This window comes from Sphingomonas sp. GC_Shp_3 (assembly GCF_026540945.1).
GTDB lineage: Bacteria > Pseudomonadota > Alphaproteobacteria > Sphingomonadales > Sphingomonadaceae > Sphingomonas.
Genome location: NZ_JALNUT010000009.1, coordinates 57672 through 115342 on the forward strand (window position 1 = coordinate 57672; position 57671 = coordinate 115342).

General features: G+C 65.3%; 53 protein-coding genes and 2 pseudogenes (1 of these 55 only partly in view). 27 read left to right on the top strand and 28 right to left on the bottom strand.

The features are described from left to right. The first annotated feature begins 56 nt into the window (after positions 1 to 56). A complete protein-coding gene (locus OXR00_RS15510; protein ID WP_267389181.1) occupies positions 57 to 1676 on the top strand; it encodes a DUF5597 domain-containing protein in 1620 nt (539 codons plus the stop codon). Between the two features lie 16 nt (positions 1677 to 1692). Here OXR00_RS15510 and OXR00_RS15515 read toward each other — a convergent pair whose 3' ends face one another. From OXR00_RS15515 to OXR00_RS15535, 5 genes are read right to left on the bottom strand one after another with little or no spacing between them, the layout of a single operon-like run. Beyond that, positions 1693 to 3318, bottom strand: coding sequence for an alpha-L-fucosidase (locus OXR00_RS15515; RefSeq protein WP_267389182.1), 1626 nt, complete (start codon positions 3316 to 3318; stop codon positions 1693 to 1695). Next, the gene (locus tag OXR00_RS15520) at positions 3315 to 4106 is read right to left on the bottom strand and encodes an SGNH/GDSL hydrolase family protein (protein WP_267389183.1); all 792 of its coding nucleotides are present in this window, start codon (positions 4104 to 4106) and stop codon (positions 3315 to 3317) included. Before OXR00_RS15520 ends, OXR00_RS15515 begins: the two co-directional genes overlap by 4 nt. Continuing rightward, entirely contained in the window at positions 4103 to 4906 is an 804-nt protein-coding gene (locus tag OXR00_RS15525) for a GDSL-type esterase/lipase family protein (RefSeq protein WP_267389184.1), read from the bottom strand. The genes OXR00_RS15520 and OXR00_RS15525 overlap by 4 nt, the downstream gene beginning before the upstream one ends. Continuing rightward, on the bottom strand, positions 4903 to 5874 hold the full coding sequence (locus tag OXR00_RS15530) for an alpha/beta hydrolase (protein ID WP_267389185.1): 972 nt from the start codon (positions 5872 to 5874) through the stop codon (positions 4903 to 4905). Before OXR00_RS15530 ends, OXR00_RS15525 begins: the two co-directional genes overlap by 4 nt. After that, positions 5871 to 6674, bottom strand: a complete 804-nt coding sequence (locus OXR00_RS15535; protein ID WP_267389186.1) for an IclR family transcriptional regulator — start codon at positions 6672 to 6674, stop codon at positions 5871 to 5873. Before OXR00_RS15535 ends, OXR00_RS15530 begins: the two co-directional genes overlap by 4 nt. A 176-nt stretch (positions 6675 to 6850) precedes the next feature. On the opposite strand from OXR00_RS15535, the gene OXR00_RS15540 reads away from it, so the two are divergent. The 11 genes and pseudogenes from OXR00_RS15540 to OXR00_RS15585 all read left to right on the top strand — a co-directional run bounded on the left by OXR00_RS15540 (position 6851) and on the right by OXR00_RS15585 (position 20390). After that, entirely contained in the window at positions 6851 to 9703 is a 2853-nt protein-coding gene (locus OXR00_RS15540; protein ID WP_267389187.1) for a TonB-dependent receptor, read from the top strand. Positions 9704 to 9819: 116 nt separating this feature from the next. Next, entirely contained in the window at positions 9820 to 11061 is a 1242-nt protein-coding gene (fucP, locus tag OXR00_RS15545; RefSeq protein WP_267389188.1) for an L-fucose:H+ symporter permease, read from the top strand. After that, positions 11058 to 11879, top strand: coding sequence for an amidohydrolase family protein (locus OXR00_RS15550; RefSeq protein ID WP_267389189.1), 822 nt, complete (start codon positions 11058 to 11060; stop codon positions 11877 to 11879). The genes fucP and OXR00_RS15550 overlap by 4 nt, the downstream gene beginning before the upstream one ends. A 26-nt stretch (positions 11880 to 11905) precedes the next feature. Beyond that, a pseudogene (locus tag OXR00_RS15555) lies at positions 11906 to 12823 on the top strand (aldo/keto reductase); the annotation flags it as partial. Between the two features lie 33 nt (positions 12824 to 12856). Next, the gene (locus tag OXR00_RS19820) at positions 12857 to 13165 is read left to right on the top strand and encodes a UxaA family hydrolase (protein WP_346732007.1); all 309 of its coding nucleotides are present in this window, start codon (positions 12857 to 12859) and stop codon (positions 13163 to 13165) included. Further along, the gene (locus OXR00_RS15560; protein WP_267389191.1) at positions 13162 to 14370 is read left to right on the top strand and encodes a UxaA family hydrolase; all 1209 of its coding nucleotides are present in this window, start codon (positions 13162 to 13164) and stop codon (positions 14368 to 14370) included. Before OXR00_RS19820 ends, OXR00_RS15560 begins: the two co-directional genes overlap by 4 nt. Further along, on the top strand, positions 14367 to 15098 hold the full coding sequence (locus OXR00_RS15565) for an SDR family oxidoreductase (protein WP_267389192.1): 732 nt from the start codon (positions 14367 to 14369) through the stop codon (positions 15096 to 15098). Before OXR00_RS15560 ends, OXR00_RS15565 begins: the two co-directional genes overlap by 4 nt. A 16-nt stretch (positions 15099 to 15114) precedes the next feature. After that, positions 15115 to 15447: an L-rhamnose mutarotase gene (locus OXR00_RS15570; RefSeq protein WP_267389193.1), complete on the top strand. Its 333-nt coding sequence runs from the start codon at positions 15115 to 15117 to the stop codon at positions 15445 to 15447. A 60-nt stretch (positions 15448 to 15507) separates the two neighbouring features. Further along, complete coding sequence (locus OXR00_RS15575) at positions 15508 to 16962, top strand: GH1 family beta-glucosidase (RefSeq protein WP_242152786.1); 1455 nt, start codon at positions 15508 to 15510, stop codon at positions 16960 to 16962. Between the two features lie 133 nt (positions 16963 to 17095). Beyond that, entirely contained in the window at positions 17096 to 18052 is a 957-nt protein-coding gene (locus OXR00_RS15580) for a transglutaminase-like domain-containing protein (RefSeq protein WP_267389194.1), read from the top strand. 97 nt (positions 18053 to 18149) lie between these two features. Continuing rightward, positions 18150 to 20390, top strand: coding sequence for a glycoside hydrolase family 3 C-terminal domain-containing protein (locus OXR00_RS15585; protein ID WP_267389195.1), 2241 nt, complete (start codon positions 18150 to 18152; stop codon positions 20388 to 20390). Between the two features lie 21 nt (positions 20391 to 20411). Here OXR00_RS15585 and OXR00_RS15590 read toward each other — a convergent pair whose 3' ends face one another. From OXR00_RS15590 to OXR00_RS15625, 8 genes are all read right to left on the bottom strand, one after another. Beyond that, complete coding sequence (locus OXR00_RS15590; protein ID WP_267389196.1) at positions 20412 to 21452, bottom strand: LacI family DNA-binding transcriptional regulator; 1041 nt, start codon at positions 21450 to 21452, stop codon at positions 20412 to 20414. Further along, a complete protein-coding gene (locus OXR00_RS15595) occupies positions 21449 to 22651 on the bottom strand; it encodes an MFS transporter (protein WP_267389197.1) in 1203 nt (400 codons plus the stop codon). Before OXR00_RS15595 ends, OXR00_RS15590 begins: the two co-directional genes overlap by 4 nt. A gap of 101 nt (positions 22652 to 22752) precedes the next feature. Beyond that, positions 22753 to 25017 carry a glycoside hydrolase family 3 protein gene (locus tag OXR00_RS15600; RefSeq protein ID WP_267389198.1) on the bottom strand — a complete coding sequence of 755 codons (2265 nt, stop codon included), beginning with the start codon at positions 25015 to 25017 and terminating at the stop codon, positions 22753 to 22755. A gap of 8 nt (positions 25018 to 25025) precedes the next feature. Further along, positions 25026 to 26570, bottom strand: coding sequence for a tryptophan halogenase family protein (locus OXR00_RS15605; RefSeq protein WP_267389199.1), 1545 nt, complete (start codon positions 26568 to 26570; stop codon positions 25026 to 25028). Between the two features lie 139 nt (positions 26571 to 26709). Beyond that, on the bottom strand, positions 26710 to 29250 hold the full coding sequence (locus tag OXR00_RS15610; protein ID WP_267389200.1) for a TonB-dependent receptor: 2541 nt from the start codon (positions 29248 to 29250) through the stop codon (positions 26710 to 26712). 256 nt (positions 29251 to 29506) lie between these two features. Further along, positions 29507 to 31384 (bottom strand): ABC transporter ATP-binding protein, encoded by a 1878-nt coding sequence (locus tag OXR00_RS15615; protein WP_267389201.1) that lies wholly within the window; start codon positions 31382 to 31384, stop codon positions 29507 to 29509. Next, positions 31368 to 31532 (bottom strand): hypothetical protein, encoded by a 165-nt coding sequence (locus OXR00_RS15620; protein ID WP_267389202.1) that lies wholly within the window; start codon positions 31530 to 31532, stop codon positions 31368 to 31370. The genes OXR00_RS15615 and OXR00_RS15620 overlap by 17 nt, the downstream gene beginning before the upstream one ends. A gap of 105 nt (positions 31533 to 31637) precedes the next feature. Continuing rightward, positions 31638 to 32624: an aldo/keto reductase gene (locus tag OXR00_RS15625; RefSeq protein WP_267389203.1), complete on the bottom strand. Its 987-nt coding sequence runs from the start codon at positions 32622 to 32624 to the stop codon at positions 31638 to 31640. Between the two features lie 193 nt (positions 32625 to 32817). On the opposite strand from OXR00_RS15625, the gene OXR00_RS15630 reads away from it, so the two are divergent. The 3 genes from OXR00_RS15630 to OXR00_RS15640 are packed head-to-tail and all read left to right on the top strand — an operon-like array spanning position 32818 to position 33934. After that, positions 32818 to 33066, top strand: coding sequence for a glutaredoxin domain-containing protein (locus OXR00_RS15630; protein WP_267389204.1), 249 nt, complete (start codon positions 32818 to 32820; stop codon positions 33064 to 33066). Further along, positions 33063 to 33593 (top strand): TspO/MBR family protein, encoded by a 531-nt coding sequence (locus tag OXR00_RS15635; RefSeq protein ID WP_267389205.1) that lies wholly within the window; start codon positions 33063 to 33065, stop codon positions 33591 to 33593. Before OXR00_RS15630 ends, OXR00_RS15635 begins: the two co-directional genes overlap by 4 nt. Beyond that, complete coding sequence (locus tag OXR00_RS15640) at positions 33590 to 33934, top strand: DUF393 domain-containing protein (protein WP_267389206.1); 345 nt, start codon at positions 33590 to 33592, stop codon at positions 33932 to 33934. Before OXR00_RS15635 ends, OXR00_RS15640 begins: the two co-directional genes overlap by 4 nt. An 8-nt stretch (positions 33935 to 33942) precedes the next feature. On the opposite strand, the gene OXR00_RS15645 is transcribed toward OXR00_RS15640, so the two are convergent. The 3 genes from OXR00_RS15645 to OXR00_RS15655 all read right to left on the bottom strand — a co-directional run bounded on the left by OXR00_RS15645 (position 33943) and on the right by OXR00_RS15655 (position 38828). After that, a complete protein-coding gene (locus tag OXR00_RS15645) occupies positions 33943 to 36099 on the bottom strand; it encodes a xanthine dehydrogenase family protein molybdopterin-binding subunit (protein WP_267389207.1) in 2157 nt (718 codons plus the stop codon). Between the two features lie 233 nt (positions 36100 to 36332). After that, on the bottom strand, positions 36333 to 38384 hold the full coding sequence (locus tag OXR00_RS15650; RefSeq protein ID WP_267389208.1) for a TonB-dependent receptor: 2052 nt from the start codon (positions 38382 to 38384) through the stop codon (positions 36333 to 36335). Between the two features lie 84 nt (positions 38385 to 38468). Continuing rightward, the gene (locus OXR00_RS15655) at positions 38469 to 38828 is read right to left on the bottom strand and encodes a DUF2946 family protein (protein WP_267389209.1); all 360 of its coding nucleotides are present in this window, start codon (positions 38826 to 38828) and stop codon (positions 38469 to 38471) included. Positions 38829 to 39107: 279 nt separating this feature from the next. On the opposite strand from OXR00_RS15655, the gene OXR00_RS15660 reads away from it, so the two are divergent. After that, on the top strand, positions 39108 to 40097 hold the full coding sequence (locus OXR00_RS15660; protein WP_267389210.1) for an amidohydrolase family protein: 990 nt from the start codon (positions 39108 to 39110) through the stop codon (positions 40095 to 40097). Positions 40098 to 40379: 282 nt separating this feature from the next. Here OXR00_RS15660 and OXR00_RS15665 read toward each other — a convergent pair whose 3' ends face one another. Then, entirely contained in the window at positions 40380 to 41663 is a 1284-nt protein-coding gene (locus OXR00_RS15665) for a mechanosensitive ion channel domain-containing protein (protein WP_267389211.1), read from the bottom strand. A 161-nt stretch (positions 41664 to 41824) separates the two neighbouring features. On the opposite strand from OXR00_RS15665, the gene OXR00_RS15670 reads away from it, so the two are divergent. From OXR00_RS15670 to rlmJ, 3 genes are all read left to right on the top strand, one after another. Beyond that, on the top strand, positions 41825 to 42277 hold the full coding sequence (locus OXR00_RS15670; RefSeq protein WP_242152733.1) for a hypothetical protein: 453 nt from the start codon (positions 41825 to 41827) through the stop codon (positions 42275 to 42277). A 195-nt stretch (positions 42278 to 42472) separates the two neighbouring features. Continuing rightward, the gene (locus tag OXR00_RS15675) at positions 42473 to 42793 is read left to right on the top strand and encodes a hypothetical protein (protein ID WP_267389212.1); all 321 of its coding nucleotides are present in this window, start codon (positions 42473 to 42475) and stop codon (positions 42791 to 42793) included. Positions 42794 to 42979: 186 nt separating this feature from the next. Then, on the top strand, positions 42980 to 43810 hold the full coding sequence (rlmJ, locus tag OXR00_RS15680) for a 23S rRNA (adenine(2030)-N(6))-methyltransferase RlmJ (RefSeq protein WP_267389214.1): 831 nt from the start codon (positions 42980 to 42982) through the stop codon (positions 43808 to 43810). Between the two features lie 25 nt (positions 43811 to 43835). Here rlmJ and OXR00_RS15685 read toward each other — a convergent pair whose 3' ends face one another. Beyond that, entirely contained in the window at positions 43836 to 44480 is a 645-nt protein-coding gene (locus OXR00_RS15685; protein WP_267389215.1) for an NADP-dependent oxidoreductase, read from the bottom strand. Next, entirely contained in the window at positions 44458 to 44916 is a 459-nt protein-coding gene (locus tag OXR00_RS15690) for an ester cyclase (RefSeq protein ID WP_267389216.1), read from the bottom strand. The genes OXR00_RS15685 and OXR00_RS15690 overlap by 23 nt, the downstream gene beginning before the upstream one ends. An 87-nt stretch (positions 44917 to 45003) precedes the next feature. Here OXR00_RS15690 and OXR00_RS15695 point away from each other — a divergent pair, with 87 nt between their 5' ends. Beyond that, positions 45004 to 45348 (top strand): LysR family transcriptional regulator, encoded by a 345-nt coding sequence (locus OXR00_RS15695; protein WP_267389217.1) that lies wholly within the window; start codon positions 45004 to 45006, stop codon positions 45346 to 45348. A 29-nt stretch (positions 45349 to 45377) separates the two neighbouring features. Beyond that, on the top strand, positions 45378 to 45926 hold the full coding sequence (locus OXR00_RS15700) for a LysR substrate-binding domain-containing protein (RefSeq protein ID WP_267389218.1): 549 nt from the start codon (positions 45378 to 45380) through the stop codon (positions 45924 to 45926). 53 nt (positions 45927 to 45979) lie between these two features. Here the strand turns inward: OXR00_RS15700 and OXR00_RS15705 are convergent, their stop codons facing one another. Next, positions 45980 to 46399, bottom strand: a complete 420-nt coding sequence (locus OXR00_RS15705) for a helix-turn-helix domain-containing protein (RefSeq protein WP_267389220.1) — start codon at positions 46397 to 46399, stop codon at positions 45980 to 45982. An 87-nt stretch (positions 46400 to 46486) separates the two neighbouring features. Here OXR00_RS15705 and OXR00_RS15710 point away from each other — a divergent pair, with 87 nt between their 5' ends. Next, positions 46487 to 47101, top strand: a complete 615-nt coding sequence (locus OXR00_RS15710; protein WP_267389221.1) for an NAD(P)H-dependent oxidoreductase — start codon at positions 46487 to 46489, stop codon at positions 47099 to 47101. Between the two features lie 60 nt (positions 47102 to 47161). Then, positions 47162 to 47992 carry a class III extradiol ring-cleavage dioxygenase gene (locus OXR00_RS15715; protein ID WP_267389222.1) on the top strand — a complete coding sequence of 277 codons (831 nt, stop codon included), beginning with the start codon at positions 47162 to 47164 and terminating at the stop codon, positions 47990 to 47992. 86 nt (positions 47993 to 48078) lie between these two features. Here OXR00_RS15715 and OXR00_RS15720 read toward each other — a convergent pair whose 3' ends face one another. Then, positions 48079 to 48774: a helix-turn-helix transcriptional regulator gene (locus OXR00_RS15720; protein ID WP_267389223.1), complete on the bottom strand. Its 696-nt coding sequence runs from the start codon at positions 48772 to 48774 to the stop codon at positions 48079 to 48081. A 207-nt stretch (positions 48775 to 48981) separates the two neighbouring features. Between OXR00_RS15720 and OXR00_RS15725 the strand changes: the two genes are divergently transcribed. Beyond that, entirely contained in the window at positions 48982 to 49617 is a 636-nt protein-coding gene (locus tag OXR00_RS15725) for an FMN-binding negative transcriptional regulator (RefSeq protein WP_267389224.1), read from the top strand. A 165-nt stretch (positions 49618 to 49782) separates the two neighbouring features. Here the strand turns inward: OXR00_RS15725 and OXR00_RS15730 are convergent, their stop codons facing one another. From OXR00_RS15730 to OXR00_RS15750, 5 genes are all read right to left on the bottom strand, one after another. Further along, positions 49783 to 50826 carry a S41 family peptidase gene (locus tag OXR00_RS15730; RefSeq protein ID WP_267389225.1) on the bottom strand — a complete coding sequence of 348 codons (1044 nt, stop codon included), beginning with the start codon at positions 50824 to 50826 and terminating at the stop codon, positions 49783 to 49785. A gap of 778 nt (positions 50827 to 51604) precedes the next feature. Then, positions 51605 to 52291 carry an SDR family NAD(P)-dependent oxidoreductase gene (locus tag OXR00_RS15735; protein WP_267389226.1) on the bottom strand — a complete coding sequence of 229 codons (687 nt, stop codon included), beginning with the start codon at positions 52289 to 52291 and terminating at the stop codon, positions 51605 to 51607. Positions 52292 to 52317: 26 nt separating this feature from the next. Beyond that, positions 52318 to 53034, bottom strand: coding sequence for an SDR family oxidoreductase (locus tag OXR00_RS15740; RefSeq protein WP_267389227.1), 717 nt, complete (start codon positions 53032 to 53034; stop codon positions 52318 to 52320). 54 nt (positions 53035 to 53088) lie between these two features. Continuing rightward, complete coding sequence (locus OXR00_RS15745; protein WP_267389228.1) at positions 53089 to 53763, bottom strand: peroxiredoxin-like family protein; 675 nt, start codon at positions 53761 to 53763, stop codon at positions 53089 to 53091. Between the two features lie 23 nt (positions 53764 to 53786). Then, positions 53787 to 54407, bottom strand: coding sequence for a glutathione S-transferase N-terminal domain-containing protein (locus tag OXR00_RS15750; RefSeq protein WP_267389229.1), 621 nt, complete (start codon positions 54405 to 54407; stop codon positions 53787 to 53789). A gap of 99 nt (positions 54408 to 54506) precedes the next feature. Here OXR00_RS15750 and OXR00_RS15755 point away from each other — a divergent pair, with 99 nt between their 5' ends. From OXR00_RS15755 to OXR00_RS15765, 3 genes are all read left to right on the top strand, one after another. Continuing rightward, positions 54507 to 55403, top strand: coding sequence for a LysR family transcriptional regulator (locus tag OXR00_RS15755; protein ID WP_242154310.1), 897 nt, complete (start codon positions 54507 to 54509; stop codon positions 55401 to 55403). A gap of 99 nt (positions 55404 to 55502) precedes the next feature. Further along, positions 55503 to 56273: an enoyl-CoA hydratase/isomerase family protein gene (locus OXR00_RS15760; RefSeq protein WP_267389231.1), complete on the top strand. Its 771-nt coding sequence runs from the start codon at positions 55503 to 55505 to the stop codon at positions 56271 to 56273. Positions 56274 to 56332: 59 nt separating this feature from the next. Further along, positions 56333 to 57187, top strand: a complete 855-nt coding sequence (locus OXR00_RS15765) for an alpha/beta hydrolase (RefSeq protein ID WP_267389232.1) — start codon at positions 56333 to 56335, stop codon at positions 57185 to 57187. A gap of 203 nt (positions 57188 to 57390) precedes the next feature. On the opposite strand, the pseudogene OXR00_RS15770 reads toward OXR00_RS15765, so the two are convergent. Both OXR00_RS15770 and OXR00_RS15775 read right to left on the bottom strand, forming a co-directional pair. Next, positions 57391 to 57555, bottom strand: a pseudogene (locus OXR00_RS15770) (tyrosine-type recombinase/integrase); the annotation flags it as partial. Between the two features lie 21 nt (positions 57556 to 57576). Then, a protein-coding gene (locus OXR00_RS15775; protein ID WP_267389233.1) for an ion channel crosses the window boundary here: on the bottom strand, positions 57577 to 57671 show its end. It continues 985 nt past the right edge of the window; the window shows 95 of its 1080 coding nt (coding positions 986–1080); its start codon lies beyond the right edge, outside the window — the gene reads right to left on this strand; it ends in the stop codon at positions 57577 to 57579.

Consider the following 57671-nt stretch of genomic DNA (forward strand, 5'->3'; position numbering starts at 1 on the left):
GATCACCGTTACATCGTACGCGACATTTGACGCATAGCTAGACCAATGGAGGGGTTATGAAGATCGCGATCACGCTCGCGCTGCTCGCCACAGCGGCAGCCACGCCGGCCTTGGCGCAGGAAACGACGCTGCCCCACCTCGACGCGCACGGCGCGCGTCATACCCTGATCGTCGACGGCAAACCGTTCCTGATGCTCGGCGCGCAGGTCAATAATTCGAGCAATTATCCTTCGGCACTGCCCGCGGTGTGGCCGCTGCTCGACCGGCTCAATGCCAACACGGTCGAGGTGCCGGTGGCGTGGCAGCAGATCGAACCGGTCGAGGGGCAGTTCGATTTCAGCTTCGTCCAGACACTACTCGACCAGGCACGGGCGCATAATAAGCGGGTCGTGCTGCTGTGGTTCGGCACGTGGAAGAACACCTCGCCCAGCTACACGCCGGATTGGGTCAAGCTCGACAACCGCCGCTTCCCGCGCATGAAGACGCGCACCGGCGCGGACCACGGTACGCTGTCGGCGATGTTCCGCACCACGTTGGAGGCGGACAAGCGCGCGTTCGTCGCGCTGATGCGCTACCTCAAGGATCACGACCCGCAGAACACCGTGATCCTGGTCCAGCCCGAGAACGAGACGGGCAGCTATCGCAACCCGCGCGATTACGGCGCGGCCGCCAACGCGCTGTTCGCAAAGCCGGTGCCGGCCGCGCTGGCAAAGGCGCTCGGCAAACCCGCCGGCACCTGGACCGCGCTGTTCGGCGCGCAGGCCGACCGCGCGTTCAACACCTGGCACACCGCCGCGTACGTCAACGAGATCGCGGCGGCGGGCAAGGCGGTGAAGCCGCTGCCGATGTACGTCAACGCGGCACTCGCCGGGCCGTCCAACGTGCCCGACCCGGACGGCGTGGCGAGCGGCGGCCCGCAGCAGGACGTGCTGCCGATCTGGAAGGCGGCGGCACCCGCGATCGATTTCGAGGCACCCGACATCTACGACGGCAAGGCACCCGACGTGCTCGCCTATCTCGACGCCTATGCCCGGCCTGATAATGCGCTGATGGTGCCGGAAATCGGCAACGCCGAGGCGTTCGCGCGGTTCTTCTGGGCGGCGCTGGGGCGCGGCGCGATCGGCTATGCACCGTTCGGCATGGATGAAACCGGCTACTACAACTACCCGCTCGGTGCCAAGGCGCTGGATGCGCCGACGCTCGCCGCGATCGCCGACAAATACGCGCTGCTCGCCCCCATCGCCGGCGACTGGGCAACGATCGCCGCCAGCCACTCGACCTGGGGCGTGGCGAAGGGGGAGGACGGCGCTGCGCAATCCACCACGATGGGCGAGTGGACGATCACCGCCGGCTTCGGCGAATGGCAGTTCGGGCAGAAAAGCTGGACGTGGATCAAGTCGGACCCGCCCGAATGGGCGAACCGCCCGGTTGGCGGCGGCGTGGTCGCGCAACTCTCGGCGGACAGCTTCCTCGTGATGGGCGACCATATCCGCTTCGACTTTGCGGCACGCGCCGGTGGCAAGCCCAATGGCATGATCGTCCGCGTCGAGGAAGGCACGCTGAAGGACGGCGCTTGGGTCACGTCCCGCGTATGGAACGGCGACCAGACCGATTACGGCCTTAACATCACCGACCAGTCGGTGCTGCTGCGCGTGACGATGGGGCATTACCGCTAAAGCGAGTGGCGCGGGCTCAGACCAGCCCGCGCCCGTCGATCCGCACCACCGGCACGAAGACGCCCGCACCCGGCGGCATATCGAGATGCAACCCGGTCGCGTCGCGGCGGTGCGGCACCGTCCCGCCACCCAGCAGCGTCACCCGCTCGACCACACCCTCGCGGCCCGTAGCGAGCGATCGGATCGTCGCACGCCCCTTGGGTGGCGCCAGAAACAATGCGTACAGCGCGCCCGCGTTGGTGGTGAAGCGGATATCCTGCGCGGTGAACGGTTTGGCGGAGCCCTCGTTCTGCATCCCCACCGCAAGCTGGGTCGGCCCCTCGCCATAACGCCGCCACGGCCGCGATCCGAAGATCGCCGCGCCGTTGGTGGCGATCCAGCCGGCCATGCCGTCGAGGATCTTCTCCTCCTCGGCATCGATCGCGCCGTCGCCGGGTTGCGGGATCGACAGCAGCAGGTTGCCGTTCTTGGACACCACGTCGGCGAGCCGCTGCATCACGTCCTCTGCCGTCTTGTAGCTGCGGTCGTTCAGTCGCGCGACATTGTAGAACCAGTCGCCGATGCAGGTGTCGGTCTGCCACGGCTCGTCCCAGAGATGGTCGGTGTAGCCACGCTCGACATCTTGCAAGATGCCGAAGCGCTGGTTGGGCTTCAGCTGCTTGCCGGTCAGCACCACGTCGATCTTGCCGTGCCACGCGATCGAGCGGTTGTAATAATCCGCCGCCGCCTCCAGCCCGACCGGGCCGAACGGCAGTTCATAATCGTCGAAATAGACGAGATCGGGCTTGTACTTGTCGATCAGGTCGGTCTGCCGCAGCAGCCATTTGGTCACATAGGCGGGGTCGCCCGGCGGTGGCGTCTCGACCCATCGGCCATCATGCTTGTCGTGCCACGCTTCCGTCGCGGCGATGCTGTCGATGCCGTCGGGCAGCACCGCATGGCGACCGGTGTAGAGGTCGTGCGGGTCCAAACCCTCCCACCAGGTGCCGCGCCCGTCTTCCTTGCGCAGCGTGTAGGCGTCGTAGCGCACGCCCTTCTTCGCGCCGACCGGATCGTAGCCGTACGCGGGCTGATACCAGTGCCACGCATGCGCGGCATGGTTGGACACGCCAAACTTCAGCCCGGCACGCCGCGCGACCTTTTCCCACGTCCCCACCACGTCGCGCTTCGGCCCGACGCGCAGGCTGTTCCACGGCTGGTAGCGGCTGTCGTAGCAATCGAGATTGTCGTGATGGCAGGCGAGCGCGACGAAATATTTCGCGCCGGCCTTCACGTAGCGCTGCATCAGCGCATCCGGGTCCCATTTCGCGGCGGACCACAGATGCTGGATGTCCTTCATCCCCGATACCGACGGATGGCCGTAGGTCTTGAGGTGATGTTCGTACATCGGGTGGCCCTGCATATACATGAAGCGGCCGTACCAGTCGCCCTGCTCGGGCACCGATTGCGGCCCCCAATGCGCCCACAGCCCGAGCTTGGCGTCGCGGAACCAGTCGGGGTAGCGGTAATTGTCGACCAGCGACGGCCAGTTCGCCTGTACCGGCCCGCGCGCCGCGCCCATCGGGCTGGCCGCGCGCGCGGCTCGCGCGATGCCGAGCGCGGCGCTGCCGGCGAGGAAGCGGCGGCGGTCGAGCGAGTTCATTTGCGCGAGCCCAGCGTGGTGGCGATCGCCGCCAGCGCGAGCGGGCGCATCACCGCATAGCCGGCCGGGGTGGGATGCACGCCGTCACTGGCGAGGCCGGGCTTCATCCCACCCTCCGGCGTGGTCAGCGCGGCGTGATAATCGACGTAGGTGAAGCCGTTAGCTTTGGCATAACCGCGCAGCCACGCGTTCATCGCGGCGATCTGCGGCACCGGCCGCTTGTCCGGGCTCCACGGGAAGGCGGCGGCGGGCGGGATCGAGGCGAGGATCACCTTGATGCCATGCGCGTGGGCGAGTTCCGCCATGCTGGCGATGTTGCCCTGTACCGTCTCGATCGTCGCCGCGCCGGTATTGCCGGCGATATCGTTGGTGCCGGCCATGATATGCACGACCTGCGGGTGCAAATCGATTACATCGCGGCGAAAGCGCACCAGCATCTGCGGCGTGGTTTGCCCGCTGATGCCGCGATCGACGATGCCGTTCGTAAACAGCGTCGGATCCGCGCCGATCCAGTTGTCGGTGATGGAATCGCCCATGAACACCACGCGCACCGGCTGCGTGATCGCGGCGTTCTGCGCGGCGTAGCGGCAGAGCTGCGCGTAATCGCGGGTCATCATGTGCAGGTTCCACATCTGCCACCCGGCCTTGTCGGCCGGCTTAGGGTGGGCAGGGCAGGGATCGGCGACGATGCCGACCGGATCGCCGGCATAGGGATCGCCGGGCACGCTGGTCTGGGCGGACGCCGCCGAGCCAAGCAGGATCGCAATCAGGGGGAGGTAGCGCATCATTTGCTCCTGGGGTGGGTGGCGAGAGCGGTCGCGATCGCGCGCGCGGCGATCGGCGCCATGCGGGCATAGCCGGCGTCGAGTGGATGGATGCCGTCGCTGGTGTAGGCCGCGGTCATCAGGCCGTTCCGATTGATCAGCGCCGCGTAGTAATCGGCATAGACATAGTGACGCCGCGCGCAGAACGCGCGCAGCCACGCGTTCAATGCGCGTAGTTCATCGGGATGGCGCTCCTTCACGACATCACGTGCCGCGTCGGTATAGTCGTTGACCGGCAACAACGACCCGAACACCACCGCTATGCCATGTACGTCGGCGACGTCGGCCATGGTTTCCCAATTCGCCTCGATCTGCTCGGGCGTCTCCTGCTGGAGGAAGCCCTGCACGTCGTTGATCCCGGACAGGATCACCACCGCCTGCGGATGCAGCGCGATCACGTCCTGGTGAAAGCGCAGGATCATCTGCGCGGTCACCTGACTGCCGATCCCGCGATTGACATAGGGCTTGCCGGGAAAGCTCGCCGCAAGGTTCCAGCGATCGGTGATCGAGTCCCCCAGGAACACCACGCGTCGTTCGCCCGCGCGGGGCGGGGGCAGGGCGGCATTGGCCGGCTGGTAGAGATAGCGTTCGCCGAAATCGCGCATCAGGCTGGGGATCAGTTTCGCACGGAATGGCCCGAGCCACGGTCCCCAGTCCTTTTCCACCACCGTCCGCCGTTCGGGCGAGCTTTGGTAATGCGGTGCCTGTGCGGCGGCCGGCGCCGCTGCCAGCACGCCGGCGAGCAGTGCCGGCCACGCTTTCACAGCGCGACGCCCTGCCGCGTCGCGAAGGTCGCGAACAGGCCTGGCCACGCCGAAGCCGACTGCGCGGGCGGCAGGCGCACGCCGAAGCCGTGGCCACCGTCCTCAAACACGTGCAGCGCTGTCGGTCGCTTGGCGGCCATCAACGCGTCGAACATCGCGATGCTGTTGGCGACCGGAACCAGCCCGTCATCGGCGGCATGCACGAGGAAAGTCGGCGGTGTGGTCGCGTCGACCTTGCGCTCGACCGAACGCGCGCGCTGTTCCGCCACGCTGGAGTTGGGCCCGAGCAGCATGTCGCGTGACCCGACATGCGTGAACGGCTGGTCGAGCGTGATGACCGGGTAGATCAGCCCCGCCACATCCGGCCGTGCGCTGAGCGTATCGGTAGCATCGACCGGCGCGTAGGTCCGCTCGGCATGGCGCGTCGCGAGCGACCCGGCGAGGTGTCCGCCGGCCGAGAAGCCAAGGACGGCGACCTTGTCGGCGCGGATGCCGAACCGCGCCGCGCCCGAACGGATCAGGCGCATCGCCCGCTGTGCGTCCTGAAGCGGCACGTCGGCGCGATCGTTCCAGCCTTCCGATGGCAAGCGGTACAGCAGGATGAACGCGGTGACGCCGCGCGCGTTCAGCCATGCCGCCTGCGATACGCCTTCATTGTCATACGACAGGAAGCCATAGCCGCCGCCCGGCATGACGAGCGCCGCCGTGCCGTTCGGGCGGGCCGGGCGGTACACCACCAGCACCGGTCGCGCGATGCCGGTCACCCAGCGATCTAGGTGCGCGGGGTCCTTCGACTGATCGGCGATCTTGCGTGTGATCGTGGCGCCGGTGCTGCCGGGCGGCGGGCCGGGCCACAGTTCGACCACTTCGTCGTGCGCGCTGGTCTGCGCATCCGCCGATGTGGCCGCGGCGGCGATGCCGAGCAGCATGGAGCCGCCGATCAGCGTGCGGCGTGACAGGTCGTTCATGCGTCCGATTCCTTTTCCTGATCCTCGTCCGGGCGGAGTGTAGCATCGCGCAGCACCGGGGCGAGTTGGTCGGCAATGGCCTCAGCCGCTTCGCGCAGCGCCGCCTGCGACTCGTCCAGTCCGACCCGCGCGCCCGGCCCGTCGACGAACGGGATGGTCAGCGCCGCGCGCGCCACGTTCAGCGACAGCACCGGCACGGACAGGTCGATGATCCCGGTCAGCACCGGGCTGGGCGATGTGCCGCCGCCCTCCGCGACGATCGCGTCGAGTTGCGCGGTCAGCGCCGGCAGGTCGACCGTATCGCCGGTCGCGCGCACATCCTCCAGCATGGCGGCGCGTGCCTCGGCAGACTGGAAGGCGAGCAGGATGCGCCCCGATGCGGAGCGATGCAACGGCCGCCGATAGCCGACGCGCACCGCGAAGCCCGAAAGACCGGGCGAATCGACGCCGGCGATCACCACCATCTCGGCACCGGATACGACCGCGAGATGGCAGCTCTGCCCGATCCGGCGTGCCAAACCTTCCATCACCGGCATCGCGGTGGAGACGAGATCGCGTACCGGCGGCTGCCCCATGCTCAGCGCGAACAGCCGATTGGTGAGGCGATACCCTTCTTCGCTGCGGACGATGTAGCGATGTTCCTCGAGCACCTGCAACATCCGGAAGATCTCGCTGATCGAGCGGTCCAGCGCGACCGAAATGTCCGACATGGTAAGCGGCGCACTGGCGGCGGCGAGGACCTCCAGGATTTCGAGCCCCTTCTTCAATGCCGGCGCCTGATATCGCGACTTGGTTGCCATGCCTCTCCCCCGTTTGTTTATCGGAGCGCTTGTACGTCGCTCCGGCGGCGGCCGCCAAGCGGTAGCGAAAAATCACCCGTGAAAGCAATTTTTATATTTCACAATTGTAACAGCGGACGTAAGGAGCGGCTTCAGAGCCCTGCCCGGGGGCCATGCATGCAGGAGAGGGACGAATTATGGCACTTCAGATCACCACGCAGAGCACTCGCAAGGCCACGATGCTGCTCGGCGCGTCCGCCGCTGCGCTGGTGCTCGGGGTCGCATCGCCCGCCTTCGCGCAGACCGCGACGCCGCCGACCGATCCGGCCGTGCAGCAGGCCACGACGCAGAGCGGCACTACCCAGCCGAGCGGCGACCAGAACGTCGCGACCGACCCCGCATCCGCCGCGCCGGCTTCCGCCACCGCGGATATCGTCGTTACCGGCGTCCGCGCCAGCTTGCAGAGCGCGCAGAACATCAAGCGCAATTCCGACCAGATCGTCGACTCGATCGTGGCGGAGGACATTGGCAAGCTCCCTGACCGCAACGTCGCCGAAGCGTTGCAGCGCATCTCGGGCATCCAGGTCCAGCGCCAGTACGGTGAGGGCAGCTCGGTCGCGATCCGCGGCCTGACCCAGGTCCGCACCGAACTGAACGGCCGCGACATCTTCACCGCGAGCGGCGGCGAGGGCACCAGCCCGGCGGGAACGCTGAGCCTGGAGGACGTGCCGTCCGAACTGCTCGCCGGCATCGACGTTTACAAGAACCCGTCGTCCGACCTGATCGAGGATCAGCTCAGCGGCACAATCAACTTCCGCACGCGCAAGCCATTCGATTTCGACGGGTTCAAGGTGTCGGGCGCGGTCAGCAACACCTATTCGGATCTGGTCCGCAAGAGCGAGCCGTCCGCGTCCCTGCTCGTCAGCGATCGCTGGCACACCGGTATCGGCGAGATCGGCGTGCTGGTCAGCGCGTCGTACCAGCGCACCGCGTTCCGTCAGGACACGATCACGACCGAGCCGTTCAATACGCTCGACACCAGCCTGAAGGCGGATGGCACCCCGAACTCGTTGCCCGACTATACCGCCGCGCAGACGCTCGGCCGGCTCGGTCAGACAACCACGCTGGCGCACGGCACCGGCATCGGCGAGGTCTACGGCGATCGCCGCCGCTTCGGCATCGACGCGTCGCTTCAGTGGCGTCCAACCGACACGCTGGAATTCACCGGCGAGGTGTTCCGCAACGATTATAACTTCCGCTTCGACGATTACAGCTACTTCGCCGAACCGGCGGGCGCGCAGATGGTGCCGACGCCGGGTCAACCGTTCACCTTCGCGCCCAATGGCGACGTGCAGAGCGGCACCTACCAGAATATCGCCGCCGCCGCGAACACCAGCCTCGAAACGCGCCACTCGCGTACCACCGACTATTCGCTGCACGGCAAGTGGGAAGCGTCGTCGCACCTGACGATCACCGCCGACGGCCAGTTTGTCGATGCCAACACGCAGGACGTGCGCTCGATCGTCGGCCTGAACGGCGTCGGCGACGGCACGCTGATGCAGAAGGTGACCGGCACGACGCCGAGCTTCACGCTGACGACGCCCGAGGGTGCCACCAACGCATCGACGTATAATGCGGCGTTCTATCTCGACGACCTCAACCATTCCGAGGCGAAGGACAAGACCGGGCGGCTCGACGGCGAATACAAGTTCGACGGCGGCATCTTGCGGTCGATCAAGGCCGGCTTCCGCTTCGCCGATCGTTCCAACGTGTTCAGCGACACCGGCTACCGCTACACCCAGCTGTCCGGTGTGCCGAGCGAGCTTGAGGTGGTCGGCCTGCGCGACTTCTTCCGTGGTGACGCATCGGTGCCGAACGAGGGGCTGTTCTTCTCGCGCAACACCACGCTGAACTACGACGCGACGCGCGCCGCGCTCGGCATCTCGACCGCCGCGCCGTACCAGGCGAGCGGCACCAGCACGCAGTCGCAGAAGACGTATGCCGGCTACGTGGCGGCGTTCTTCAAGGCGGATCAATTGCCGGTGCCGATCGACGGCAACATCGGCGTGCGCTTCGTGCACACCGATCAGGACGTCGCCGGCTACCTTCAGCAGACCGGGCTCATCACCGGGCCGGACGGCAAGCAGAACACCGGCGACACCATCGCCAATCTCGTCAGCGTCGCGCAAAGCTACAACACGTGGTTGCCGAGCCTGAACCTGCGCGCGCACCTCACCGACAAGCTGCAACTGCGCTTCGCCGCGTCGAAGAACATCTCGCGCCCGTCGCTGTCGCAGCTCAACCCGGCGCTGACCATTTCGGAGCCCGGCACCGCGCAGATCTTCCAGGAGCATGACACGTCGGGCGGCAATCCCAATCTGAGGCCGATGGAGTCGAAGAACCTCGATCTCTCCGCCGAATGGTATTTCTCGCACACCGGCTCGCTGACCGCGGCCGCGTTCTACAAGCAGATTTCGAACTACATCCAGACCGGCATCACCACGCGCGACGTCACCTTCAACGATGGCGTGACGGCGACGTACAACGTCACGTCGTACAACAACGTCGCCGATGCGAAGGTGAAAGGGTTCGAGCTGGCCTATCAGCAGTTCTTCGACTTCCTGCCGGGCGCGCTGAAGGGCTTGGGCGTGCAGAGCAACTTCACCTATGTCGACTCCGACGCGCCGAGCCCGGCGACGGCGGGGCCGGTGCGTAACGTGTCGCTCGAAGGCTTGTCGAAGTACAATTACAACATCGTCGGCATCTACGAGCGTGGCCTGATCTCGACCCGCGTCGCCTACAACTGGCGCAGCGAGTTCCTGGTGACGACCTCGGGCAACGGTTCGGGCAACCTGCCGGTGTTCCAGAAACCGTTCGGCCAGCTCGACGCCTCCGTCACCGTCAACGTCAATCCGCACTTCTCGTTGACCGCGAACGGCGTGAACCTGCTGAACACGATGACCTCGACCTACTATGGCATCGAGACGCGCCCGCGTGATGCGATCATCACCGATCGCAAGGTCACCATCGTCGCGCGCGTTACCTTCTGAGGCGACTTGATCCTCGACACGCTTCCTCCCCTTCGGCCAGAGTCCTCCGGGCTCTGGCCGATTTTTTTAAGGAACACGGCTGTGATGCCGGCCGCCCGCAAACGGAGGATGTGACAATGGTCCAGGGCACGCCGAACGGAGACGCGCCGGCCATCGCCGGCCGCGCGGGCATGGTCCTAATCGTCGGGCTATTCTTCCTGTGGGGGCTGGCCAACAACCTCAACGACGTGCTGATCGCGCACTTCCGGCAGGTCTTCCGACTTTCCGATCTGCAATCCGGACTGGTGCAGTCCGCGTTCTACCTCGGCTATTTCTGCTTTGCGTTGCCGGCAGCCTATGCGGCGGAACGGTTCGGCTACAAGGCAACAGTCGTAGCCGGGCTGTTGCTGTTCGCTGGCGGCGCTTTGCTGTTCTGGCCAGCCTCGTTGCAGCCGAGTTATCCGTTCTTCCTCGTCGCCTTGTTCGTCATCGCGAGCGGCCTTGCGTTCCTCGAAACGGCGGCGAACCCGCTGGTGATGGTGTTGGGACCGGCCCAAAGTGCCGACCGTCGCCTCAACCTCGCGCAGGCGTTCAACCCGCTCGGCTCCGTCACCGGCGTGGCGCTGGGTGCCGCTTTGTTGTTGTCGGATACGCCCGCCACCGCCGTACCTGACGCTGCCGATGTACGCCTGCCGTACCTCGCCATCGCCATCGTGGTACTGGCATGGGCTGCGCTGCTGATCGCGACCCCGCTCCCGCCAGCGGCGACGCGGCGTGAACGGGTGGAAGGGGATGGCGGCATCCTGTCCGGCGTCGGTGCGCTGCTGCGGCGGCCGCGCTATATCGCCGGCGTTGGTGCGCAGTTCTTCTACGTCGGCGCGCAGGTCGGCATCTGGAGCTACCTGATCCGCTACGTCGCGGCGGAGTTGCCGCAATTCGGTACGCAGCACGCGGCGTGGCTGCTCACCGCTTCCTTGCTATTGTTCATGGCCGGGCGGTTCGTCGGCGCCGCGTTGCTGGCTCGGGTTGACGGCGCGCGGCTGATGAGCGTGTTCGGCGCAATCAACGTCGCCCTCGCGCTGGTCGCTGCGCTTGTCGGCGGCGGAGTCGGTGTGGCGGCATTGGTGGCGAGCAGCTTCTTCATGTCGATCATGTATCCGACCATTTTCGTGCTGTCGTTACGGGGCCTCGGTCCGCTGACCAAGCCTGGCGCGTCGATGATCGTGATGGCAATCATCGGCGGCGCAGTGCTGACGGCAATAATGGGCTTCATCTCCGACGCGACCGGCGCGATCACGCTGGCGATGCTGGTGCCGGCGGCGTGTTTCGTGGTGGTGGCGCTGTTCGCGCGGTCGCATCGCGGTGAGGTGGCGCGGTGATTGACGCGCATGTCCACCTTTGGCGACCGGGCCTGAACGACTGCACGTGGCCGGGGCCGGACCTGCCGACGCTGCATCGCGACGTGCTGCCGGACGAACTGTGGGGCGAGATCGCCGGAACCGGCGTCACGCACGTCGTTCTCGTGCAAAGCCAGGAGAGCGAGGCGGATACACGCTGGTTGCTCGATCTTGCGCACGCGGACGAGCGCATCGCCGGCGTGATCGGCTGGGTCGACCTTACCGCTCCCGATGCGCCGGCGCGGATTGACCGGCTAATGAGCGAGGGCAAACTGCTCGGCCTTCGACCGATGGTGCAGGATCATGCCGACACCTGGTATGACGATCCCGCACTCGACGTCGCGCTCGCCCATATGGCGCACGCGGGTCTGGTGCTGGAGGCGCTAGTGCGGCCGCGCCATCTCGCCGCGCTGGAACGCTGTGCGCTGCGACACCCGGCTTTGCGCATCGTGATCGATCATGCCGCCAAGCCGGTGATCGGCGAAGCGAACGGTGCCTGGGTGGATGCTATGACGGCGCTTGCCGCGGTGCCGCAGGTGGCGTGCAAGCTGTCCGGTCTCGTCACCGAAGCTGGCGAAGACGATGCGGCGGCAACGCTGCCGTATATCCAAATGCTCCGCGCATTGTTCGGCCCGGCCCGGCTGATCTGGGGGAGTGACTGGCCGGTGGTGACGCTGCGGCAAAGCTACCGCGCGTGGCGCGACCTGGCGGAGAACGCGATCCCGGCGGCGGAGCGCACGGCTGTGTTCGGCGGCAACGCCAGTCGCATCTATGGTCTGACGCAAGGAGCACATTCATGACCACGCCCACTCTCCCCCGCTTCGGCATGGGCACCGCCGCGATCGGCAACCTGTACCGCGCGGTCAGTGACGAGGAGGCGATGGCCACGGTGGCTGCGGCGCTGGCGGCGGGTATCGGCTATTTCGACACCGCCCCGCGCTACGGTTTCGGCCTCGCCGAGCGGCGGCTTGGCGCTGCGTTGGCCACCTGTGATCCGACCGAGGCGGTGATCGTCTCGACTAAAGTCGGGCGTTTACTGGTGCCGACGACGCAGACGGGGACGCGGCAAGGCTTTGTCGATGCCGATCCGTTCGACGAGGTTTACGATTATTCGGCGGAGGGCGTGCTCCGCTCGTTCGAGGCGAGCGTGGCGCGCCTGCAGGGGCGCCGCATCGACATTGTCCTGGCGCACGATCTCGGCGTCGAGACGCATGGGGACGAGCATGCGCGGCACCGTGACGCCTTCCTTAACGGCGGCTATCAGGTGTTGTGCGATCTACGCGACGCGGGTGCGATCGGCGCGATCGGTATCGGCGTGAACGAGATCGCGGTGTGCGAGGAACTGCTCGATGCGGTGCCGCTCGACGTAATCCTGCTGGCCGGGCGCTACACCTTGCTGGATCGGCGCGCGACCGCGTTGCTGGACCGCTGCGCAGCGCTCGGCGTGCGCGTGATCGCGGGCGGGCCGTATAACAGCGGCATCCTCGCGCACGATATGATCGCCGCCGACGCAGGCGACCTGCATTACGACTACGCGCCGCCCGCCGCCGAGATCGTCGCGCGGGCACGGGCGCTGGCGACAGTGGCGGCGGATGCCGGCGTTTCGCTGCCGGCGGCGGCGTTGCAGCATCCGCTGCGCCATTCCGCCGTCGCCTGCGTGGTGGCGGGGCTGGTCGGCGTCGAGCAGGTCGACGCGATGGTGGCGCGGATCGGCGCGGACGTGCCGGCAGCCGTCTGGGCCGCGCTCGACAGGGCAGCGGCCGACACGCCCGCACAGATTGCGCCGGCGGACCAGCTTATCCTGCTCCACCCGGACGACAACGTGCTGATCTGCGTCGCGCCGATCGCGGCGGGCGACATCCTGCCGACCTCCGGCGGGACGATCCCCGCGCGCGAGGGCATCACCGTCGGCCACAAGGTCGCGCGCGGATCGCTCGCGGCGGGCGACAAGGTCATCAAATACGGTGCGCCGATCGGATCGATGACGGCGGCGGCCAATCCGGGGGAATGGGTCCACATGCATAACATGAAGAGCGACTATATCGCGGCGCACAGTCGCACGACCGTGACGGCAACGGGGTCATGATGCTCGGCTATGCGCGCGCGGACGGACGCAAGGGCATCCGCAACACCGTCGCGGTGGTGTACCTGGTCGAATGCGCGCACCATGTCGCGCGGCGCATCGTCGACAAGGCGGACGATGCCGATGTCCACCTGATCGGCTTCCCCGGCTGCTACCCCAACGCCTACGCCGCCAAGATCATGGAGGCGGTGACGACGCACCCCAATGTCGGCGGCGTGGTGCTGGTGTCGCTCGGCTGCGAGAGCTTCGACCGCGAGCGCCTGCAGGCGCACATCGCGGCGAGCGGTCGCCCGGTCGAACTGTACGTGATCCAGCAGACCGGCGGCACCGCCGCGACGATCGCGGCGGGACTTGCCGCGGTGGCGCGCGTGCAGGCGGCGATCGCCGATTGCCCACGCGTGCCGATGCGGATCGACGAACTCGTGATCGGCACGATCTGCGGCGGTTCGGACGGGACCAGCGGCATCACCGCCAACCCCGCCGTCGGCCGCGCGTTCGACCGGCTGGTGGCGGACGGCGCGACCTGTATTTTCGAGGAGACCGGCGAACTGGTCGGCTGCGAAGCCATCATGGAAACGCGCGCGGTCACGCCCGAATTGGGCGAGGCGATCGTCGCCTGTGTGGAGAAGGCCGAGCGCTATTACACCGTGATGGGCTTCGGCAGCTTCGCGCCCGGCAATGCCGAGGGCGGGCTGACCACGCAGGAAGAAAAATCGATGGGGGCCTATTCCAAATCGGGGTCTTCACCGATCAGCGGCCTCATCAAGCCCGGTGACGTGCCGCCGGCGGGCGGGCTCTACCTGCTCGACGTGGTGCCGGACGGCGAGCCGCGCTTCGGCTTCCCCAACATTTCCGACAATGCCGAGATCGTCGAGATGATCGCGTGCGGTTGCCACCTGACGATCTTCACCACCGGGCGCGGATCGGTGGTCGGCTCGGCGATCGCGCCGGTCATCAAGGTGTGTGCCAACCCTGAGACGGCGCGGCGGCTGGCGGCGGACATGGACATCAACGCCGGCCGCATCCTCGAAGGCGAGGCGACGCTGGACACCGTCGGCGAGGAGATCGTCGCGGCGGTGCTGGCGGTGGCCGGGGGCGAGCGCAGCGTTTCCGAAACGCTCGGCCACCGCGAATTCATCCTGACCTACAAGGCCTTCGAGCCGATCGGCCCGGCGTGCCTGCCGACAAGAATGAGGACGACAGCATGACGGGACGGCTCGAAGGCAAGGTAGCGGTCATCACTGCGGCGGCACGCGGCATCGGCCGCGCGACCGCGCAACTCTACGCGGCCGAAGGCGCGCGCGTGATTGCTACCGATCGCGACCTCGACGCGCTAGCCGGACTGGACGGATGCGAGACGCGCGCGCTCGACGTGACCGATGCTGCCGCCGTGGTGGCGCTAGCGGGCGAGATCGGCGGGATCGACGTGCTCGCCAACATCGCAGGCATCGTCCACGCCGGCACGATCCTCGATTGCACCGAGGAAGAATGGGCGCAGGCGGTGTCGATCAACATGACCGCGATGTTCCGCACGGTCCGCGCTTTCCTGCCCGGCATGCTGGCGCGGGGCGGCGGCGCGATCGTCAACGTGTCGTCGATCGCCAGTTCGGTGAAGGGCATCCCCAACCGCTTCGCCTACGGCGCGACCAAGGCCGGCGTGATCGGGCTGACCAAGGCGGTGGCGGCCGATTTCGTCGGCCAGGGCGTGCGCTGCAACGCGATCTGCCCCGGCACGATCGACACGCCGTCGCTGCAACAGCGGCTGCACGACACCGGCGACTATGCCGCCGCGCAGGCCGCGTTCATCGCGCGCCAGCCGATGGGGCGGCTCGGTCGCGCGGAGGAGATCGCGAATCTCGCGCTGTATCTGGCGAGCGACGATGCGGCCTTTACGACCGGCGCGGTTCACGTCATCGATGGCGGATGGGTAAATTGAACGGCTCGCCGCACTGATGCCACGCCAAGTCCTGCTTATCGATCTCGTCGACGAAGCGGCGGCGATCGACCGGTACGAACGCTGGCACGCCGCCGGGGCGGTGCCAGCGGCGGTGTGCGCGGACATTCGTGGATCGGGCATTCTCGCCATGGAGATCTTTCGCAGCGGTAATCGCCTTGTCATGGTGATGGAGACGCGCGAGAATTACGCACCGACGCGTGAGACGATCGAAGCGGTGCAGGAGTGGGAAAGCAGGATGGACAGCGTTCAACGCCCCTTGCCCTGGGCAGACCGCGACGCGAAGTGGACGCATGCCGCCCGGATCTTCTCGCTCGCCGAACAGCCCTGACCTACGATCACGCACGCTACGGTCGGTGATCGCCGCAAACGACCTACAAGGAGAGATGAAATGGCCGATGTAACGCGCCGCGAACTGGGACTGGGTCTGGGCGGCGCCGCGCTTGCGACATCGCTGCTGACGCCGGGCGCCGCAACAGCGCAGCCCGGCCCGCGCCCGGCGGTGGCGGATGGTGCGTTCCCGCGCGATTTCGCATGGGGCTGCGCGACGGCGGCGTATCAGATCGAGGGTGCCGTCAACGAGGATGGGCGCGGGCCGACCAATTGGGACGTGTTCTCGCACACGCCGGGCAAGGTCGCCAACGGCGATACCGGCGACGTGGCGTGCGACAGCTACCACCGCTATCGCGACGATATCGCGCTGCTGAAGGCGCTTGGCGCCCGCGCCTATCGTTTCTCGATCGCATGGTCGCGCATCTTCCCGAGCGGGCGCGGGGCGCCCAACCCCAAGGGGGTCGACTATTACGACCGGCTGGTCGACGGGTTGCTCGCCGCTGGCATCGCGCCGCATGCGACGATGTTTCACTGGGATCTGCCGACCGGGCTCGCCGGCGGCTGGCAGTCGCGCGACACGGCCTATGCCTTTGCCGATTACGCCGGCTATATGGCTGGCAAGCTGTCCGACCGCGTCAAGCACATCATGACGGTCAACGAACTGCGCTGCTTCACCGACCTGTCGTACATGACCGGCCAGAAGGCGCCCGGCCTCAAGCTGCCGCCGCGTGACGTCAACCAGATCCGTCATAATGGCGTGCTGGCGCATGGTCTCGGCGTGCAGGCGATCCGCGCCGCCGCGCGACCCGGCACCCAGATCGGGCTGGCCGACAACACCAGCATGTTCGTACCCGTCATCGAAACGCCCGAGCATATCGCCGCCACCAAGGCCGCGGTGCGCGAGGAGAATGCGATGTTCCTCACCGCGATCATGGAGGGCAAGTATCTCGACACATATCTGACCGCACAGGGCAAGGATGCGCCGCGCGTGCAGGCGGGGGATATGAAGATCATCAGCAGCCCGCTCGATTTCGTGTCGCTTAACCTCTACACGCCCAACTACGTTCGCGCCGCGCCCGATCAGCCGCGCGGTTATGCGATCCTGCCGCATCTGGAGCATTCCCCGCGCATGGTGTCGCCGTGGCTCTATGTCGCGCCGGAGGTGCTGTACTGGGGTATCCGCACGGTGTCTGACCTGTGGAAGCCGAAGCGCATCTTCATTTCGGAGAACGGCTGTTCGGCCGACGACGTGGTATCGCCGGACGGCAAGGTCTACGATGCCGACCGCATCATGTACCTGCGCAATTGCATCACCCACATGCAGCGCGCGGTGCGCGAGGGTTATCCGATCCAGGGCTATTTCCTGTGGAGCCTGATGGACAATTTCGAGTGGGAGGACGGCTACAACACGCGCTTCGGCATCCACCACGTCGACTTCAAGACGGAGAAGCGCACGCCCAAGCTCAGCGCGGACTGGTACAAGGAACTGATCCGCACCGGTAAATTGGTGTAACTGACGGTTGGTAGTTCGGTGCCCTCGCGGTCTGCTGTTGCGGGGGCAGGGCGTAGCCGAGGGCTGCGGTCGGTTCCGGCTGGCACGGTCCGATTGGCATGGCACCGTATTTCGAGGCCGGACGCGTTCGGTGTTGGCACCGCTGGCGGAGCGGTGCGTTACCCTCGTATTCTGGTGGCATGGCGGTGCCGCGCCACCGGCGATCCGGATGTGGCGCCGCAATCACATGACGCGCCGGACACGATTTCACGAGGAGGGTACGGCGCTGGTCGAGACACCGAACACCGATGTGATCCTGCAGATCGGGCTGCTCGAGGACGAGGCGATCTCGCTTGACTCGGCGGCGCTTCAGATCGCCGCGCTCGACCATGCCGGGCTGGACCTGTCCGCTTACGTCGACCTTCTCGGCGAGATTACGGAGCGGCTGGTCGTGCTCGGCGGCGATGCGGAGAATGCGGTGGCCCGCGCCAAGATCCTGGCTCGGGTAATCGGCACCGAATTCGGCTTCGTCGGCGATCGGCAGAGTTACGACGACCCCGACAATGCCGATCTCATTCGCGTGATCGACCGGCGGCGCGGTTTGCCGGTCAGCCTTACCATCCTCTACGTGGCGGCGGCGCGTCGGCTTGGCTGGGCGGCGGATGCGCTGAATACGCCCGGACATGTGGTCGCCCGCATCGGCTCGGAAACGGAGCCGGTGCTGATCGATCCGTTCGACGGCGGTGCGATGCTGGATGCGGAGCAATTCGCCGCGTTGCTGCGCGCGGTGCTGGGTCGGGACGCCACGCCGCGCCCGGAACATCTGACGGCGATGTCGAACCGGTCCGTGCTGGTGCGCCTGCTGATGAATCAGGCCAGCCGGGCCGAGCGGGGCGGCAACCTGGATCGCGCGCTGACGCTGTACCAGCGCATGACGGTCATCGCGCCATCCAACGCGCATGCGTGGTGGGAACATGCCCGGTTGCAACTGAACACCGGCGATGTCGAGGCCGCGCGTTCCAGCCTGAGCGCGATGCTGGAGGTCACGCGGGAGCCCGAACTGAGAATGCACGCCTGCGCCGCCCTGGATGCTTTGTCGCGCCGCCGCTGACCAGCAGCGCCGCAATGCTACTACGACCTAAGTCGTATGCGCCAGCGTTACCATTTTCGTTAAGCGATGAACGCGCATGAGCGTGCGGAGAGCCGGAATGAAGTCAGTTGCCCTTGCGACGTTGCTCGCAGCCCTCCTCGCATCGGGCGCGGCATCCGCCCAGCCGCAACAGTCGACGGGCACCACCGCACCACGGCCGTGGATGAACGCGAAGCTTTCGCCGGAGGTGCGCACCAAGCTGCTTCTCGCCGCGATGACGCAGGAGGAGAAGCTAAGCATCCTGTCCGGCTGGTTCGGCTCCGATCTTCCCGGCTACAAGGTCGATCCGCTCGCGCGCTATGCGTCGGCGGGGTTCGTGCCCGGTGTGCCGCGCCTCGGCATTCCGCCGCAGTGGCAGACCGACGCGGGCGCGGGCGTTGCCACCCAGAACGCGTTTCGGGACAAGCCGCTCGAACGCACCACGTTGCCATCGGGGCTGGCGATCGCCTCGACCTGGAATCCCGCTTTGGCGGAGCAGGGCGGCGCGATGATCGGGGCGGAGGCGCGGGCATCGGGCCTCAACGTGATGCTGGCGGGTGGCGTCGATCTCGTCCGCGAACCACGCAACGGCCGCAACTTCGAATATGCCGGGGAGGATCCGCTGCTTGCCGGCACCATCGCCGGCGCAGGTGCGCGGGGCGTCGAAAGCGCGCACATCATCGGTCAGGTCAAGCATTACGCCATGAACGATCAGGAAACCGGGCGTAACATCGTCAATGCGGTGATCGACCGCAGTGCGGCACGAATGAGCGATCTGCTCGGCTTCGAGATCGCGCTGGAGAAGAGCCACGCGGGCTCGGTCATGTGCGCCTACAACAAGGTCGACGGCGACTTCAGTTGCGAAAACGACTGGCTGCTCAACACGGTGTTGAAGCGCGACTGGCACTTTCCGGGGTATGTCATGTCGGACTGGGGCGCGACCCATTCGACGGTGAAGGCGGCCAACGCCGGTGAGGATCAGGAAACCGGGTATAAGCGCGCAGAGGACTTCTACTTCGGTCCGAAACTCGCCGCTGCGATTGCCGCCGGCGACGTGCCGCAGGCCCGGCTCGACGACATGGCGGGGCGGGTGCTGCGCACGATGTTCGCCAAGGGTGTGATCGATTTCCCCGTAGGGCTCGCCCCGATCGACTTCGCCGCGCATGCCGAGGTTGCACGCAAGGTGGCGGGAGAGGGTATCGTCCTGCTCAAGAACCGGGGTGACGTGCTGCCGCTGTCCGCACATGCCAGGCGCATCGCCGTGATCGGCGGCCATGCCGATGCCGGCGTGCTGTCCGGTGGCGGTTCGGCGCAGGTCTATCCGCGTGGCGGCAATGCCGTACCGGGTGTCGAGCCGACCAGTTGGCCGGGGCCGGTCGTGTACCTACCCTCTTCACCGCTGAAGGCGCTGCGCCGCAACCTGCCGGGCGCAACGGTCGGCTTCGACGGTGGGCAGGACCCGGCGGCAGCCGCCAGCCTTGCTGCGGCGAGCGATGTCGCGATCGTCTTCGTAACGCAGTGGGCGGCTGAGTCGCGCGACGTCTCGATCTCCCTGCCGGACGGGCAGGATGCGCTGATTGAGGCGGTCGCGCGCGCCAATCCGAACACGATCGTCGTCCTTGAAACGGGTGGGCCGGTGTTGATGCCGTGGCTCGACCGGGTCGCTGCCGCGGTCGAGGCGTGGTATCCCGGCACCGATGGTGGCGATGTGATCGCCGATGTGCTGAGCGGCCGCATCAACCCGTCGGGCCGCATGCCGGTCAGTATCCCGCGCAGCGTCGATCAGCTTCCCCGACCGAAGCTCGATGGCGAGGGAGTGCAAGAGCATACCCCGTTCGACGTGGTCTATTCCGAGGGCGCGGCGGTCGGCTACCGATGGTATGCCGCGCACAAGCTGGAGCCGACGCTGCCGTTCGGACACGGGCTTAGCTATACTAGTTTCGCCTATTCCAACCTTCGGGCGGTTCTCGCCGGGCAGGCATTGCAGGTCAGCTTCACGGTTCGCAACACCGGCAAGCGCGCCGGCGCCGATGTGCCGCAGGTGTATGTCGGCCCGGCGGACGGCCACTGGGAAGCGCCGCGCCGGCTGGGCGCGTTTGACAAGATCACCCTTGCCCCCGGCGTCGCGCGCACCGTGACCGTCACCGTCGACCCCCGGCTGCTTTCCATGTTCGATGAAAGCAAAGGGGCGTGGTCGCAGCGCGCTGGTGCGTACACGGTGTGGCTGGGCCGGTCGGCGCGTGACCTGCCGATGTCGACTTCGCTCCGTCTGCCGGAGCGCACGCTGCCGGCCGGCGCCGACTTCACCTCGGCGCGCTGAACGTCCTGCGCGCCGCCACTGTCACGGCACGCTTGGTTTCGAGACCGCACTGGCATCGGTACTGCCACGGATCATCAGCCGGTAATCGAGCGCGCGGCGATAGGCCGGTTCGGTCATGGCGTCGCGATAGGCCGGAGCGGTGAGGATATCGACGGCTTCGGCGGCCATCGCCGCCTTGGGCTGATGGACAGTGGTGAGTTGCGGCCAAGTCACGCGCGAGGTCGGCGCATCGTCGAACCCCGCGATCGCCAGCGTCTGCGGCACCGCCAGCCCGCGCCGCATCGCCGCCATCAGCGCACCCAGTGCCATGTCGTCGTTGCTCGCGAAGATCGCGGTGGGCGGTTCGGCGAGCGCGAGCAACGCCTCGGCTTCGGCAAACCCGCTGCGGGAGGAGAAGTCGCCCTCGCGGATGAGATCGGGCGAGGCGGTCAGGTTCGCACGGGTCATTTCCGACATGAAGCCTTGCAGGCGGGCAGAGGTCGCGCCGTGCGCCGGGTCGCCCTTGATAAACCCGATGCGGCAATGGCCCAGACCGATGAGATGCCGCGTCATCTCCGCCGCCGCCGAACAATCGTCCATGCGGATGAAGCCCGACAGATCCTCAGCGGCACTTGGCGCGATCCGCACGAACGGGATCGCCGCCTGTTCGAGCAGCGCCGCCAACGTTGCGTCGTCACACAGCGGCGGGGTGAGGATTACGCCGTCGAGCTTCATCACGCCAAGCGATCGGCTCAGCTCGGCTTCCCAACCGGGCGTATTCCGTTCGACCCGCTCGACGATCAGATGGTAGTTCTTCTCACGACAGCGCATCAACGCGCCAAGCTGCACGTCGGCGGCGTAGCCGGATGCCGGATCGTCGATCAGCAGCCCGAGCAGATACGAGCGCGAACTGGACAGGCTGCGCGCAAACGCATTCGGCTTGTAATCCAGCTCGCGGACGACCTGAAGCACGCGTTCGCGCTTGTCCGCGCGAACGTGGCGTTCGCCGTTGATGACGCGGGATACGGTCTTTGGCGAAACGCCTGCGCGAGCGGCTACATCCTTGATGCTGGTGACACTCACGCGCGTTCCGAATTCCGTCCAGAGCAAGATACGGCGAAGGCCGCGACCACGAGGTAGCACAGCACCGGCACGAAGAGCGAGGGGCCCAGTCCGGCGCGATCCGCGATCTCGCCACACAGCATCGGGATCACCGCGCCGCCGACCACCGCCATGCACAGCAGCGTCGCGGCCGAGGTTGCACGTTCCGCCTGCGCCGGAAGCGCGAGAACGTACACCGTCGGGTACATGATCGCGTTGCACAGCCCCACCGCGATCAGTGCCACGGATCCGGACAGCCCGCCGCCACCGGCGGCGATCGCCGTCAAGCCGGCGGCGCAAAGGGCCACGATCAGCAGCGGCGTTGATGGGGTGACCCGCCGCATGAGGATGCTTCCGGCGAAGCGCCCGACCATGGCGCCCGCCCAATACAGGCTTACCATCCGCGCGGCGATGGCGGCGCGCGCGTGCAAAGTGCCGGGTTGCATCAGGTAATTGGCAAGCAACGCGCCGATGCTGACCTCCGCGCCGACATAGGCGAAGATCGCCGCCATGCCCCAGACGAGCTTACGGTCCCGGATCGCGGAAAGCAGATCGAAGCGCCCAACTGCAACCTCGGCTGCTGGTGCGGTGTCGAGCAGGCGACGATTGCGGGCATAGGAGATCGTCAGCACCACGAGGATGAGAAGCGCGAACAGGAACGGCGGCCCACCTTCCGCGCCGACCCCTTCGGTCAGGAAGGCGGCACCGAACAGCGGCGCCGCGATCGTGCCGGCGGAGTTGCAGCCTTGCAGCAGGTTCAGTCGGAACGCGGCACCGTCCGCCGCGCCCACCATCGCGACGACAGTGTTGCTGGCGATCTGCAGGAAGGTGATGCCGCACGACAGCAGCAGTAACGCGAGCAGGAGCAGCGGGAACAACCGCATCGCGTTGGCGATCAGCAGCAGCACCGTCGACGCCGACATGATGGCGAGCCCGATCATCGCGGACCGCATGTATCCGTGCCGCGTTATGATCCGCCCGATCGGCACGGCGAAGAGCAGGTAGCTGAGGTAGAACGCCATCTGCACGAGAAGCGCGTGTGAATAATTCGATCCGTATAGCGCCGTCAGCCGTGGCACCAGCAGACTGACCAGCGACGTGACGAAGCCGCCGATCGCGAACACGCCGACCGACAGACGGAAAAGGCGCCTTGCAGCGAAGGGAGCAGGTCCGGCCGTCACAACGCCTTCTCGTTACCGCGAACCGCGACAGCCGACCAGCAAGGCGTCGCGGTGGCCCGGCGTAGTCCGGACCGCGATTGCCCGCAGGGCGCTTCGGCCCTTCAGGGCTCGAAGCGTTGGTCGGCCAGCGTCGCCGATCCGGTCAGCACCAGGTCGAGCGCATCGTGGCCGATCGCAGCGCGGTAGCTGCCGGCGGCGAGATGCCAGCCCTTGCTCGCCTCGTCCCATGCCGCCAGCGTCCGCCGCTCTGCATTCAGCGTGACGTGGCGCGTCTCGCCGGGCTGAAGCTCTATCCGCTGGAAACCGCTCAGGCGGGCGACAGTGCCGCCCGTGGGGGGTGTCACATAAAGCTGCGGCACGTCCGCGCCGGAGCGTGGCCCGGCATTGGTGACGTCGAAGCTCACCGTCAGCGCGGCGCCACCCGACACCTTCAGATTGGCGTAGCGGAAATGCGTATACGACAGCCCGAACCCGAACGGGAACAGAGGTCGCTGCGCGCGCTTGGCGTACCAGCGGTAGCCGACGTCGGCGCCTTCCGGATAGTCGGCGGTGAAGCCCTGCGCCTCGCCACCCGCGCTGCCGGCGTTGGAGGCGGCGTCGTCGTTCGCGATGCGGTCGAGACCCAACGGCTGCGGGCGCGGCGCCTGGCGGTCCGAAGCGGGGAAGGTGATCGGCAGGCGGCCCGACGGGTTGACTTTGCCGAACAGGATGTTGGCGATCGCCTCGCCGCCGCGCTGGCCCGGATACCAGGCGGCGAGCACCGCCGGCACCTTGTCCAGCCACGGCATCAGCACCGGGCCGCCGCTCTCGACGATGACGACGGTGTGCGGGTTGGCGGCAGCCACCGCCGCGATCATCGCGTCCTGGTTGTCAGGCAAAGCGAGCGTGGTCACGTCCTCCGCTTCGGTGCGCCACTGGGTCGCGAAGACCAGCACCAGATCCGCCGCCTTCGCCGCGGCGGCTGCGGCCGCGGTGTCGGTCCCATCGACATAGCTGACGTGGGCGCCGGAGTTCAGCGCCTGCACCGCGCGCATCGGCGAACTGTTATGCCAGGTGGTGCGCGCGAACGATGCCGCCGGGCCGCTCTTCAGCGGGATCTCGACCGGTACCCCGCCGGTCGAGCGGACCTGCGAGGAGCCGCCGCCCGACAGAACGCCGACATCGGCATGGCCGCCGATAACCAGAATGCGCTTCGCGGTCGCGGCAAGCGGCAGCATCCCGCCGGCGTTGCGCAACAGCACGATGCCTTCCTCAGCGGCCTTCTGCGCGACCCGCGCATGGGCATCGGTATCGATCGGCTGGTTCGTCGCCGGCACGGGATCGTCGTACAGGCCGGTCTCGATCACGCCGGTCAAAACGTTGCGCACCATATCGTCAAAGCGCGCCTTCGGAACCTCGCCGCTGGCGACAGCCGCCTTCAGGCGTTCGCGAAAGAAATCCTCGCGGTCCAGTTCGGCGCCGGAATCCTGGTCCAGCCCGGCGTTCGCGGCCTTGGCGGTGGAATGGACCGCGCCCCAGTCCGACATGACCCATCCCTTGTAGCCCCATTGCCCGCGCAGGATATCGGTCAGCAGCGTTTTGTTCTGGCAGGCCCAGTCGCCGTTCACGAGGTTGTACGAACACATCACCGAGCCCGGATGGCCGCCCTCAATGCCGAGCTTGAACGCGAGCAGATCGCTTTCGTGCAAAGCGGCCCAGTCGAGCCGCGCATCGACGATCATGCGGCCTGTCTCTTGCGCGTTGAACGCGAAGTGCTTGATCGTCGATACGATGTGATTGCTCTGCACGCCCCGGATATGCGCCCCCCCCATCACGCCGGTCAGCAGCGGGTCCTCGCCAAGATATTCGAAATCGCGCCCACCCCATGGATCCCGCGTCAGGTTCACGCCCCCGGCGAGCAGCACGTTGAAGCGCTTGGCGCGCGCCTCAGCGCCGATCATCGCGCCACCCTGATAGGCGATTTCGGGATCGAAGCTGGCGGCGGTGGCGAGGCTGGCGGGAAGCGCGGTCGCGGTGTCGCCCTTGCGCTGCTCGATCTGATTGGCGACGCCGAGGCTGGCATCGCTCTCCCGCAGGGTCGGGATGCCGAGGCGCGGCACGCCGACCATTTCGCCCGCCGACGGAATGAGGTCGTCGGGCGCGCCGGGCATGCCTTGTGCCTTGGGCGGAAACCAGGTGCGGATGATCTGCATCTTCTCGTCCATGGTCATGGCACGCACCAGCGCATCGGCGCGCGCTTCCGCGCCGAGCTTGCGGTTCAGCCACGACGCCTGCTCGGGCTGCTCGGCGCTGGCCGCTGCGGAAAGAGACACGCACGCCGCGCCGGCGAGCAGCAGGAAACGCTTCGGGGTAAGGATCGCGCGCATAGGACCTCTCAACGGGCTCGGTGATAGTGCAGGACGAGGGAACGGTGGTCGGGCAGGTGCGTGACGGCCTGCTGGGCAGCCTGCCGGATCTTGCCGAAGGTTGCGATGGCATCCTGTGCCTCGCGCGGCATTGCATCAAGTGCGCCGCGCCCCGCTTCGGTCGCGAAGCCAAGCCCGTGCAGGATAAACGCCCAGCTCGGCGGCAAGAACGTCTCTTGGTCGGCCACGAAGTCGAACCGCGAGGGGAGCCGGTGGCGCCATTGCGCAAGCTTGTCACGCAGCCCCTCCGGCCAACTCGCCGGATCGACATTGTCGCGCCAATACGGCGTGTCCGTACGCTGGCTGACGCAGTAATGCAGCTTGAGGAACTCGACGATCGCCGCGAACCGCGCGGTCATCTGCCGGTTGAAGGTGCGTGCCGCGCCGGCGATCGCGTCCGCGTCGAGCGGCCCGGCCAGCATATCCGCGACCATGCGCGCGGCAACCTCGATCAGCATGATCCCGGTCGATTCCAGCGGCTCGAAAAAGCCGGCGGACAGGCCGATCGCGACCGTGTTGCCGACCCACTGGCGTTCGCGGTAGCCGGTGCGGAAGCGCAGCAGACGGGTGGGCAGGTCGACACCATTGTACCGGCGGATCACCGCCTCGGCCGCATCGTCCGACATATGGCGGCTCGAATAGACGCAGCCGGTGCCGCGTCGCCCCGACAGGCCGATGTCCCAGATCCAGCCCGCATCATGCGCGGTCGCCAGCGTATAGGGCGCGATCGGCGCGTCCGGCGCGCTCGGCACCTGCATTGCGATGGCGCGATCGTTGAACAGAACGTCGCCCACGTCACGGAACGGCGCGTCCAGCGTCTCACCGATCAGCAGTGCGCGAAACCCCGAGCAGTCGAGGAAGATCTCACCCGCTACCGGCGCACCGCCCGCTGGTGTCACCGACGCGATATTACCACTCGCGTCACGTTCGACCGAGGCGATCGTCGCCTCGATCCGCGTTACGCCGTTGGCGGTGGCAACCTCGCGCAGCCATGAGGCCAGCTTGGCGGCGTCGAAATGGTAGGCGTAATTCATCGGCCCGCCGAAATCGGGGTCCTGCGGGCGCTTGGGGCCTTTGCCGGCGCGGATCACGCGTTCCTGGGTGGTGACGGCGTCGGCATAGGCGGGGCGGTTCGGGTCGCCTGCGGAATCGAGCCAAAACGGCAACAGCCCCGGCGTGTCGCCGCCGAGCGGCAGATTGAACGGGTGGAAATAGTCGTCGGCGGGACGTCCCGGCGTGGCGCGGCCAGCCCAGCCGGTAAAACGCACGCCCTGTTTGAAGGTCGCGTCGCTGGCGCGGATGAACTCCGCTTCGCTGCGACCTAGCGTCGCGATGGTGGAGCGAAGGGTCGGGAAGCTGCCTTCGCCGACACCGATCGTGGGGATGTCCGCGCTTTCGACCAGTGTGATCGCCCAGCCGTTCGCGTGTGGCGGACGTGGCAACGCACGCGCTAGATAGGCGGCGCTGAGCCACCCGGCAGTCCCGCCGCCGACGATCACAATCCGTCTGGTCATCGTGGCCACTCCGCCCATGATCTTTGTGGATCAACCCTCATGCCTGACATCAAGCCGCTTTGAAAATGGCGGCCACTGTCCTGCCGTGAGGAGGGCAGTGGCCGCAGTCAGGCTCCTTGGGAGGAGACTTGGGGGACGATCAGAACTTGGCGCGGACGCGGACGCCCCAGGTGCGCGGCGGTTCGTAGTTGGACAGGAACACCGTCGACAGGCCGTTCGTGCCGACCGTTCCGGACACGCCCGAACTGGTGCGGATGCGATGATCGGTCAGGTTGAGTGCAAACGCCTCGACCTCGTACTGACCACCCGGTGCGGTATAGTTCAGCCCGAGATCGATCCGTGCGAACGCGTCCTGCTTGTCGAACGCGGTGCCGAGCAGCCCCTTGCCGGCCTGATTTGCGGTCGGATAGCGCGATGCGACATCGCCGTTGAAGTAGGTCAGCCAGCTGCTGGTTTCGTAATGCAGCGTGAAGCGTGGCGTGATCCGCCCGGCATTGGCCAGCTCGAAATCATGCTCATAGGTGCCGGTCGCCGAGAAGTGCGGCGCGTGCGGCAGCTGGTTGCCCTTCAGGTTCTCGATATTGTCGGGCGTGTTGTTGTAGATGCGGTTGTCGACCGTGAAGAGATCCTTGAACTCGGTGTGCTGGTACGTGCCCGACAGGTTGATCCGGTCGGTCCGCGTCAGGTTTGCGGTCATCTCCGCCTCAAAGCCGTAGGCCTTCGCGCCCTTCGCGTTGGTGGTGATGATCTGGCTGCCGATGATGTCGCCCGCCGCGTTGCGCGTCGTCACCGCCTGGTTGACCTGATAGCCCTTGAAGTCCTCGTAATATGCCGCGAGGTTCAGGGTTACGTGATTGTCGAAGAACCGCGACTTGGTGCCGACTTCGTAGTTGGTCAGCGTCTCGGGGCCGGCGAGCAGCCCGCCATCCTCGATATTGCCCGACTTGAAACCGGTGCTGACGCTGCCGTAGGCCAGAGTGCCCTGCGTAATCTGGGCATCGGCACGGGCAAGCCAGGTCAGCTTGTTCCATTTGCCATAGGCATCGTTGTTCGAGATGCCCCACAGATTGCCGTACTGCGCGGTCTGCGCATTCAGCGTGTTGACCAGATCCTGCGCGTTGCCGGCTTGATGCAGATCGACCGTGAAGATGCCCGGCAGGTTCGGCACCGCCGCCTGACAGGCGGCGAGCGTGGCGGGTGCGAGCGTGGCCGAACAGCCCGAGAAGGTGACGTTGCGGCCGCCGATATCGCGCTTCTCGTCGCTGGTATAACGTAGGCCGCCGGTCAGGTTGATCTTGTCGGTGACGTGCCACACCGCCTGGCCGAACGCGGCGCGCGAATCGATCTCGCGGTCGGCCTGGATGAAGCTGCCCGCCCAGTTGAACGTGCCGTTGCGATAGCCGTTGCGCTGGTCGATATCGAAACGGATCTTGTTGACCTCGTGACTGTAATAGCCGCCGACGATCCAGTCGATCGCGTTCGCACCGATCGACTTGAGCTGAAGCTCATGGCTCCAGAAGTCGTAGCGGGAGAAGGCGGTGTTGTTTTCACCGAAGCTGTCGTTGGGCAGGTTGAGCGAGCCGTCGGGGTTGCTGAACGGCGGATGCGCGCCGGAATCGGCATCCGAATCGGCGCTGCCGCCGACACGCGTGAAGCCGGCGATATAGGCCGCCTCGATATGATCCGAGAGATCGTACGTCATGTTGGAGCGGATGCCCCACGAATAGCGATCGGTCTGCGGTGCGGTGTCGACCAGCGCGGACCAGAACTTCTGCCCGGCGCGCGGCGTCTGGAACAGGCTGAGGATCGGGGAGCCGGTATCCTTGTAATATTCGCCCGACAGGTTCCACTTGAAGCGGCCGAGATCCCACAGCGCGGACAGGCGCGCGGATTTTTGGTCACCGGCATAGTATTTCTGCCCGCTGGTCACGAAGGCGGAGCGGTTCACGCCCGCCACGTCCGGTGCCTGCTGGTAATCGATATAGCCGTCGTGCCGATCGGTGATGAAGGCGGCGCGCAACGCGAAATTGTCGGTGACGGGAATGTTGATCATCCCGCGCGTGCCGAAGCGGTTATAGGCGCCGCCGACCGCCTCGATGCTGGCGTGGAAGCCGTCGAGCTGCGGCTTGGCGGTGATGAGGCTGACCGCGCCGACCGTCGCGTTGCGGCCGAACAGCGTGCCTTGCGGGCCGCGCAGCACCTCGACACGCTCCATGTCGTACATCAACACCGACGCACCCTGCGCGCGCGGCGAATAGATGCCGTCGACATAGATCGCCACCTCGGGATCGGCGACTTCGGTATAGGCGGCGTCGTTGCCGATGCCGCGCAGCGTCAGCAGGATCGCGCCCTGATCGCCCTGTTGCGCGAAGTGCAGGCTCGGCACGAAATTGGCGAGACCGGTCACGTCGCGAACCTGCTGGCGATCGAGCGTGGCCTGGCTGAACGCGGAGATTGCGATCGGCGTGCGCTGGAGGCTGGTTTCGCGCTTGGTCGCGGTGACGACGATGTCCTGGATCTGTCCGGAACCGTTGGTCGCGTCCGATGGCTGTGCCGCCGGCGTTGGCCCCGCAGGGCTCGCAGTAGGTTGTGTGGTGGCATCTGCCTGAGCATGTGCTGCAGATGAAAACACGAGAGCAGCCGCGAGCGCCGTGCTCGCAGCAAGTACTTGCCGCGTCATTATCAATTCCCTCCGAGATCGCCCGTTTGTCACGAGCTTGAACCCCCAGAAGCAAAACCGCGCGAGTGTGTCAAAACATTTCTGACATCGATGTCGGTTTTGCTGGCGTTGTGTCAGGCGTACAACTGCACAGGCTGCGGCTGCGTGGCTACGCGGACCGGGCGAGGGCATGTTCGCAACGAAAGGCGGCGCGGCGAGGTGTAGAAAACGCGTCGGAAGCGTTGCCCGCGTCATGGCAAACGGGCGCGCGAAACCTTTATCGGAGATCGCGCTCCGCGACGTTCGACCAGGCGCTTACGATCGCGCCGCGTAACTGGCGCCCGCGTTCCACCGACGCGCTTCGCAGCCGTTCCCCAGCAGCCGCGAAGTCCCTCGGGTAGCTTGACGAGCGTTCAAGCCCCTCGACCTGCATGACCCAAAGCTGCCGAAAGGCGCCACCCTTTTGCCGCAGCAGCTGCTGCGGCGGTCCGTCCTCGACGACTCGCCCGCGATCCACCACGATCACCCGGTCGAAGCCGACGATCGTCGACAGGCGGTGCGCGACCGCGATGACGGTGCGGTTGCGGATCAGCGCGTCGAGCCCGTTCTGCACCTCGAGCTCGCTTTCGGAATCGAGCGCGCTCGTCGCTTCGTCGAGCAGCACGACACGCGCATTCTTCAGGAAAGCGCGCGCGATGCCGATGCGTTGGCGCTGGCCCCCGGACAGGTTGGCGCCACGTTCCCCGACGATACTGTCATAGCCATGTGCGAGGCGACGGATAAAATCATCGCATCCGGCCGCCTCGGCGGCACGGTGCACGTCCTCGTCGCTGGCGTCAGGACGCGCGAAACGGATGTTGTCCATCACGGAGCGATGGAACAGCAGCACTTCTTGCGGCACCACCGCGATCGCATCGCGCAGAGATTCCTGCGTGACCTGGTCGATGCGCTGGCCATCGATGGCGATGTGGCCGATCTGTGGATCGTGAAAGCGTTGCATCAATTGGAGGAGCGAGGATTTACCCCCTCCCGATGAACCCACGATACCGACCTTCTGCCCGGCCGGGATCGTCAGCGTCAGGTCGTGGATCACCGGCTCATGGGGATCGTACCCGAAGGTGACGCTTGCGAGTTCGACGCTTCCCTCGCCAACCCGCAGCCGCGCCGCGTCAGGCGCGTCGTTCAAGGTCTGGGGAACGCCGATGATGTCGAGCGTCTCGCGCAAATAGCTGAACTGCTGGCTGGTATCGATCAACGCCATGGCGAGATCGCGCGAACCGTGCAGGATGCGAAACGTCATCGTGCTGATGATGACGACATCGCCAGTCGAGATCGCACCCGTCGACCAGCGACCGATCGCCCAGATCAGCGTACCCCCGACGAGGACGGCGAGCGCGATGTCGTGCAAGCCACGCATCCGTTCAACGAAGAACCAGCCACGCCGCTGTGCACTGGCTTCCTCGTCCAGGAAGCCTTCCAGCCGCTCGAGTTCGCGGTCGCGTGCGGCGAACGCCTTCACCACCCAGATGTTGCCGATCAGGTCGATCAGCTCGCCGCCGACGGTGCCGGCGTGTTCGGCGAAGGCCTTGTGATGGACATGGCCGCGCAGCCCGAGCAGGATCAGCGTCGCGGTGACGGCAATGAACACCACGCCGAGGATCGCGGCCATCGCCACGTCTATGGTGACGAAGATCAGCATCGCGCCGACAAAGGCGATCAGCGGCGGCGTCACCTCCTGCAGCAAGCGGTGAACAATCGCGCCGAAGATCCCTGCGAGGCCAGAGATGCGGTGTCCGAGCGAACCTGCCCGCTGGTTCTGGAAGAACGGCATCTGATGGCCGGTGAGATACTCCACCATGTCGAGCCTGATGCCGACCCCGGAGGACACGGTAGCGTGGCCGAGCGTCAGTGCGGCGACACGCTGCAACAGGCTCTCCAGTATGACGAGGCCGAGGAAGACGCCCAGCGCCGCATAGACCGTGCCGCGCGCGCGAACGTCACCGGTCATCGCATCGACCAGAAGTTTCATGGCATATTGCACGCCGATCGAACTCAGCGAAGCTCCGGCGACGAGCAGCCCCAATGCCAGGAAGATCCACGGTCGCGCGGCGACATAGTGGAGGATGAAGCGGGTCGGACTACGCAGAAAAGGCAAAGGCGTGTGCTCCGTCCATGACTTTACTTGCTGCACTGCAGCGGCAATCAATGCAAACGGCAATTTGTTCCTGGGTCATTAACGGCGACAGCGCCTTTGGACGGCGCAGCTTCGACACCATCGATATTGCACGTTCGGGCGCGATCATGGTCGCGCGTAGGGCCTCTGCCGTCGGCGCGGTCAAGACTTTATGCACCGTGACGTGCCTTAATCAGGGTAGGGCGCCACGCCCCGTGGCAGGGTGGCGTGAAGCCTATCGGTCGATAGCGACCATGGATGCTTGCGGGTAGCGTGCCCCCTCCGCCGCGCCCGGCGGCAGGATCGCATTGATGCGGGCGAAGTCCGCTGCGCTCAGCACCACGTCGAGCGCCTTGAGATTGTCTTCAAGATACGTCCGCCGTTTGGTGCCCGGGATCGGTACGATGTCCTTGCCCTGCGCGAGCACCCAGGCGAGCGCCAGCTGCGCCGGCGTGCAGCCCTTGTCCGCCGCCATCGCGCGGATTGCCGCGACGAGATCAAGGTTCTTCTGGAACGCCTCGCCCTGAAAGCGGGGATGATTGCGACGGCTGTCGCCCTGGTCGAGATCGTCCGGTGTCTTGAACTGACCGGTGAGGAAACCACGGCCGAGCGGGCTATACGGCACGAAGCCGATACCAAGCTCCCGGCAGACGGGCAGGATTTCGGCCTCCACATCCCGGCTCCACAGCGAATATTCGGTCTGGAGGGCGGTGATCGGATGCACCGCGTGGGCACGGCGGATCGTCGCGGGTGCGGCTTCGGACAAGCCGAGATACTTGACCTTGCCCGCCTGCACCAGTTCCGCCATCGCGCCCACCGTCTCCTCAATCGGTACGGCGGGGTCGACGCGGTGCTGATAATAGAGGTCGATGAAGTCCAGTCCGGTACGCTTCAGACTGGCGTCACAGGCGGCGCGAACATAGTCGGGACGTCCGTTGATGCCTTTGAAGCTGCCATCCTCGCCGCGCACGTTGCCGAACTTGGTTGCCACGACGATCCAGTCGCGGCGTTTCCGCACGACGCGGCCGACCAGCGCTTCGTTGGCGCCGACGCCGTACATGTCGGCGGTATCGAGAAAGGTGACGCCAAGATCGAGCGCGCGGTTGATGGTCGCCACCGCCTCGGCCTCGTCACGACTGCCGTAGAAATCGGACATCCCCATGCAGCCGAGGCCAAGCGCGGAGACTTCGAGGCCCTGCTGGCCAAGTTTGCGGGTCTGCATCGGTCTGTCCTTGTTGGCCGGCAATCCGGCGCAGCGGGAGGGGGTTAGCGGCGGAATGCTACTGTCTGTCCGGAGAACTCTGCGGCGCCGTGATGGATCCGTGCCGCCATTCCCAGCGCGCCGGTGCCGTTGGAACGCTGTGCCGGCTGAAACGCTGTAGCCGCACGGGCGATCGTGCCCGAGGAGGTGCCTGATGGCTGAGGACAAGACCGCGACGCTCTACCGCATGATTCTGCCCGATCATACGTGTCCGTTCGGCGTCCGCGCGAAGGACATTCTGGAGAATGCGGGCTTCCAGGTCGATGATCGCATCCTGCGGTCGCGCGCGGAAGTGGACGCGTTCGAGGAAGAACAGGGCGTCGCGACCACGCCGCAGATTTTCATCAACGATGAGAGGATCGGCGGCAGCGATGATCTCGAGCGCTACCTAGGGCAGGCATGAGCGTGGACGCACCTGCCAAGCCTGACGTCGGCCTTACGCCGCTCGCCGCGTTGGCGGCGGTCGGGATCGTGCTTGGCGCCAGTGCCGTGCTCGGCCGTCGCAATGCGCCGGATCGCACGCATCCGCGTATTCGCCGCTGGTATCGCCGGCTCGACAAGCCCGGCTACACGCCGCCTGATGCGGTGTTCGGGGCAGTGTGGCCCGTGCTAGAAACGGGGCTGGCGGTCGGTGGCTATCGGCTGTTGCGGCATCCCTCCGGCCGGACGCGCAATGCGGCGGTCGGGCTGTGGCTGCTGAATACCGCGATGGTAGGCGGTTGGACGGAGCTGTTCTTCAGGGAAAAGCGACTGGCGGCGAGCGCGATGGCGTCCGGCGCGATGGTGGCGAGCAGCGCCGCCTATGTCGCCACCGCCGCGAAAGTGGACAGGCCGGCTGCGGCGATGGGCGTCCCGTTCGTCGGTTGGCTCGGCTTCGCCACGTTGCTGGCCGGGCGTATCTGGCGCGATAATCCGGCCCGGACGCGGTGAGTCTTTCCGTCTGGTACGACGGCGATTGCCCGCTATGCCGCCGCGAAATCGCGCTCATGCGGCGGCTGGATACCCGCGGACGGATCGATTTCGTCGATGCGGCCGGACCTGCGACCTGCCCGGTCGACCGCGCCGAACTGCTGGCCCGGTTTCATGCGATGGAGGACGGGCGTCTCCTGTCCGGCGCGGCCGCGTTTGCCGCTATGTGGCGCGCGATTCCGCTGCTGCGGCCGCTCGGTCTGATGGCGCGGCATCGCCTTGTGTTGCATGCGTTGGAGCGGGCATATCTGCGGTTCCTCCGCATCCGTCTCCGCCTGCAAAGGTGGTTCGGCAAGCCCTAGCACCTATGTCACAGCATCTGTTCGACGCGGATCGGCAGATTGCGAATACGACGCCCCGTCGCGTTGAAAACGGCATTTGCCACTGCTGCGTTCACGCCGATTATACCAATCTCGCCGAGTCCCTTCACGCCCTCCGGGTTGACGGCCTGGTCCTCGTCCTCGACCATGATTGCGGTCATCTCGCCGATGTCCGCAGCGGTCGGCACCAGATATTCGGCGAGGTCCCGGTTCAGGTAGGCGCCCGTCGCCGGATCCACGATGGTCCCCTCGAACAACGCCGCGCTCTGACCCCAGATCATGCCGCCGAGCAATTGATTGCGCGTGGTCAGCGGATTGATGATGCGTCCGGCGGCAAAGGCGCCGACGTGGCGGCGGACGCGCACCTCGCCTGTATCGGAATGCACGCCGACCTCGATGAAATGCGCGCCGAAGCTCCATGCCAGTCGATCTTTGGGCGTGCTCATCAGCTTGAGATGGCCCTTTTTCAGGTCGTCGATCGCGGAGGGCTCCGCGCCCGGTGGCGTGAAGGCGACTTCGACGGAGCGTGCCCGGTCGGACGGCTGCGCGCGAAGCTGCCGGCACGCCTCGGCAAGTGCGTTCACCAGCGTGGTCGTTGTCGACGATCCGCCGGAGATGCCGGCCGCGGGCAGGGCGGTGTCGCCGAGTTCGACGTTGACGCTAGCAAGCGGAACGCCGAGCCGCTCGGACGCGACCATCGCCAGCAGCGTGTACAGGCCGTTGCCGATCTCGTGATGCGCGGTCTGGACGTGGACGATGCCGTCGCTGGTCTGGTGTACGCGGATGATCGCCGGGCCGATCTTGGCCGGCCGGGCTGCGGCGGCACAGCCGTGACCGATCCGCCACCGTCCGTCGCGCGTCTCGCCGGGTCGTGCTGATCGCCGCTCCCAACCGAACGCGGCGGCACCGGCGTCGAAGCAGCGCATCAGCGGGCGGGTGGTGAAGGGGTGGCCGGTGACCGGATCGGTCGCCGTATCGTTGCGCCGGCGCAGCGCGACGGGATCGATCCGCATGGCGTGGGCGAGTTCGTCCACCGCGCACTCTAGCGCGAAAAGATATGGCACCTCCGGCGGCGCGCGCATCGGACCCGGGGTATTGCGGTCCACGCGCGCGACGCGCTCCTCACTGGCGATGTTGGCGCAGGCGTACAGCGCGGTGCTGACGTCGGTGCCCTCCATCGCGAAGGTGTCGAAGCGCGATGTCGCCGTGGTCGCGGTATGCGACAGCGCCACGAACCGCCCGTCCGCATCCGCGCCAAGCCGGATCGCGTGATGCGTTTCGGTCCGGTGGTTGGCGATGGTGAAATTGTCGCGACGGCTCACCACGATCCGCACCGGGCGCCGCACCCGACGCGCGGCGATCGCGGCGAACACGGTGTGCTGCGACAGGCCGAGCTTGGCGCCGAAATGGCCGCCGATGAACCGTGCGATCACCCTCACCTTGGCGGGATCGATGCCAAGTTGCGCGGCGAGGCCATTCCTTGCCGCGCCGATGAAGCGGGTCGGTTCGTAAACGGTCAGCGTGTCGCCATTCCAGACGCAGGTCGTATCCGGCAGCTCGATGGGATTATGATGCTGGATCGGCGTCGTATACGCCACGTCGATGCTGGCGACCGCCCCAGCGATCGCACCCGTGAAGTCGCCGATGTGACGGTCCTCATACCCGGCACGAAAGCTGGCGAGCGGCTCCGACACGGCGCCCGTCGCGCCAAGCCCGCCGACATGCGGCGCGCCTTCATAGCCGATGCGGATCGCCAGCGCCGCCGCCTGCGCCTGTTCGAGCGTCGCGGCGATGACCACCGCAACGATCTGTCCGGCGTAATGGATTTCCGACGACGCGAGCGGCCGCAGCGTGCTGTTCGCCCAGCCGTCCGCCATCATGTGACCCACCGGCGCCACGGCGTTACCGACGTTGCGATAGGTAAGGATGTCGAGCACGCCCGGACTGCGCTGGGCGACCGACGTGTCCATGCGGACGATCCGCCCCCGCGCCATCGGGCTGGTGACGAGCACGCCGTATGCGAGATCGCGCGGATGGAAGTCGCCCGGGAATTCAGCAGCTCCGCAAACCTTGGCGGGGCCGTCGATCCGCACCTGCGCTCGGCCGAGGACCGCATCGGCGGGATCGCGGGACTGCTGTCCGTCCATCAAGCTACATCCTCAACATCAGGGGCATACTTGCTCCGACGGCTAAACGCCCCGTCCGCGCCCACCGCCTGTCAGGTCGAGCAAGGGGGTGCCGCAGGACGGAACCTTTCTGCGCAGAAGTCAGAGCCTTGGCACCTGCTTCTTCAACTTTTGGAGCGCGTGAAAGTTGCCGACCTGACAGATCGATCGTCGATTGCATGAGCGTGGGTCGTACATGCACGGGCGCGGTCGGCTTAGGGCTTGCCGAGTTTTAGCCTAGCACCGACCATCGCGCTAAACGGCTTGCCGTACAGAGGCGCGGTGAAGCCGTCGTTGACGCCAATGTAGCGTCGGTCGAACAGGTTCTCGATCTGGACGAACCCTTCCAATCCCTGCCGGACCGGCACACTGACGGCGACATCGGCGATAAAATGCGCATCCGTTTGATATATCCCGTCCGGATCGCCGTTGGTTCGTGACAGATAGCGGAGGCGGGGCGAGAGTTTGATGCCGTACGGGCCGGTCCAGTCGACGGAGGCGCTGATCCGGTGCCTTGGGATCCCTGCCTGCTGAATGCCGATGCTGGCGGTGTCTTCCGGGTTTCGGGTGACGATCGAATCCGCATATGTATAGGCAAGCGTTGCAGCGAAAGACTGCGCCGCCTGCCAGGTCACCTCCGCCTCAACACCGCGACTGCGCGCGCGTCCGGCATTGATAAGTCGGGCGCCGATGTCGAAACCCGCCGGAAGCGTATCCGGATCCAGGTAGCGATAGGTCAGGAAGCCGGAGATCCGACTGGTATAGGCCGTGGCTTGTATGCGGATCGGGCCACGGTTGAGATCCAGCCCCAGCTCTGCGCCTTCCAGCGTTTCCGGCTTCAACCCGGCGTTGCTGTAGAGGATATACCCGGGAACGGATGCGCCACGGTACAGATTGTCGAGCGTCGGTGCACGGAACGCGCGATACATCGCGCCCCGCACGGCGAACCCCGCAGGCAATTGGTAGCGGATAGAGAGGCGGGGGTCGACGTCACTGCTGTGACTGTTCGGTACGCTGTTGCCAGCCCCGCCGGGTGTATTGTCCACCGCGTTGAAGCTGTAGAAATCCTGATAGCGTACGCTGAACAGTATCTGGAGCCGGTTGAACGGGCGAACATCCGCCTGAACGAAGCCGCCGAGGAAGCGCTGGTTGCCCGCGCCGGTGTCGGTGCGGAGCTGCGCCCCCGTCTCGGCAAAGATGGCGGCATGGTCGCTGCCGCGCACCCCGCGGTAGTCGAAACCGGCGGAGAGCGAGCGTAGCGGACCGGTGAACGTCTGGCTCCACACCAACGATGCCCCCCAGTCGCTTGCGCGGGTGAAATGCCGGTTCTGGACGTATTCCGCATCGTTTGCGCCGAACCCGTCGGGCGTGCCTGGATTGTTGGTGACGAACCGCTCGTCATTGTGGAAGCCGGTCAGGTCGACCGATCCGCCGGCATTCGGCGTCCAGCTCAACGTGCCCGTGTAACGCCATGTGCGCTGCTGGTTGGTGTTCAGGCGGGTCAGGAAGTTCTGGTCGTTGTCGTAATAGCTCACCCGCGCGCGGGCAGTGAGGTTGGACGTCAGTTCCGCATTGCCAGACAGCGCCGCGCTGTGGGCAGTAAACCCGGTCGGCACGGTGATCGCGCCGCGGGCGCTCTCGACCTGTTCGATATAGCCGTCGCTGTGGTTGACGCCGCCGTCGATTCCGATGCCATAGCCGTTCCCGGCCAGTGCGCCATGGCCGTCCGCCCGGTATGCGCCCCGGCTGCCGCCGGCGACTTCCGCCACCAGTAAATCCTTATCGATCGGCTTGGTAAGGATGTTGATGACGCCGCCCATTGCGTAGTTGCCCCATAGCGGCGCACCCCCGCCACGGACGACCTCGACGCGGTCGATCGTCTCCAGCGGCACCTCACTCCACTGGACATAGCCGAAGAAGGGGTCGTTGATCGGCACGCCGTCCACAAGCACGAGCGAGCGTATCCCGCTCAGCCCGCGCATCGAAACGATGGTGTTGGTCGGGTGCTGTTCGTTGGAGCTGACGATGGGCAGGTCGACCGATGGTACCCGCCGCAACACATCGTCGATCGACCGTGCCGGCGTGCCTTCGATCTGGTCGCCTGTGACAACACTTACGCTCGCAGGCACGTCGGCCAGCGTGGTAGCGGACCGTGTAGCGGTGACCACGATGTCGCGGCCTGCGGTCTGCTCGGTCTGAGCGGAGGCTGGGCAGGCGAGCAGGAGGCAGGGCACGGCTACGCCGACGACGAGGTAGTAATGCTGCATTGCATAACCCTTTGCCCGTCAGCCAACCAGCGACGGGCCACAAAATGTGAACGCGCGCCCCGCGAACGGACGCGAACTGACACGTCAAAGGGCGGCGGGCGGGCCCCGCAAGGGTGGTCGCAGCCATACCGCGTCATCCGCCGCCTTTGTCAGTGCTGTTGCGGCGAGCCCAGTCGCCATGATGAAGGCGACGAGGGCAGTAACCAAGGCCGGATCGGCCACGCCTGCCACCGCCGCGGACAGGCCGACGAACGCGCAGGGCATTTCCGCCTTGCCGTGGTTTCTGGATGTGCCGTGGCCGGTACGGTCGGCGTGCATCCCCGGCATACCAAGCGTCATCTCGCTGGATGTGGTGCCGGAGCAAAGGACGATTTGCACCCGGCTATGATCGTTTTGGATCATGAAGCCGCTGGGTACGATCAGCTTCAGCAGCAGCGTCGCCACGCAGATCAGCGCGGCAGAGCAACGGTACGCGAGAAGCTGCCGTATGACGATCACGCGTGACAGCTATCGTAGCAAGCCAGCCGTGTCACGCACCAGATCACGTAATCTGACATGCAGCACAGACGAAGCAAGGGCGACGCCAGAGCGTTGCCCGGCACTGCCGCTGCTGCCCTGCGAGACGAAAGGGCGGGGCTCACCGTTGCGCATGCGGGGCTGACACGGACGCCGGAAACCTTGCGCCGTGCTCAGCAGTTGTCTGCAAACCAATATGAGACGAATATGCGCCTGATCGCCATCGAAGAACATATTCTCCCGGTTAGCGTGCGTGAGGCTTGGGCCTCCGCGCCGCCGCCGTACGACCCCGTATCTGCGATCGCTGACGGTGGGGAAACGGGCGAGCGTCTGGCCGATCTCGGCGAAAATCGTCTGGCGATGATGGACGAGCAGGGTGTCGACGTGCAGGTGCTGTCGCTGACCACGCCGGGGCTTCACAATCTGGAGCCTGTTCGGGCCGTGGAGGAGGCCCATCGGGTCAACGATCTGATCGCGGATGCGTGCGCCCGTCATCCGAGCCGCTTCCAAGGGTTTGCGGCTCTGCCCACCGCCGACCCGGACTCTGCCCCGCGCGAGCTGGAGCGGGCGGTCCGTGAACTTGGCTTCAAGGGAGCGTTGCTGTGCGGACGCACGCGCGAGCGGCATCTCGACCATCCCGCGCTCAGGCCCATGTTGGCGAAGGCTGCGGAGCTTGGCGTCCCGCTCTTCATTCATCCCCAGACGCCGGCGCCAGCGGTGCGCGAGGCCAACTACTCTGGCGTAAGCGAACGGGCCGACCTCGCACTCGCCGCTTTCGGCCTGGGCTGGCATTACGAAGCAGGACTGGAATGGGTGCGGCTTGCGGCGGCGGGCGTTTTCGACGAGTTGCCCGATCTTCAGATCATTCTGGGCCATTGGGGCGAGGTGGTGCTGTTCTACCTTGAGCGCACGGCGGCCGTGATGAGCCGCGCTCTCGAGCTTGGCCGGCCGCTGGGCGATTATGCTCGTCGCAATCTCTACGTCACGGGCAGCGGCATGTGGAGCGAACCCTACCTGCGGCGCTGCCTGGACATCGTCGGGCCGGATCGTCTGCTTTTCTCGACCGACTTTCCCTATCAATACCGCCCCGGCGGCGAGCCGCGGCGGTTCCTCGAAACCGTTGACCTGGATGATGCGACGCGACGTGGTCTCGCGTTCGCGAATTGGGAACGACTGACCGGTATGGCCAGCATCTAGGTTGGACGGTTTTGCGCGCTGAGCCGAAGATGACATTATCGGCGAGCCAAGCTGAACAGGCGCCCGACGTCCGCTGTTCTGCGATCAATGTACTGAAAAGCGATCGTCAGCAGGCGAATGCGCTGTAATCGTAGCTCCGACTAGCGGGAAGCGACACCGTACCCAGCGCCGCCGCCCGTGACGCAACCCAAGATCAGAACCCCTGACCCCCAAAGATCGCAATAGCAGCGACTTCTATACTCTTTTCCGCGCCGGACGAGAGAACCCTGTCGTGTCCGCTTGTTATGCTTCACCAGCCGCATTGTTAGGCTGGCTGCGGATATGGATATCCCGCTGAGGGAAGGGGATCTCGATCTTATTGTCTTTAAACAATACCCATAGTCGGTTGAGCACGTCGGAACGCACATTGCCGACGCCGGATTCGGGATCGGTGATCCACACCAAAATCTCGTGATCGACCGAGCTATCGCCGAACCCGGTCAGCCACACTGCCGGCTTGGGCTCTTTCAACGCCCGAGGAGAGGCAGTCGCCGCCTCGATCATCAGTCGCTGCGCCAGCGGAAGGTCGCTGTCGTAACCGACACCTACCTTGATATGAATGCGTACGTTTCGACTGGAATACGACCAGTTCTCGACCGGATCAGTCATGAGCTGTTCGTTGGGGATCAGGTGTTCCTTGCCATCGCGCGTGACGACGGAGACAGCGCGCACCCCGATCTTGGTGACCGCGCCAAACGTGTCGCCGACCACGATGACGTCGCCGGGCTTGACCGACCTGTCCATCAGCAGGATCAGGCCGGCGATCAGGTTGCCGAACGTCTTCTGTAGCCCGAACCCGATCGCAAGCCCCACTGCACCGGAAAAGACGGTGAGCGCGGTCAGGTCGATACCGAGGATATCGATGCCGAGCAGCGCCGCGACGACGATCACGAGGATGCTGGCGAGCTTTTGCAGGAGAGCGCGCTGCGAGACGTCGAGCGCCTTCATCCTGCCGATCGAGTGGAGCACGACGCGATTGGCAAGTCGCGCGGCGAGGTAGAGCACCGCAACCACGACCACGAAGTTGGCGACACTGAGCAGCGTGATCCGATGCGTGCCGACATCCAGGCCGACACCGTTCAGCCCGGCAGTGAGCGGCTGCATTCCGCCGAGGGTGCCCGCCGTGGCCGCCACGAACGCGACAACCGTCAGGACACCTGCGACAGCCTCACCGATCCCTGACGCCCTGGCGATCCTGAATGCGAGAGCGGCGACGGCTATACCCATACCAACTGCCAAGATCAGCAGGCTGAGCGGGCTGAACTGGCCGGCATTGCTGGCAACGAGCAGGATCAGCGTAACGACGCCGTAATTGACGACCGACTGGGCGATCTTGCTCCCGTAAGCGTTCTCGCGTCCGGTCCAGCGCCGGATCGCCGCGCCGATCGGTCGACAGAGCCAGCCGCCCAGGAACCAGCCGACCGTAAAAGCGCCGATCACCAGCACGGCAGCCAGAACGAGCGATACAAAATCGGGCGCGTTCGGAACGCGGATCCCCCAGTCTTGAAGCCATCTCTGCCAGTTCATCGGTTCTCCCCCTCGAAAGCGTTTGTCTGATGTTAGATAGTCGCGATAGAGAACTCCGGGGTGTCAGGCGCTATCCGCGGCTCGCCGGCATCGGGGCGAACCACTATCGGCCTTTTCGCATCAATCTCCGCATTGCAACCAAATCAACAAAGGAGGCCACGATGAAGTTTGATCCCAACCATCTGAATTTCGATTTCAACCAATTGGTCGTGCTCGGACTGATTTTTCTGATCGGTATCATCGTGGGCGTTCTTCTAAGTCCCCGGACCAAGCCGCTACGGCGTCAGCTTGAGATTGAACACCGGCAACGAGAAGCGGCCGAAGCACAGCTTGCCGAGGCGAACCGCCGGGTTGGTGAACTGGAACATCAGACCCGCAATCATCCGCATTGGGGCAGCACCGCGCTCGGTGACAATCTCACGCTGATCAATGGTGTCGGGCCGGACAGTGCCGAGGCACTGAAGCGCGAGGGGCTGACGACGTACAGCGACGTCGCGAGGCTGTCGGATACCGAGCTTGGCGACCTGGAAAACAGACTCGGCAGGACGAGGGGAACGATCGTGCGGGAGGGGTGGCGTGAACAGGCTGCCCGGCTGCGGGATCAGACATCTTGACCGACCTGATTTGATGGCGGCGGCAATCCGAAGTGCTGCCCGTAGCGCTAAGTCCGGACACACGGCGGCGTGGTTTTCAGTTCCGCTAGTATCGGCGTGTATGCCATCGGTTTTGAACGCCCGCCCGCTTGAGCCGTAAGCCTGCCCGGCCCGGAACCTGTGCTTTTGCCGGGCTGGTATGGTAGAACCGCTGTCATGTCGAAAACTCAAAGCAGCAGCGGCACTGTCGATGTCGATGGCGCCACATACGATTGGCACCTCCAGCGTGAACCGCATCAGTCGGATGACGAAGGTTGGAAGGGAATGACGATCGCCCTTCTCCAGCGCGATGCCAAACGCGAGGCGTGGGTAGAATTTCCACCACCTAAGCGCCTCTTGAAGGGCTTGCCGCGTGGTCGGCTTCAACTCGATGACGGTATGATCGCTCGGTGCGTGCGCGCCGCTGTGTCGGCCGGTTGGGAGCCGATGTCCCGGGGCAAGCCCGTGGTGTTCACGGTCGATGCCGAAGGTAATTAAAACGCGCGGGTCCGTGCGTCTCTGCCTTCCGCGACGGCCGCTATCGCAGGCTTGAGCTGTTGCGCCGAGGTGCGTTGAAGGTTTTCACCTGACCGTATTCATGTACCGGGCTGGTGCCTGATCGCCTCGTACGTCAAACGTGCGCAACCGCACGTATACACGCACCCCGTCAGATTTCGGATTCCAATGAACTATCGACACTCCTTCCATGCCGGAAATAGCGCCGATGTCGTGAAGCACAGCCTGCTGATCGCGCTTGTGCACGCCTTGCAGCTAAAACAAGGCGCGCTGACCCTGATCGACACCCACGCGGGCTGCGGGCTGTACGACCTTGGCGGCGAAGAAGCCCGACGTACCGGCGAGGCCACGCAGGGCGTGCTGCGGGCTTTTGCCGATCCGAATCCCTTGCTGAACGACTACCGCGCCGCGGTACAGGCGGTGAATGTCGGGCCCGAACCGCACCTCTACCCTGGCTCGCCCCGGATCCTAGCGCAACTTCTGCGCCCGCAGGACTTCCTGATCCTGAACGAGAAACATCCCGAGGACGCCCGTTCGCTACGCCGCGTGATGCGCGACACGCCCGCTGCCGTGCATGAACGCGACGCCTACGAGCTTTGGCTGGCGCTGCTGCCGCCCCGCACCGCGCGCGGCGTGGTGGTGGTCGACCCACCGTACGAGCAGCCCGACGAACGCGTACGTATCACAGCAACCCTCGCCGCCGCTTACCGTAAGTGGGCGCATGGCGTGACGGTGATCTGGTATCCGCTCAAGGACCGCGCCACGCACTGGCGCTGGAAGGAGCGGTTACGCGAACTGGCCATCCCAAAAATGCTGTGGGTGGAGCATTGGCTATACGACAGCGATCAGCCCGGCATGTATAATGGTGCGGGCCTTTATATCGTTAATCCGCCCTACGCCTTTACGCAGGCGTTGCCGCTTATGCTGGAAGGACTGCGTGCCGCGCTGGCGCCGGAAGGACATAGCGGCGAGATCGCGTCCGGTTGGGTGGGCGGCTGACGTAAACAGGTATCACCTCCTGCTGCTAAAAGAGCAGGTGCCCGTTGCTGGTCCTATGCAGAGCATCTCGCAAGGCTCCATCACGGTGTTCGCTCCGAGCTATTGGGCGATCGCGATGCCCTCGCCTGATGCCGTGGCGATGACGCGCGCCAGCGGCACGGGCGAACTGGATAGCGAAGCTGCCGACGTCGCCCGCACCGGCATGAATAAGGACCGTCTGCCCGGCCTTCAGCTCCGCCACCTCGAACAGCGCCTGCCATGCCGTGCCCGCCGCGGTGGGGATGCCGGCGGCATCCTCGAAGCCGATCGCATCGGGCAGCTTCACAAGTTGGTCCGCCGGCACGCGTGCGAACTCGGCCATGGCACCGCCGCTGGTCGGCGCGGTGCGGGCCACGATGCGGTCACCGATTGTCCAGCCGGTCACATCGGCGCCGAGCGCTTCGACCGTGCCGCTGAGGTCGGTGCCAACGGTCGCCGGGAAGGTGAGCGGGAAGTCGCCGTGCATCGCCCCGCTCAGGAGCTTTACGTCGAGCGGGTTGAGCGCCGCGCAGGCGACGCGCACCAGCACCTCTCCCATACAGGGCTGCGGCGTGTCGACCTCGTTAAGCGCGAGATCGGCCTCGTAGCTGTTGGGGGGAACGCCTTCATCATGCCTTCTCCTCAGGCGCACCCATGGCGCCCATCTGATGCAGCCAGCCGAACCAATCCTCCATGTGCCAGGTGTGCGTCACCCGGCCGTTCTCGGTATGGTGGAACTCGTGGATCGGCAGCGTGAAAGTGCGGCCGGTCGACGCGACGCCGAACCACTCGCCCTTGTGCGTACCCGTGATCTCCGCCCGCACGCCGGCCCGACCGGGGGCGCCGATGATCTCATGCACCGTGACCTTCGCGTCAGGGAAGGCGGCACTGAACCCCCGGATCAACGGCTTCATGCCTTCGCGGCCAGGCTGCTGACCTGGCGCGAGCGGAATGTCCTGCCAGTCGGCCGTCACCGCCTGATCAAGCAGTTCGGGGTCATGCTCGGAGAAGGCGCGGTACAGCGTCTCGATCGCGGTCCGGTCCTCCTCGCTCAGGGTGCCGCTGATTGCGGCGATCGTATGCGCCATGTTCCGTCTCCTTCGTGGATGACCACAAACTAAGTTGCGTAGACGCATCGTTGAAATCGATAGTGAGTATATGGCAACATCATCCCCATGGATTTGCATGGGGTCGATCTGAACCTGCTGGTCGCGTTCGATGCGCTCATGGCTGAGCGCAACGTCACGCGTGCCGGCAAACGCACCGGCCGGACCCAGCCGGCGATGAGCGCAGCGCTCGCCCGACTGCGGGCTCTGTTCGAAGACGAGCTGTTCGTGCGCGGCCCCTCTGGCTTGCAACCGACGCAGCGCGCGACGGAACTCGCGGAACCGCTCGGCCGGGCGCTGGCGGAGATACGCCGTACGCTGGACTTCACGCAACGCTTCGAGCCCGCCACGTCCACGCAGAGTTTCACGCTCGCGCTGTCCGACCACCGGCCATCGTGCTGTTGCCGCATTTGACCGACAGGCTGCGGGCGGTCGCTCCGGGCGTGACCTTGCGGATTAACGCCTACACGCACCGCGACAATGCCGTGTCCCTGCTCGACACCGGTGAAGCGGATCTCACCATCGGCGTGCCAGCCCGGCAGGGAGCGGGCGGCCGTATCCTGACCCGCCCCTTGTTCGAGGATCGCTTCGTCTGCATCCTGCGCCGCGACCATCCCGCCGCATCGCAGCCGCTCGATCTGGCAGCCTTTCTCGGCCTGTCCCACCTTTTCGTCTCCCCCGAAGGTGACCGGTTCGGGCAGGTCGATGCCGTGCTGGCAGCGAAAGGCAAGCGTCGGCGGATCGCACTCAGCCTACCGCAGATGCACGCTGCGCCTGATATTGTTGCCGCCTCGGACATGATCGCCACCGTGCTGAAGGGTATCGTCATGGCTTCTGGCAGCCGCAATCGGCTCGCCATCTTCCCGCCGCCCCTCGATCTTGGGCCGGTGTCCTTTGTCATGTCCTGGCACCGGCGTAATGACGCGCATCCAGTGCAGCGGTGGATGCGCGAGACGATCGCAGACCTGCCGATCTGCCATCCATCAGGCTGATGTCGAAACATGAGAGCCGCTCGCTATACCAGACGCCGAGCGGTTCGGCGCTCTCATGGTGTAGGCGCAGGACTTCGAGGCGGATCGTTGCGCGCATCATATGCCGCCTGCGAAATGGCGATGTGCTTGAGGTTCCGGAACGCCCAGTCGCCAAGTATCTTGACTGGCCCTGCCAGTGATGTGCCGACCTCGGTGAGCTCATAGTCGACGCGGGGTGGTATGGATGGCGTGACCGTTCGGGTGACGAGGCCATCCCGCTCCATGTTTCGCAGCGTCAGCGTGAGCATCCGCTGTGAGATGCCATCGATCCCGCGCTTCAGTTCATTAAATCGGTAGGGACGCTCGCGCAGCATGATGATGACCAGCACGGTCCATTTGTCGCCGACGCGGCTCAGCACCTGCGTCACCTTGAGGCAGGAGCGCGCTTCACGCGCCGTTGGCACCGCTTCGTCGAGAGTCTCGGTCACATCCATGTGCCTCCGGTATCAAAAATGTGCGTTCTTGCGGCGTCTTCCGAGCAGGCACATACCATAACCGACGCAACAATCGGAACCTGCTTCATGAAAATCCTCCATATCGACAGCAGCATCACCGGCCCCCGCTCGGTGTCCCGCGAACTGACCAAGCTCGTCGTCCAGCAGCTTGTTGGCAACGGTCAGCACGACGTAACCTACCGCGACATCGTGGCGGAGGACCTGCCGCATTTCACCGCCGTCACGGCGCCTTCCGCCCATCCGATCTCGAAAGCGGTGCCGGTGCTGGATGACGCACAACAGGCGAAGCGCGACACCAGTGACGCCATCCTGGCCGAGTTCCTGGCGGCGGACACCGTCGTGATCGGCGTGCCGATGTACAATTTCACGCTGCCCTCCGAGCTGAAGGCTTGGATCGACCGGATCATCATTCCCGGCACCACCTTCAAGCCCGGCCCGAATGGCCCCGAGGGCCGCGCCGGCGGCAAGCGCGTCATCCTCGCGATCGCGCGAGGTGGTTACTACGGCGAAGAGTCCGCCTTCAAGGCTGCCGAACACGCAGAGTCGCTTCTGAGCACCGCCCTGCGGTTTATTGGCATCACCGACATCGAGACCGTCGTGGCTGAGGGCCTCAACAACCCCGACAAGCGCGAGGAGGCAGTCGAAAAGGCCCGTACCGCCGTACAGCGCCTGGCGGCCTGACCCGATCCGCCCGGTCGGCGCAGCCGGCCGGGCGGTTCCCATCTCATTGGACTCACGAGCATGGCTGAGCACCGACTGCCGACATATTTCCTTTCCCATGGCGGCGGCCCTTGGCCATGGCTCAAGAACTGGCGACCGGGCGTATACGACCGGCTGGAGCAATCCCTTCAGGAGGTGCGCCAGGAGCTGGGCGAAATGCCGCGCGCCGTGCTAATGATTTCCGGACATTGGGAGGCCGACCGGTTCCTTCTGTCCTCCGCGGCCCGACCGCCAATGCTCTACGACTATTCGGGCTTTCCGGAGCACACCTACCGCATCCGCTACGACGCGCCCGGTGCGCCGGGACTGGCCGAGACCGCCAGAGCGATGCTGGAGCGTGGCGGCGTCGCGACGGGGCTAGATCCGCGTCGTGGGTATGACCATGGCACCTTCTCGCTGATGCATGTCCTGTATCCCGAGGCGACGCTGCCCCTCGTACAACTCGCCATGAAGGCCGACTTTGATCCCGCAGAGCACATCCGCGTCGGCGAACTGCTCGCTCCCTTGCGCGACCAGGGTGTGCTGGTCGTCGGCAGCGGCTTCAGCTTCCACGACACTCGCAGCATCATCAGCGGTGCCGGCAAGCAGGCTTCGGCGAGTTTCGACGGGTGGCTCAACGAGACGCTGGTCCATGCCTCGCCGGAAGAGCGCCGGGATCTCCTGCTCGACTGGACGAGTGCGCCCGCTGCTCGCGCTGCTCACCCGCGCGAGGATCACCTCATTCCGCTGATGGTCGTCGCCGGCGCGGCCGGAAACGATGCCGGCACCCGCGTCTATCACGAGACTGCCTTCATGGGCGCCATCACGGCATCAAGCTATCGGTTTGGCGAACCGGTAATTATGCACAACTGAATATAGGAGAAGCCTCATGCGTGTTTTCGTGACCGGCGCAACCGTGTCCCTCTCGATTGCCGTTCCTCTTCGGGAATAAACGATGATTAGGCTGCCCCACCTGTCAGCCGCCGGGCGTGGTTAGCCCACCTTGCGCCGATAACCATCACGCTCCCTACAAGCCAAAGAACCGCGAGCTGTAGAAGGGTTACAGCAATGGCCATAGGCAACGCATTTGCTCTGCTCACATCAAGCTGATGTTCTGCGTGTATCAGGCATGGCTTGGCAAAGCTGTTCGCGCTTAGCTGGCACGCCTTTAGGTGGCGCATGTAGTCGCTAACCATCTCGTGGCGAAATGTCACCGAATGAAAGAAGGTCGCGAGCACGATCCACAGGATGGATGCTACAAATCCGATGCGTAACCAGAACCGCAGCGGCGCTTTGCGAGCGGGAACGAGACGTGACATTGGGGATCCTTGACGATTAAGCCGCGAGGCGGGTCTGCCCTCGCATGGCGCTTGATCCGTGTGGCTGCTGGTTTCGTCGTCATCTGTCGTAATGACCACCCCAAATCCCTTGTCCCCTAATGGTTTGGGAAATTCTCCCTCTGCCTCAATCAGAAGCCGTGCTGCTTCTCGACTGCTCGATACTCTCAATTTCCGGCGCGCATCCCTGAGGCGTTCATTGACGGTGTGCACGGACAGGCCCAAGCTACGCGCAATCGACTTGGCATCGTGTCCAGCGACAAGAAGCCGTAACGTTTCCTTTTCTCGTTCAGTGAGGGTTCGTAGGGCTTCGCTCATGCGTGAGACTCACTGATGGCTAGGTCACCGCGCAGCATGTGTGGTTGGCGAGTTCGGCGAAGCTAGCCCTACCGCCTCCGTCAGCCAATGCTCAGATTCTCGAAACACCATCCCATGGGAATGGTCCGGCCTGCTCCCGCGCCGCCGTTCGTTGGGGGAGGCGGGATCGACCCCGCCATAGGATACGAAAGGCACCTGTCGTATAAGGTGGCCGTGTATCGCCCTCCCGCCTTTCGCGAAGATCGTCCAGAAATCCTCTACGAGGCGGTCCAAGCGCATCCGCTCGGCACGCTCATCACCTATGGCGCGTCGGGTCTGATGGCCAACGCCGTGCCCTTCACGCTTCGGGTCGAGGCTTCGTCTGTCATATTGCGGGCGCATCTGGCGAAAGCAAACGAGCAGGTGGTCCACCTTCAAGAGGGATCGTCGGTTTTGGACGTTTTCCAAGGGCCGCAGGCTTATGTCAGCCCGTCTTGGTACGCGACGAAGCGCGAACATGGGAAAGTTGTTCCGACTTGGAATTACGTCATCGTGCAGGCACGCGGCAGGCCGGTAATGGTCGAGAGCCAAGACTGGCTGGGCGAGCAGATCGATAAATTGACGTCGATTCATGAACGTGGACGGTCCGAGCCGTGGAGCCTTGATGATGCTCCCGCAGACTTTGTCGCCGGTCAGATGAAGGGCATCATCGGCCTCGAAATCCCGATTGAGCGGATCGAAGGCAAGTGTAAGGTGAGCCAGAACCAACCGATGCCCAACCGTGTTGGAGTCGAACGCGGTCTACGTGACGACGGTCGCATCGACATGGCTGACGAAGTGGCGAATAGAGGCCAAGGCGGCTAGCGGGCCTATTTCCATTATTCCCGAAACTCGATCCTTTTTGGGAAAGCCTCCGGGGCTCCGCTAAGTCAGCTATCCGGATCCGCTTGCCCGAAAGCGGCTGGACGGCTCACCACCAGACCCGGTCGTTCGTGATGCAAAAATCAAAAGTTTTGCATCAGCGAGGAGTTAGTCCGATTTTCGTCTTTTCAAATCGTCCTCGATGCACTGTTCGAAAGCTTGGGTAGACCAGGACAGGTCACGGACCTCGACCGCAGGTCTATATATTTGCCCAGCGGCACGTGGCCGATCACGATAAAGCTTCATGGGAACGACTACCTTGGCGATTCCGTCCGGGAGGCTTGCGATCCGCACGTCCAAGTAGATACTGTCGGCGGAACTGGGCGCGCCGACTAATCGCGTCTGTGGAAGACGCGTGAAGAGGTCTAAGGCGTCGAGGCATGCGCTCGCGCACTGACCGGGAACGATTACGTACACCGGAAGCGCAACAGGCGGCAGAGACGGTTGCGTTGCTTTCCCGGTCACCGGGGCGGTGGCCGGTTCAATGTAGAAGGATTGTTTCGACGTCAGGGCGTGACGCATCCCCTCCCACACGGCTTTGATCCAACCTTCGGCTTCCGGCTGTTCGGTCGCGAGCGTCTTGACCATCGTGGCGACATAGTCGGTGTTGCCACGCGACGCACGCCACCAAACTCGGCTTGGGTCGGAGGCGCTGATTTTGTCCACCTGCGCTGCGCCCCAGAGAACACGAGCCAACTGCTCGCTCCAAAGTGACGATCCGCCTTGGTTACCGCGAAGATCGATGACCACCGCGTCGCCCGCTAAAATTGTGGCCCGACGCCGCGCGACCTCGGCAAACATGTTTCGATACATGGCGCGCTGGGTGTCGTCGGGATCAAAAGTCGGCATTGCGATCCAAGCGAGTTTATCTCGCGGTTCAGCCAGGCCGATGGGCCGCACGTCCCCATTGTAGCTGAGCGCACGCCACTTCTTGTAGATCTCGTCGGCGGGTCGCCATCGCAGCCAGACCTGCGCAATCTTGCCGGAAGCAGAGAACCGACACCGTCCAGGTGGTTTCACGAAGGGATTGCCCTCGTCTTGGAACAGGTTGAGGGCCTGACTCCACCATTGCCCTGCTTCATCGGGGCGGCCCCGGAAAGCGAATACGTTTCTAATCACCAGAGATCGGGTATCTAATCCGTCGCAGCTCAAGACACGCGCGCCCTTCACCACATCAGACGTCTGCGATTCATAGACGTAGAGAGCGTCGCCGCGCCAAGCCGCGACAAAACCAGGCCATCGTACCGATGACGAGCTGTTCGGCTCAGCTAAGGTCTGGGCGTGTCCATCACGCAGGGCCGCGCTAAACGCCCCAGAGTGGCTTGGAGCCCTGCTTGGTTGCGAGTCCGATGCGCAAGCGCAAGCGCCCTCTGCCGCGCCTCGTCCAGCCGCTTCGGAAAGGCCGGGTCGGTGGGGTTGACCATACCAGGATGATTGTCAGCAAATATGCGGTAGGCGGCTTCTACGTCGCGGGAGGCCTCAATCGACCAGGATTGCGGCCTGCTGGGCGGATCGATAACGTCTGCCCCGGCCGATAAGGCCCCTGTAGAACCAAGCGCTGCGGCAGCGAGAAGCGCCCGACGACCAAACGTTTGAGCCACAGCAGGCCAGCAGGCTTTAGTCATGCTGCGCTCTCTCAAATACCGTCGAGCAAATCTGACGACCAAATCATAGTGCAAATTACGGGTTCTGCATCAACGAGAAAACAGCTTTAAACCGCGCCATTCGCCAATGCAAAAAACTGATGCGTTCCACGGGCATCCGGCCTCGGCTTTCCCATGGCGACGTCCCGAGAGCGGTCGGACTGCTCACCACCACCTCGAGCCCGTCCTCGACCGTCCTCGGACGCCTGAAACCGGACGTTCTAGCGACATGAACGGGTGACCGGAGTTGGGAAGCCGAAAACCCGTCGCGAACGGTCGTGATTGGATCACCAAGGCAGGCTCTTGTTGAAGCGATTAAGGTAGCGCAGCCCCTGCGTTCCTCGGTTCGCCTCAATCATGTCCACGACCAGCGGAATGCTCTCCTCGACGGATAGCGACGCATCGCTGCCGCCCATCTTGGTCCTGACCCAGCCCGGCGCGACGAGGAGCAAGGCGTTCCCGTCGCGAGCGTTCTTCGCGGCATATCCCTTCATCAGCATGTTGAGCGCGGCCTTGCTCGATGAATAAAGCTGCCAGCCGCCGCTCGCGTTCGTGATGCTGCCGAGTTCGGAGGTCATGATCGCGATCGTGCCGCCCGCCGGCACCAGGTCGCGCAATAGCTCGGCCGCGCGTACCGGCGAGAAGGCGTTGGTCAGCATCATATCGAAGAAGTCGCCTTCGCTCGCGGTAGCGGGGCTCTGCTCGATCGCGCGGGCAATGCCAGCGTTGACGAACAAGACGTCGACCTGGCGGTCTGCCAGACGATCGTGCAATGCGCGGACGCCCTTCTCATCGTTGATGTCGACCGTCTCCATTTCAAGACTGCCAGGAAACTGCTTCGCTAGTTGGGTGAGGTCGTCCGACCCGCCTCGCGCGGTTGCGATCACGTTCCAGCCGCGGCCGAGCCATTCCTCGGCGAGAGCCAAACCGAGCCCGCGCGATGCGCCGAGGATGAGGGCAGTTTGCTTCGTCATGCTGATCTCCATGTCTTGTGCGATGCCTAGAACGCCGCCATGCCGATCGAGGCACCGCCATCGACGTTGAGCGTCTGGCCGGTGATGAAGCCGGCGTCTTCGGACAGCAAAAAGGCGATCGCCGCGGCGATCTCGTCGGGCTGACCGAAGCGGCTCATCGGTATGCCCGCCAGATAGCGGCGCTCACCTTCACTGCCGGATGCATTGTTGGCACGGAATAACTCTGTCTCGGTCGGGCCTGGCGACACCGCATTGACCGTGATGCCGGTGGTCGCCAGCTCCAGCGCCCAGCTGCGGGTGAAGCTGACCAGCGCGGCCTTGGCGGCGGCGTAGGCGGTGCGCTCGACCGCGCCGAGGACGGTCAGGCTGGTGATGTTGACCACGCGGCCCCAGTCGCGCGCGGTCATGTCGGGCAGCAGCGCCTGAACGGCCTGGAGCGCCGGGTGAAGGTTGACGCGCATGACCTCCTCCAGCGCGGCGACTTCCACCCCGCCGAGACGCTGCGGCCGCACCAGCCCGACATTGTTCACGACGCCATCGAACGCGAACCGGGCGGTTAGGTCGGCGAGCGCCGCGTCGGTGGCGGGCGCATCTGCGAGGTCGACTTGGGCGAGCGTGCCGGGGAAATGCGGGGCCTCACCCCGTGAGAGCCCTACGACCTGATGCCCGTTTTGTGTCAGGCGGCGCGCGAGCGCGAGACCGATACCCTTGCTGGCACCGGTGATGAGGAAGGTGCGGGGCATGTGAGCTCCTGGGCTGGCGCCCCCGGGCCGCTTTGCTGGCCGGGGCATAGAGGATCAGGCGGAGACGGTGGCGGCGCGACGCAGCGCCGGCAGCATGCCTTCGGGCTCGGGGCGGCGCGTATAGTCGGGATTCACCTCGCCGTAGAGGATCGTGCCGTCCTGTGCGATCACGAAGCGGCCGGGCATTGGCAGCGTCCAGCTCGGGTCCCCGTTGAACGCCGGGAGGTCGTTCTTCAGGCCCTTGTAGAGATCGACCAGATAGTCGGGCAGTTCGAAGCGTAGGCCGAACGCGGCGGCGACGTCGTTGTGCGTGTCCGACAGGATCGGGAAGTCGAGTTCGTTCTGGCGCACCGACTTGCGGCTGTTCACCGCCGTCTGCGGCGAGATCGCGACCAGGCTGGCGCCAAGCTTCTTGAACGCGGGAAGTGCGGCCTGAAGCGCCTGCAACTCCATGTTGCAATACGGGCACCAGACGCCGCGATAGAAGCTCACGACCAGTGGTCCTTTGGCGAGCAGGTCGGCAGACGAGACGGGCTGGCCACCCGGATCGTTGAGCTTGAAGGCTGGCGCCTTGTCTCCCGCCTTGAGCGCGCATGTTGCAGCGCCGCTTTCTATAAGCTCGGCGGTCGCCCGGTGCATGGTCTCGATCACCGAAGGCGGCACGTTATAAGGCGGCTTGCCCGCCTCGAAGTCGGCCTTGAACGCGTCGAGTTTGGCTTGCAGGGTCATGGGTGTTCTCCTTGAATAGGGTTTCAGGCGGCGGGGACGAGGGCGTTTACGCGCGCAATGGCGCGTTGCACGGCGGCGCGCGCCTCGACCTCGGCGTACCAACGAGCGACATGGGGTGCGTCGTCCAGGCTCACGCCGGCGAACTCGCGCCGCCACAGCCAGCCAAAATGGGCGATGTCGGCGATCGAGAAGTCGGCCCCGGCGACGAAGCGATGCTTGGCAAGCACGCCATCGAGCATGGACACGGTGCGCCTGGCTTCACCCAGGAAGCGCTCGATCGCGATCGGCTGCGGCTCGGCCGCGAAGCGCTGGAAGAAACCCGACTGGCCGAAGGCGGCGCTCAGGCCCGAGGCATGGAAGAAGAGCTGCTCGAACACGCGGGCGCGAGCCTCGCCCGAGCGGGGCAGCAAGCGGCCGGTCTTCTCGGCCAGATAGACCAGGATCGCGGCGGACTCGGTCAGGACCAGATCGCCGTCGATCAGGACCGGTACCTTGGCGTTCGGGTTCAACAGGACGAAGCTCGGCGCCTTCTGCTCGCCCTTGCGGACGTTCACGCCGTGCAATTCGTAGTCCAGCCCGAGTTCTTCGAGCGCGATCGGCACCTTGATGCTGTTGGGTGTGGCGAAGGCGTAGACGTCGAGCATGGGGGCGGCTCCTCGAATGGTGTGAGGAGCAGATGCCCCTTTCCCTCTCGACAGGGCAGGCGGGTCGGGGCGATAACGCTCATTCCGAGGAGGAATGACGTGGACCGGTATCAGGCGATGGCGACGTTTGTACGTGTGGTAGAGACCGGCTCCTTCTCGGCCGCCGCCCGCCAGCTCAACGTCGGCCAGCCCGCCGTCTCCAAGACGATTGCGCAGCTCGAGGGTCGCCTCCAGGTCAGCCTGCTGACGCGCTCCACGCATCGCCTCACGCCGACCGAGGCGGGCATACGCTTCTACGAGCGGGCCAAGGCGGCCATCCAGGAGGCCGACGAGGCGGAGCTGGCCGCGCGTGGCGCGGGGGCGGGATTGTCGGGCTGCCTGCGCGTCTCAGCGGCGACGACCTTCGCACGCCTGTACATCCTGCCCTTGCTACCACGATTTCTTGAAGAACATCCCGAACTTGAGATCGACGTCATCCTCGACGACCGCGTGATCGACTTGATTGCGGAGGGCATCGACGTGTCCCTGCGCATGGGTGCGCTGCCGGACTCGTCCGCCGTCGCACGCAGGCTGGCGACGGGCGGGCGATCGGTCTTCGCCACGCCCGCCTATCTCGCGCGCGCCGGCGAGCCGCAGAGCCCCGCCGATCTCGCCGACCATGAGACGATCATCTACAGCCAACTGACCGATGCATGGTCGTTTACGCGCGAAGGAACGGTAGCGTCGGTCACGGTACGCGGCCGGGTGCGGGTGAACGCGGCTGAGGGATTGCGCGCGGCAGTGCTCGCCGACATGGGCCTGACCATCGGGTCGGACTGGATGTTCGGACCAGAGTTGGCCAGCGGCCGGGTCAGGCGCGTTTTACAAGATTGGTCGCTTCCGCCGATAGACCTCTGGGCTGTGTTCCCCGCCGGCCGCATGAGCAGTGCCAAGGCCCGCGCGTTCGCCAGCTTCGTCGAGGCGGCGTTGGATGGCATCTATTCCGCTCCGGCATAAGCCTTATCGCCTCATGCCATCGTCCGCTCCGGCGCCAAGGCGCCTAGCTAATCCCCACGCCGCCGCTTCCGGTCGGCCTTAGGACAAGGGATCAGCACCATGGCCAAGTTCGAAACATATCGTGACGCCTTCCCCAACGCCCGCCTGACCCGCAAGGACAATGGCGTGCTTGAAGTCGCCCTGCACACGGGTGGCGGAAAGCTCGTCTTCAACGGGCATACGCACGAGCAGTTCGTCGAGCTGTTCCACCAGATCGGCGAGGATCGCGACAATCGCGCGGTCATTCTGACCGGCACCGGCGACGCGTTCATGGATACGATCGATCCCGAGGGCTTCGACTTCTTCAGCCCCCAGGGCTACGACAAGATCCTGCGTGAGGGCCGCAAGGTGCTGTCGAACATTCTCGACATCGAGGTGCCGATGATCACCGCGCTCAACGGGCCGGTGCTGCTCCACAGCGAATATGCGCTGCTGACCGACATCATCCTCGCCACCCCCGAAACCGTGTTCCAGGACAAGCCGCACTTCGAGTTCGGCATCGTGCCGGGCGACGGCGTGCACCTGCTCTGGCCGCACGTGATCGGCTCGATCCGTGGCCGCTACTTCCTGCTCACGCGTCAGGTCCTCGATGCTGAAACGGCAAAGAGCTATGGCGCGGTCAACGAGATCGTGCCAGCCGATCGCCTGCTCGCCCGCGCGCACGAGATCGCTGACGGCATTGCCGCGCTGCCGCCGCTGACCGGTCGCTACACCCGCATGGCGATTACCCAGCCGCTGCGCCGCCTGATCGACGAGGGCACCGGCTATGGCCTCGCGCTCGAAGGCATCAGTGCTGCCGACGTCGCTCGATCGATGGCCGCCCAGGGCTGACACCGCACATGCCGCCCGGCCGGTCGCCGGGCGGCAGTGTTCCCAAACAAGGAAAAGTCATGACCCAGATGCGCTACCGCACCGCCGACGTCGACGGCCATGCCATCTTCTATCGCGAGGCGGGCGACCCCGGTCTGCCGACACTGCTGCTGCTGCACGGCTTCCCGTCGTCGAGTCACATGTTCCGCGATCTGATCCCGCTGCTGGCCGGCCGCTTCCACCTTGTCGCGCCCGATCTGCCAGGCTTCGGTCTTAGCGAGATCAAGCCGCGGGCGACCTTCACATACAGCTTCGACGCACTTTCCAAGGTGGTCGAGCGCTTCACCGAGGTAATCGGCCTCGACCGCTATGCCCTTTACGTTTTCGATTACGGCGCGCCGACGGGCTTTCGGCTCGCGATGGCCCATCCCGAGCGGGTCACCGCTATCATTTCGCAGAACGGCAACGCGTATGAGGAAGGGCTGAGCACTGGCTGGAATCCGATCCAGCGCTATTGGCGCGAACCGACGGGCGCCAATCGCCAGACGCTGCGAGAACTTCTCACGCCGAAGTCGATCCGGTGGCAATACGAGCATGGCGTGCCGGACGTCAGCGCAGTCTCGCCGGATGGCAGCGCGCTGGACGCCTGGTATATAGCGCGGCCGGAAGTTGACGAAATCCAGCTCGACCTGTTCGGCGACTATGCCAGCAACGTTGCGCTCTACCCCGCATTCCAAGCGTACTTCCGCGAGCACAGCCCACCTTTCTTGGCGATCTGGGGCAGGAACGATCCGTTCTTCCTCCCGGCTGGAGCTGAAGCCTTCCGGCGCGATCTGCCGGATGCAGATGTCCGCTTCCTCGACACTGGACATTTCGCGCTGGAAACGCATGCGACGGACATCGCCGACGCGATCAGGCAATTCCTGCCGCGATGATGACCTTCCGGGCGCCGACATTAGGCTGGTCCACAGATGTCCGGTGTCGGCGCAACCGGACGCTCCTAGTCGCGACGTCGAGGCACAGGAAGGGCCACTCCCAGCCCTCGATGCAGCATCTGGAGCCTCGACCAACTCACATTAACGAGCGTCCGAAGCTGGGCACCCCACTGAAGCTGCTGAACGGCGGAATGTGGGTCTCCTCAGACTTCAGTGCGTTCAGCCAGTTTCAAAGCGTCCTCAACGTCAACGCCCAAGTAGCGCACCGTACTGTCGATCTTGGCGTGCCCGAGAAGGATCTGAACCGCGCGAAGGTTGCCTGTCGCTTTGTAGATGATCGACGCTTTCGTGCGTCGAAGCGAGTGCGTCACCTCCTCAGGATCAACGACTTATAGCGGCCGCTCGGCGTTTCGCCTGGCGATGTCGCTTATCGAGTAGCCGAGGGTTGGGGCAACGCGGCGGATCATAGGCTCCCATTCGGAGC

Bases quoted from the DNA above. Each gene is read 5' to 3' on its own strand.
- OXR00_RS15695 (WP_267389217.1), top strand. From the start codon at position 45,004: ATGGATTTGCATGGGGTCGATCTGAACCTGCTGGTCGCGTTCGATGCG.
- OXR00_RS15760 (WP_267389231.1), top strand. From the start codon at position 55,503: ATGGCCAAGTTCGAAACATATCGTGACGCCTTCCCCAACGCCCGCCTG.
- OXR00_RS15710 (WP_267389221.1), top strand. From the start codon at position 46,487: ATGAAAATCCTCCATATCGACAGCAGCATCACCGGCCCCCGCTCGGTG.
- OXR00_RS15620 (WP_267389202.1), bottom strand. From the start codon at position 31,532: ATGATCGCGCCCGAACGTGCAATATCGATGGTGTCGAAGCTGCGCCGT.
- OXR00_RS15665 (WP_267389211.1), bottom strand. From the start codon at position 41,663: ATGAACTGGCAGAGATGGCTTCAAGACTGGGGGATCCGCGTTCCGAAC.
- OXR00_RS15660 (WP_267389210.1), top strand. From the start codon at position 39,108: ATGCGCCTGATCGCCATCGAAGAACATATTCTCCCGGTTAGCGTGCGT.
- OXR00_RS15535 (WP_267389186.1), bottom strand. From the start codon at position 6,674: ATGGCAACCAAGTCGCGATATCAGGCGCCGGCATTGAAGAAGGGGCTC.
- OXR00_RS15515 (WP_267389182.1), bottom strand. From the start codon at position 3,318: ATGAACTCGCTCGACCGCCGCCGCTTCCTCGCCGGCAGCGCCGCGCTC.
- OXR00_RS15745 (WP_267389228.1), bottom strand. From the start codon at position 53,763: ATGACCCTGCAAGCCAAACTCGACGCGTTCAAGGCCGACTTCGAGGCG.
- OXR00_RS15635 (WP_267389205.1), top strand. From the start codon at position 33,063: ATGAGCGTGGACGCACCTGCCAAGCCTGACGTCGGCCTTACGCCGCTC.
- OXR00_RS15565 (WP_267389192.1), top strand. From the start codon at position 14,367: ATGACGGGACGGCTCGAAGGCAAGGTAGCGGTCATCACTGCGGCGGCA.
- OXR00_RS15675 (WP_267389212.1), top strand. From the start codon at position 42,473: ATGTCGAAAACTCAAAGCAGCAGCGGCACTGTCGATGTCGATGGCGCC.
- OXR00_RS15585 (WP_267389195.1), top strand. From the start codon at position 18,150: ATGAAGTCAGTTGCCCTTGCGACGTTGCTCGCAGCCCTCCTCGCATCG.
- OXR00_RS15765 (WP_267389232.1), top strand. From the start codon at position 56,333: ATGACCCAGATGCGCTACCGCACCGCCGACGTCGACGGCCATGCCATC.
- OXR00_RS15510 (WP_267389181.1), top strand. From the start codon at position 57: ATGAAGATCGCGATCACGCTCGCGCTGCTCGCCACAGCGGCAGCCACG.
- OXR00_RS15690 (WP_267389216.1), bottom strand. From the start codon at position 44,916: ATGGCGCATACGATCGCCGCAATCAGCGGCACCCTGAGCGAGGAGGAC.
- rlmJ (WP_267389214.1), top strand. From the start codon at position 42,980: ATGAACTATCGACACTCCTTCCATGCCGGAAATAGCGCCGATGTCGTG.
- OXR00_RS15630 (WP_267389204.1), top strand. From the start codon at position 32,818: ATGGCTGAGGACAAGACCGCGACGCTCTACCGCATGATTCTGCCCGAT.
- OXR00_RS15575 (WP_242152786.1), top strand. From the start codon at position 15,508: ATGGCCGATGTAACGCGCCGCGAACTGGGACTGGGTCTGGGCGGCGCC.
- OXR00_RS15600 (WP_267389198.1), bottom strand. From the start codon at position 25,017: ATGCGCGCGATCCTTACCCCGAAGCGTTTCCTGCTGCTCGCCGGCGCG.
- OXR00_RS15650 (WP_267389208.1), bottom strand. From the start codon at position 38,384: ATGCAGCATTACTACCTCGTCGTCGGCGTAGCCGTGCCCTGCCTCCTG.
- OXR00_RS15750 (WP_267389229.1), bottom strand. From the start codon at position 54,407: ATGCTCGACGTCTACGCCTTCGCCACACCCAACAGCATCAAGGTGCCG.
- OXR00_RS15625 (WP_267389203.1), bottom strand. From the start codon at position 32,624: ATGCAGACCCGCAAACTTGGCCAGCAGGGCCTCGAAGTCTCCGCGCTT.
- OXR00_RS15740 (WP_267389227.1), bottom strand. From the start codon at position 53,034: ATGCCCCGCACCTTCCTCATCACCGGTGCCAGCAAGGGTATCGGTCTC.
- OXR00_RS15645 (WP_267389207.1), bottom strand. From the start codon at position 36,099: ATGGACGGACAGCAGTCCCGCGATCCCGCCGATGCGGTCCTCGGCCGA.
- OXR00_RS15735 (WP_267389226.1), bottom strand. From the start codon at position 52,291: ATGACGAAGCAAACTGCCCTCATCCTCGGCGCATCGCGCGGGCTCGGT.
- OXR00_RS15520 (WP_267389183.1), bottom strand. From the start codon at position 4,106: ATGATGCGCTACCTCCCCCTGATTGCGATCCTGCTTGGCTCGGCGGCG.
- OXR00_RS15605 (WP_267389199.1), bottom strand. From the start codon at position 26,570: ATGACCAGACGGATTGTGATCGTCGGCGGCGGGACTGCCGGGTGGCTC.
- OXR00_RS15540 (WP_267389187.1), top strand. From the start codon at position 6,851: ATGGCACTTCAGATCACCACGCAGAGCACTCGCAAGGCCACGATGCTG.
- OXR00_RS15670 (WP_242152733.1), top strand. From the start codon at position 41,825: ATGAAGTTTGATCCCAACCATCTGAATTTCGATTTCAACCAATTGGTC.
- OXR00_RS15610 (WP_267389200.1), bottom strand. From the start codon at position 29,250: ATGACGCGGCAAGTACTTGCTGCGAGCACGGCGCTCGCGGCTGCTCTC.
- OXR00_RS15715 (WP_267389222.1), top strand. From the start codon at position 47,162: ATGGCTGAGCACCGACTGCCGACATATTTCCTTTCCCATGGCGGCGGC.
- OXR00_RS15560 (WP_267389191.1), top strand. From the start codon at position 13,162: ATGATGCTCGGCTATGCGCGCGCGGACGGACGCAAGGGCATCCGCAAC.
- OXR00_RS15705 (WP_267389220.1), bottom strand. From the start codon at position 46,399: ATGGATGTGACCGAGACTCTCGACGAAGCGGTGCCAACGGCGCGTGAA.
- OXR00_RS15720 (WP_267389223.1), bottom strand. From the start codon at position 48,774: ATGAGCGAAGCCCTACGAACCCTCACTGAACGAGAAAAGGAAACGTTA.
- fucP (WP_267389188.1), top strand. From the start codon at position 9,820: ATGGTCCAGGGCACGCCGAACGGAGACGCGCCGGCCATCGCCGGCCGC.
- OXR00_RS15530 (WP_267389185.1), bottom strand. From the start codon at position 5,874: ATGAACGACCTGTCACGCCGCACGCTGATCGGCGGCTCCATGCTGCTC.
- OXR00_RS15570 (WP_267389193.1), top strand. From the start codon at position 15,115: ATGCCACGCCAAGTCCTGCTTATCGATCTCGTCGACGAAGCGGCGGCG.